We start from the raw sequence: 56650 nt of genomic DNA, 5'->3' as shown, positions 1-56650 counted from the left end.
GTGCCGGATAGACGATCGATTCACCGGTCTTGAAGCCCTGGCGCGTGGAAGATTTCTTCTGCTGGGTCGTCATTCTGTTCAAATACTCCCTGTTACGCTCCCGGCGCAGGCCGGGGCCGGGTCAAGAGGCCCGGGAAAGACGGGGACACCGTCGGGGTGACACCATTCCTGGTCCGTCCAACAAGGCACAAACGGATGCGGCTGCGCGTTCACAAGAGAGCAACGTGACGTTGCCTATGGGAGATGAGCGGCGCCGGGAGATCGTTTGCTCGTGGTGGTGCTTGGGCACACCAAGTGCCTCGCTTGGATCAGTATTGCGACGCTACCACAAAAAAGTGCGGAAATCAATAATTTGCTTCGCATGGGTCATCAAGCCTGCCCTATCCGACTTGCGAACGGACATGCTCGGTTTTCCCCAACTATAAACCACGCCCCAATTCGGGCACGGGGCACCTCAGTCGCCCTGCCCGGGCTCGGCGGAGAAGTACTTCTCGTATTTGCCTTCCTCGCCGTCAAAGGCCTTTGCATCCGGCATCGGCTCTTTCTTGACCGTGATGTTCGGCCAGAGCTGCGCGAATTCGGCGTTCACCTTTAGCCACTTGTCGAGGCCCGGCTCGGTGTCGGGCTTGATCGCCTCGGCCGGACACTCGGGCTCGCAGACGCCGCAATCGATGCATTCGTCCGGATGGATCACCAGAAAGTTCTCGCCCTCGTAGAAACAGTCAACCGGGCAGACTTCCACGCAGTCCGTGTATTTGCAGCGAATGCAATTGTCGGTCACGACATACGTCATGATGAACTCCAGCGAATTTCCTTGTCGGCGGCCCGAGCGGCCAGCATCGCCATGTCAACCGGCGAAGCGGACGCGTTCCGGCATCTCGCGATATCCGATGCCTCCGTCTTCGGCTTGGAGGTAAAGGCTTTGACCCCGGTTTGCAAGGAAAAACCATGCGCAAGACCGGCCGAACGAGGGACGGATTTTCTACGAATACCCACCAATTCGGCGGATCCAGGGACTAATCTTCCGATTGATCAAAGCGGCTGCGCAGCGCATCGGTTTCGCGGCGCTCGCGTTTTGTCGGCCGACCTGCGCCGCGCTCGCGCGTCGCCTGGTCGAACAGGCTCCGCTCCGATCTCGGCGGAGGCGGCGGGGTGAGGTCCTCGTAGAGGGTACGGGCCTCCTCGAAGGGCCCGCGGCGCGTCCCCGCCTGCAGCACCCTCACCACGAGGTCATGGCGATCCAGCGAGAGGGTGACCGTGTCCCCCGGCTTCAGGTTGAAGGACGGCTGACGAATGGGCTGGCCGTTGACGGAGACATCGCCCTGCTCCACCGACTTCGCCGCGAGCGAGCGGGACTTGCGCAGGCGAGCGAAGAACAGCCATTTGTCGATGCGCTGGCGCGCCGGATCCGATGGCTGCTCCCGCTTGTCGGCCATAGCCCTACTTCTTCATCTGCTCCTTGAGCGCCGCGAGCTTGGCGAACGGTGAATCCGGATCAATCGGCTTCTCCTTGCGCGGCGGACGCGCCTCGAACTTGGCCGGCTTGCCGGCGCGATCCTCGCGTTGCGGACGGTCATTGCGGTCATTTCGATCCGGGCGACCGGCCTGCGGCTTTCCGTCGCGGCCCTTGGCGAAGTCCGGGCGGCCACCCTGCGGCCGGCCTTCACGCCGATCCCCGTCGCGGCGATCGCCTTCACGCCGTCCGACAGCCTTTTGGCCGCGGTCGCTGCGGCGATCGCCCTGGCCGCGCTGGCCATGACGCTGGTTGTCATTGCGCCCGCCCGGCCGCCACAACAGGACCGGCCGCGCTTCCGCCGGAACCGCGTCGTCCGTCGCCTCGTCATTGGCGCCTTCGCTCTCCGTTACGTCGGCGGTCGGCTCGGCAGATGTCGTCTCGGCAGCCGCCGTTTCGTTTTCGCCGGCAGCAACGGAGGTGGATTCAGCCTCCTCATCCGCATGGCCGGTCGCTTCGGCAACGTCGGCAGCACCAGCGACAGCTTCCGCCTCACCGGCGGCCGTCACGTCCGTCTCGCCGGGCGCCGCGACCGCGGTCTTGGCGTCTTCCGCGGCCAGGAAAGCGGCGGCCTCCTCGGCCTTCACGCTGTCGGCGCGGTAGCCAAGGCCCTTCAAAATTTCTTCCATGTCGTCGGGGGTAGCGCCGAGGATCGAGAGCATGGAGGTCGTCGCGGTGAACCGCCGGCCGTCATAGGCGCCGTCCGGGCGCGGCGTCGTGCCGGGCTTCCACTGAAGCAGCGGCCGGATAAGGTCCGCCAGGCGCTCCAGGATGTCGATCCGCACCGCACGCTTGCCGAGGAACCGGAAGCCGGCAAGCTTGTAGAAGGTCCGCTCGAAGCTCTGATCGGCGACGATCGACGTGCGGCCGGCGGCCAGCGCCGGGATCAGTTCGCCGTAGCCCGGCTTGTCGAGGCCGTCATTCTTCAGCGCCCAGAGCAAGGTGATGAGTTCGGCCGGTGCCGGCTTCAGCAGCGCCGGCATGAAGATGTGGTAGGCGCCGAAACGGATGCCGTGCTTGCGGATCGAGGCGCGCGCCTCCTGGTCGAGCGACTTGACGTCATCGGCAACGTCGCGGCGGAAGATCACGCCGAGGTTTTCGACGAGCTGGAAGGCCAGACCCTTGGCAAGCCCCTGCAGATCCTCGGCGCGCGACAGGTCATCGAGCGGCTTCAGGACGGTGGCGATATGGTGATTGACGAAGCGCTCGATACGAGCTGCGACATGGTCACGAGCACTGCCGGTCAGCTGTTCGTCGGCCAGCAGGATGACGCGCGGGCGCATGACGTGATCACTCGCGGCGAGGCGGGCGACGGGCTCGCCGAGCCAGCGCACGGTGCCGTCGGAGCCGACGGCGAGATCGCTGTTGCCGGCCGCGTGAAGCCGGGCCGCACGCGCCTCGAACTCAAGCGCCAGCGCTTTCTGGGCTGCACCCTGCACGGCCTTCGCGTCCGGGCCCTCCGCGCCCGAAGCGAGCGTGAACCGGAATCCGGCCAACTGCCCCACATGATGTCCCTCGACGAAGACATCGCCATTTACACTGATTTCGGCTTCCAGCATCGCATTCTCTCTCAGGCGCTTCATGAGCACAGATGTCCTGCGATCAACAAAGCGTTTCGTCAACCGTTCATGTAACGCGTCGGACAATCGGTCCTCGATTTCCCGCGTCTTTTCCTGCCAGTGTGTCGGATCGGCCAGCCAATTCGGGCGATTCGACACATAGGTCCACGTCCTTATCTGGGCAATTCGTGCCGAAAGCGTGTCAATCTCGCCATCGGTCCGATCCGCGCGCCTCACCTGTTCGGCCAGAAAGTCCTCGTTCACCGTACCCCGCCGAACCAGATCGGCATAGAGGGTAGAGATGAGATCGGCGTGTTGCGCCGGCGTAATGCGCCGATAGTCCGGCAGCGCGCAGGCTTCCCAGAGCTTTTCCACACGTTCGGCCGTCGTCGCCATGTCCCTGATGTCGGGATAGCGCGCCAGATGCTCGAGCGCCTGCTGGTCGACGGCCGGCAAGGCGCGAACCAGGCCGGAAACCGAAGGTGGCGCATCGAGACTTGCCTTCAGGCTTGCAATCGAGGTGAAGTCCAGCCGCTTTGACCGCCACTGCAGGACCCGCACCGGCTCGAACTCGTGCGCCTCGATCCGCTCGACGAGTTCGGGATCGAACGGATCGACCCGCCCGGTCACGCCGAAGGTTCCGTCCCGCACGTGGCGGCCGGCACGGCCGGCAATCTGACCCATCTCGGCCGGATTGAGGTTGCGATACTGATATCCGTCGAATTTCCGGTCCTGCGCGAAGGCGACGTGATCGACGTCGAGGTTGAGGCCCATGCCGATCGCATCGGTGGCGACGAGGTACTCGACGTCACCTTCCTGGTAGAGCCCCACCTGGGCGTTGCGGGTGCGCGGCGACAGCGCCCCCAGAACGACGGCGGCGCCACCGCGCTGGCGCCGGATCAGTTCGGCGATGGCATAGACTTCATCGGCCGAGAAGGCAACGATCGCGGAGCGCTGCGGCAGGCGCGTGATCTTCTTCGAACCGGCATAGAAAAGCTGCGACAGGCGCGGCCGCTCGACCACGGTGATACCGGGGAGCAAATGCTCGAGGATCGGCTTCATCGTGGCCGCGCCAAGGAGCAACGTCTCGTCGCGGCCGCGCAGGTGCAGAATACGGTCCGTGAAGATATGGCCGCGCTCGAGGTCGCCGGCAAGCTGGACCTCGTCGATCGCCACGAACGACGCGCGCGTCTCCCGCGGCATGGCCTCCACCGTGCAGACCGAATAGCGCGCCATGTGCGGCGTGATCTTCTCTTCACCGGTGACGAGCGCGACATTGTGATGCCCGACCTTCTCCACCAGCCGGGTATAGACCTCGCGCGCCAGCAGCCTGAGCGGCAGGCCGATCACACCCGTCTCGTGCGCCACCATGCGTTCGATTGCGTAATGGGTCTTGCCGGTATTGGTCGGACCCAGCACCGCGGTGACACCGCGGCCGCTCATTATCATCGGTGCAGCAGACAAGGCATGCCTCGGAGAGTATCAATCATCCGGCGCCGGTTGCGTTCCGCGCGCCGGCAACACAAATGCCCATCGCAATGCGCAATAGCAAGAGCACTGAACGAATCGAACGGAGTTTCTCCGGGTTCTGGCGGGGTTGGCGATCCCGCAAAGCCTGATCTATCAGACCGTTGGCGGCCGAATCGGAACACGCTGCGAACGAATCGGAGACGAAACGAAGACTTCTTCCGATTCAGGTTTTGTTCCCTACAAAATGTTGAGCTTCATGCGAGTTCGCGCACCAGATGCTGAATCTGCCCCGCTACCAGGCCGAGTCGGCTGTGGCGGCACACAACCTGGCCCGAAAACGCTGTAAAGCCCTTTTTTGACAAGCACCAAAGAATCTTCGTCGAATGCCGGACCTAAGGCAGGAAGCGCCAGACCGTCGTCCGCTTGACCTCGCTATCCTCGAGCGCGCGGGTGACGGCAACCTCGTAGCTCGCGAGCGGCGCCATCCGCTCGCGAGGGCAATAGGATCGGCCCGGATCGCCAACGAGAACGGTGGCCCCGCGCGCGGAAAGCTCCGAAAACCACGGGATCAGCGCCGCCGCGAAGGTCTTATCGTAGAAGACATCGCCGGCCAGTACCACGTCCCAGCCCGTATCCTGCCCGACCATGTCGTCGGCGCAATGCGCCACGTCGACGCCGTTGAGCCCCGCGTTCAGCCGGATCGCCGTCTCGCTCCAAGGATCAATGTCGGCGGCCAGCACCTGCGCCGCGCCGGCCAGCCTGGCGGCAATCGCGACAAGCCCCGAGCCGCTGGCAAAATCGAGCACGTTACGGCCACGGACGGTCTCCGGATGGTCGAGCACGTAGCGGGCAAGTCCCTGCCCGCCCGCCCAGGCAAAGGCCCAGAACGGCGGCGGCAAGCCGATCTCCTCCAGTTCCTCCTCGGTCTTCAGCCAAAGAACGTGCGCTTCCGACGCCAGCCGCAGCCGGATCTCCGGCACGTGCGGCGGCGCGAGCGTCGACGTGTTGTCGAGGATGAAGCGTTCGGGATCGGTCTTCACGGCCGGATCAGCGCGGCGGGTTGTCGAGCCCGCCCATGCGGCAGACCTCGAGCCACTCCTCTTCAGTCACCGGCTGGACGGAGAGGCGCATGGAGGTGACGAGCGACATGTTTTCAAGCTTCGGGTTCGCCTTGATCTCCTTCAGCGACACCGGTCGCGGCATGTCGCAGACGGCACGAATGTCGACGCAGTCCCAGCGCGGATCGTCACCTGCGGTCGAATCAGGATGGGAAAGCGCACAGACTTCCGTGATGCCGACGATCTCCAGCCCCTCGTTGGAGTGGTAGAAGAAGCCCTTGTCGCCGATCTTCATCGCCCGCATGTTGTTGCGTGCCTGATAGTTTCGCACACCGTTCCACTCGGTACCCTGCTCGCCCGCGTCCTTCTGCATGGCCCAGGACCACTTGAAAGGTTCGGACTTGTAAAGCCAGAAAGCCATCCGCCTTATGCCTCCGGACTGTTGAAGACCCAGTTCCAGGCCTTCACCTCGACGCTGGCGAACAGCCCGGCCTTTGCATAGGGGTCCGCCTCGGCGAGCGCCCGTGCCGCTTCGATCGTCTCCGCCTTGACGACGACCAGGCTGCCGTTCGGTTTGCCGTCATCGCCGAGGAAAGGGCCGGCGAAGGCAAGCTTTCCTTCGTCGTTCAGCCCGTTGAGATAGGCCAGGTGCTCGGGACGGGTGTCGAGCCGTACCTGCAGGGCGCCCGGCTTGTCCGTGCACAAAAAGGCGAAATGCATATCGTCTCCTTCCTCAAAATTCCCGGGTGATGGGGCGGGTCATCAAGGCGCTGATGGCCGTCGTCAGATCGAGCTTGCCGTCGACGATCGCCGCGACCGCGTCGGTGATCGGCATGTCGACGCCCAGTTCGGCCGCTACCTTCGACGCGACGCCCGCTGCAAACGCCCCTTCGACAAGCTCTCCCGGCCATCCGTGCGCATTGCCCTGCTTTCCGAGCGCAATGCCGAAGCGCAGGTTTCGCGACTGATGGCTGGTTCCGGTCAGCACGAGATCGCCGAGCCCCGAAAGGCCGCTCACTGTCGAGGCGTCGCCGCCATGGGCCGCCACGAAGCGCGACATTTCGGCAAGTCCGCGTGAAATCAGCGCTGCCCGCGCCGAGTCTCCGAGGCCGGCCCCCTCGACCACGCCGCAGGCGATCGCCAGCACGTTCTTCAGCGCCCCGCCGAGTTGCACGCCTATGCGATCCGCTGACGGATAAAGACGGAAGGTCGGGCCCGACAGGGCGCGCGCCAGATCTGCCGCCTGCTCCAGCGTCTGCGCCGCGATAACCATCGCGGTCGGCAGCCCACGGGCGATGTCGGCGGCAAAGCCGGGGCCGGAAAGGACCGCGATGTTCTGGCGAGGAAGCTCTTCCTCCAGCACATCCGTCAGAAGGCGGCCGCTCGCCTTTTCCATGCCCTTGGCGCAGACGATGACCGTTGCCCCATCCATCAGATGGGGCGCGAGTTCACGGGCGGCCTCACGCTGCGCCTGCGAGGGCATCGCAAACAGCACGATCGGCGCGTGCCTGAGGATATCGCGATCCGTGGTCGCCTCAAGCGCCGCCGAAAGAACGATGCCCGGCAGGGCCACATCGTTGCGATGGTGGGTCGTGATATCGAGCACGGTCTCGTCGCGCCGGGCGAGCAGCGTGACCCGGCTTTCGCCGGTTTCGGCGACGACGGTGGCCAGCGCCGTACCGAACGCACCGGCCCCGACAACGACGACATGCGGACGTGGGTTCATGCCTTGGCTCCCCGCTTGCCCGATCCCAGCATTGCGGCGGCAGCCGCATCCAGCGGCCACCGCGACCGCGGGGCCACCGACAAGTCGTCCGGCGCAAGGCCGGCAGCCATGCGCTCCAATGCGGCCCAGGCGATCATGGCCGCATTGTCGGTACACAGCGCCAGCGGCGGCGCGACGAAGCGGAAATGGTTGCGATCGCAGAGATCCTTGAGCGTCGCGCGAAGAACCTTGTTCGCCGCCACTCCGCCAGCAACGACAAGGGCGGGGAAAGCGACGGATGGAAACTCTTGCCGGAACCGCGCAAGACCACGGCCGATCCGGTCCTTCAACGTGCGCGCGACCGCCTTCTGGAACGACGCGCAGATGTCGGCGATGTCCTGATCCGTCACCGGCTCGATCGATTGGGCAGCCTGGCGGACCGCCGTCTTCAGGCCGGAGAAGGAAAGATCGAGCCGCTTTTCGCCGACAAGCGGGCGTGGGAAGACGAAGCGATCCGGATTGCCCGTTTCAGCCGCCTTTTCCACCGCGGGGCCGCCGGGATAGGCAAGCCCGAGCAGCTTGGCAGTCTTGTCGAAGGCCTCGCCCAGCGCGTCGTCGATCGTCGTGCCCCAGCGCTCGTAGTCGCCGACGCCGCGCACCAGCACGAGTTGGGTGTGGCCGCCGGAAACGAGCAGCATCAGATAGGGGAACGAAAGCCCGTCGGTCAGCCGCGCCGTCAGGGCATGCCCTTCGAGATGGTTCACGGCATAGAGCGGCTTGCCCTTGGCGCGCGCGATCGCCTTGCCGGTCATCAGGCCGACGATCAGGCCGCCGATCAGGCCGGGACCGCTGGTCGCGGCGATCGCATCCACCTCGTCCAAAGTCTTTCCAGCCCGCGCCAGCGCCTGGCCAATCAATGCATCCAGTGCCTCGACATGCGCTCGCGCCGCAATCTCCGGCACGACCCCGCCATATGCGCTATGCTCGTCGAGTTGGCTGAGCACGACGTCGCCCAAAATCTGACCGTGCCCCGCCGGGTCGCGCACGACGACGGCGGCGGCGGTCTCGTCGCAGCTCGTTTCGATGCCGAGGATGGTCAGATGGGACGACATGAAGCACGCTGTTTGATTGCGATTGCGGCAAAAGCCGGATACGAGGACCTCCGGTAACAATGGATCAAGGCGGATGCAAACAAAACCTTTAAGGATCGGGACGCGCGGCAGCCCGCTGGCGCTGGCACAGGCGCACGAGACACGCGATCGGCTGATGGCGGCCCACGGCCTTCCTGAGGAGATGTTCGAGATCGTCGTGCTCTCGACGCAAGGAGACCGCATCACCGACCGCCCCCTCTCCGACATCGGCGGCAAGGGCCTCTTTACCGAGGAGATCGAGGCGCAGCTCTATTCGGGCGACCTGGATTTCGCCGTGCACTCGTCGAAGGACATGCCGACCCGCCTGCCGGACGGCCTGGAGCTCGCCGCGTTCCTTCCCCGCGAGGACCCGCGCGACGCCGTCGTCGGACGGACGGCCCCGTCGCTGATGGAACTGCCGCACGGCGCAACCGTCGGCTCCGCCTCTTTGCGCCGACAGGCCCAGATCCGCAAGTTGCGCCCCGACATCAACGTCATCACGTTTCGCGGGCAGGTGGACACGCGCCTGCGCAAGCTCGCCGAAGGCCAGGCCGACGCCACGATGCTCGCCTATGCCGGGTTGAAGCGGATTGCCAAGGAACACGTCGCGACCCAGATCCTGGACCTGGAGGTGTTCATGCCGGCACCGGCACAGGGCGCGATCTGCGTCGAGGCGCGCATCGGCGACCGGCGCACCGGCGAACTGCTCGCGGCCATCGACGATCGGGCCACCCATGAGGCCGTTACCTGCGAGCGCAGCTTCCTGGCCGTGCTCGACGGCTCATGCCGCACTCCGATTGCCGGCTATGCCGTCTCGGAAGCGGGCCGCATCCGCTTCCGCGGGATGATCCTGACCCCCGATGGCTCGCGGTTCTACGAAAGCGAAATCGAAGGGTTGGCAACGGACGCAGCCGCCCTCGGCGCCGAGGCGGGCCGCGTCGTGCGCGAAGCCGCGGGAACCAGTTTCTTCGACGGATGGGGGTAATGCGCGTCCTTGTGATCCGCCCGCACGGCCAGGCCCGTAGAACGGCAGAGAGACTGAAGGCGCTTGGCCATACGCCTGTCGTCGTCCCGCTGGCCGAGCCGGTTCACGACAGGGAGGCGACGCTTGCGGCCCTCTCGACGCACCATTCGGCAATCGCGATCACGAGCAGCGAGGCGGTAAGGGTGCTTCTGTCGCTCGGCGACGCACTCGATCGCCACTTGTTGACGACCGTCTTCGCCGTTGGCACAGCTACGGCCGGTGCGGCCGCGGAGGCCGGCTTCCGCACCGTACTCTCGCCGGATGGTGGTGACGGCAACAGCCTTGCCGACCTGATCGTTGCCCATCGGCGCGACTATGGAACCCCGCCCGATCCCCTTCTCTATCTGGCCGGAGCGCCGCGATCGAAGTCCTTCGAGTCGCGGCTGGATGCGGCGGGGGTCGCATACCAGACCGCCGAGTGCTACCGGATGGAACAGATCCGCCCCGAGCGGGCCGAACTGGAGCCGGTCCTGATCGGCAAGCCGATGGATGCCGTGCTGTTCTACTCGCGTGAGTCGGCGCTGCGGTTCTTCGCGCTGCCGCTGGTCGCCGAGCACCTCGACCGCCTCGATCGAACGCTCTTTCTCTGCATCAGCCGCAACGTGGCGACCGCGATACCCCAGCGTTTCAAGAAATCGGTCGTCATCGCCGACACGCCGACCGAAGCCGATTTGCTCGACCTGCTGTAGGTGGTTACGACCCGCTCCAGCTTCGCAAACCGTCGTCGGCACCCGGCTAAATCGAAGGAGGGGCTTTCCCTGCCCGGGTTACCTGACTAGGTTTATTGCATCGCAATGGAGAATGAGGAGACCGTCATGGACCCGGAAAAGCCGCCCCGCCGCAACAAATCCGGTGAGACGCCCGTGACGATCAACCTCGAGGCGGCTCCGGCTGCCGAAAGCGGCACCACGGACGAGGCTCAAACCGCTTCGACCGGCCCGACCGTCGAAACAAAGCAGGACATGGACCTGGCTCCGCCGACAGGCGACGCCGGAACGGCAAGCGCCGCGGAGCCCGAAACCACAGACAAGTCGCCGCCCATGACGGCGGCCTCCGAGACACCGCCGAGCCCCGGCAGGTCCGGCGCCTTCGCCGCCGCCATCCTCGGTGGCCTCGTCGCGCTCGCCGGCGCCGGCGCCCTGCAATACGGCGGCTATCTGCCGGCGCTTGGGCCGGAACGGGGCGGCGACGTCGATCTCGCCCCATTGAGCGCCGAGATTGATGCACTCAAATCGCGCCTGGCCAGCCTCGATACCGTGCAGCCACCCTCGGTGGACCTGCAACCGATCGAAACCCGCCTCGCTGCACTCGAAAAGGCGGCTGCGGCGACGCCGGCAGCGACGACGGTTTCCGGAGAAGCGGAGCAGTCCATCGCCGCGCTGGAAACGAGTGTTGCCAAACTCACCGCCGATATCGCGGCACTGCGCGAAGAGACGACGGCAGCCACCCGCGCCTCTGCCGACGGGATCTCCGCGTTGACACAGCGAGTGGACGCCGCCGAGCGCAAGCTGGAGGAGCCGCGCAGCGACGTGGCCATGGCACGCGCGGTCGCCGCAACCGCGCTGAAGACGACGATCGACCGCGGCGGCCCCTACCTCGCCGAACTCGAGGCGTTCGCCAGCATCGCCCCGGACGACCCATCGATCGCCGTGCTGCGGCCGCTAGCAGCGACCGGTGTGCCGTCCCGTGCCGATCTGGTGCGCGCCTTCCAGCCTGTTGCCGACGCGATGATCGAGGCCGTGCACCAGCCAACCGGCGATCAGGGCATCGTCGACAGGCTTCTCTCCAGCGCCTCGTCGGTCATCACGATCCGCCCGGTCGGCAGCGTCGAGGGAGACACCCCCGAGGCCATCATCGCGCGTATCGAGAACAAGCTGCAGAACGGCGACTTGAAGGGCGCGCAAATCGAGTGGCAAACGCTGCCCGAGGTCGCCCGCACCGCAGGAGCCGCCTACAAGACCACCCTCGACGAGCGGATCACCATCGAGGACGGGGTCGGCGCGATCGTCTCCGGCGCGATGGCGCCGACCAGCAACCAGGGCTGAGGGACGGAATCGACCATGATAAGACTGCTCTCTTTCATCCTTCTCGTCCTCGTGCTCGGCGCGGGCTTTGCCTGGCTTGCCGATCGGCCCGGCGAATTGTCGATCATCTGGCAAGGCCAGCGCATCGGCATGAGCCTGATGGTCGCCGCGACAATTGCGGTTTCACTGATGGCCGCCGTGATCTTTCTGTGGTGGCTCGTGCGCGTCATCCTCACATCGCCGCACGCGATCCGGCGTCATTTTCGCGCCCGCAAGCGTGATCGTGGCTACCAGGCGCTCTCCACCGGCCTGATCGCCGCCGGTGCCGGCGACGCCACCGCCGCCCGCAAGATGCTGGCACGGACCAAGGGGCTGATCAATGCCGACCAGGAGCCGCTCGTGCACCTGCTCGAAGCCCAGGCTGCCCTGATCGAGGGCCGCCACGACGAAGCCCGCCAGAAGTTCGAGCTGATGGCGGACGATCCGGAAACGCGCGAACTGGGTCTGCGCGGGCTCTATCTCGAAGCCAGGCGCCTTGGCGCCACCGAGGCCGCGCGGCAATATGCCGAGCGCGCCGCGGAGAAGGCGCCGCAGCTCCCCTGGGCCGCCGACGCGGTCCTGGAAGACCGTGCCCAGACCGGAGAATGGGATCAGGCGCTCCGCTTGCTCGAGCAGCAGAGGCCGACCTCGGCAGAGGAACGCAGCCAGTTGGATCGCCGCAAGGTCGTGCTGCTGACGGCGCGCGCCGGCGCAAAACTGGAGAGCGAACCGGACCCAAAGGCTGCCCGCGACGACGCGCTCGCCGCCCTGAGGATCGACGAAAACTTCATTCCGGCCGGGCTGATCGCGGCCAAGGCCTATCTGCGCGAGGCCAACCTGCGCAAGGCGGCCCACATTCTCGAGCGGCTGTGGAAGGCGAACCCACATCCGGACGTGGCGCGGCTCTTCATTCACGCCCGCACCGGCGATTCCCCGATCGATCGCCTGAAGCGAGCCGAGAAGCTGGAGGCGCTGCGTCCAAACAACGCCGAAACGCTCTTCGCCGTCGGTCAGGCAGCACTCGACGCGCGCAACTTCCACCTCGCCCGCGCCAAGGCGGAGGCAGCGGCCAGGCTCGCCCCGAGCGAGCGCGCCTTCCTTCTGCTCGCCGACATCGAGGATGCCGAGACCGGCGATCAGGGTCGCATCCGGCACTGGATGAACCAGGCCTTGAAATCGCCGCGCGATCCGGCATGGACCGCTGAAGGGGTTACGTCGCCAGTGTGGCTGCCGCTCTCGCCGGTGACCGGAAAGCTGGACGCCTTCCAGTGGAAAACGCCGGTGAGCGAATGGCAGGGGCCGATCGAAGAAGGGGTCGCCAACAGCGCCGAAGAGGCAATTCGCACCTTGCCCCCCGTGGCGATCGGCGACAGCCGTCCGATGCCGCGCGCCGATGCGTCGCACGAGCCCGCCCGCACCGAACCGATCGCGATCAAGCCGTCGACAAAGCCCGGACCCGCCGCTGCGGAGCCCGGACCCGCAGCAGAGGCGGCAATGTCGCGCGAGGGGGAAGCAAAGCCGTTCTTTGGCGGCCTGCCCGACGATCCCGGCGTCAAAAATGAGGCTAAGAAAGAGGCAAGCAACGGCAGCGCCGGCTTTCGCCTGTTCTAACGCATGTCTTCCGTCCACCAGAGCCGGTTTTGGGACAAAGACATGCGAACGTACGAGGGCCCAAGGCGTGGCAAGCGAACCGGAACGGTCGCCGCCGCGGCTTGGAGCGCTCCCGATCCAGACCTAAAGGGGTGACATGTTCGAGCGATTGCAGCGTTTGCTTTCGAACCTCTCGCGCGGCGACAGGCGGAACTTCGAAGCGGGGGATCCCCGTCTCGCGGTCATGGCGCTCTGTATCCAGGTGATGGAATCGGACGGTCGAGTGCTGGACGCCGAGCGATCGGCGTTGCGGGAACGCTTTCGCACGCTCTACGACCTCGACAATGCAGATCTGGCGGCTTTAATCGAGGCGGGCACGGCGGCCGCGGGGGAAGCCATCGACTTCTTCCAGTTCACCTCGGAACTGAAGCGGCAGCTCTCCGAGGAACAGAAGGTCGACCTCGTCGGGCTGCTCTGGGAGATCGTCTATGCGGACGGCGAACGCAGCGAACTGGAGGATCACGCCATCTGGCGCATTGCCGACTTGCTTGGCGTTTCGGGTCGCGAGCGGATCATGAAGCGCCAGGAGGTCGCCGGCCGGCACGGCGACAACCGCCCCGGCGACGACAACTGAGCGCATCGCGCGCGGTCTCGCGCAATCGGATAGGCCGGCCTTGCGCAATCGGGTGGACAGGCAAACACGGCTCTGACATCTTGGATTGCAAAGCGCGCCTTCCGGCACCCCGCCCGCCGGAAGCGAACGCGTCAGGATAGCCGCCACGATGCTTCAGACCCCGCGAAAGCCCGGACCGAAACGCCCGATCCTCATCATCCTGCACCAGGAAACGTCCAGCCCCGGCCGCGTCGGCCAGATCCTGCAACAGATGGGCTACGCCCTCGACATTCGCCGTCCGGTGATGGACGAACCGCTCCCGAAATCGCTTGACGCTCATGCCGGTGCGGTTGTCTTCGGCGGACCGATGAGCGCCAACGACGATCACGATTACGTCAAACGCGAGATCGACTGGCTCTCCGTTCCCCTGTCGGAAAACCGTCCCTTTCTGGGCATCTGCCTCGGCGCGCAGATGCTGGTGCGCCAGCTCGGCGGCGAGGTCGGTCCGCACGTCGACGGACTGGCGGAAATCGGCTGGTACGCGCTCGAGCCGACCGAGGAAGGGCGTGAGCTGATGGCCTGGCCCTCGATGGTCTACCAGTTCCATCGCGAAGGCTTCACGCTTCCGTCCGGGGCGACGCTGCTTGCCACCGGCGAACACTATGAAAACCAGGCCCTTCGCTACGGCGACAACGCCTGGGGCATCCAGTTCCACGGTGAACTGACGCTGGCGATGATGCACCGCTGGGTGGTGCGCGGCGCGCACCGCTTCGAGCTGCCGGGCGCCCAGACCGGCCACGCCCATCTCGACGGGCGCCTGTTGCACGACGCGGCGCTGCGCCAGTGGATGACGGGTTTTCTGGATAGCGTTTTCCACGAGAACTGAGTGCGGGCTGGTGACCCGGAGGCGGTCAGGACGGCGGGGCGCATCGGGCACATTAAACATGTTTGCGGTTGCAGCCATCGAGCGCACTTGCTGGCGAGCCGGCCAATGGCTACATGTGGGCGCACGTAACCGGAGACAACGAGACAACAATGATCGCGATCATCAACACCCTGCTGTTCATCATCAGCATCGCGTGGTTCATCATCATCGCATCGGCCATCTTTTCCTGGCTCTATGCCTTCAACGTGATCAATACCAACAACCAGGTGATCGCCTCGATCGGACGCGCGCTCTACAACCTCACCGAGCCGCTCTATCGCCCGATCCGGCGTTTCCTGCCGGACTTCGGCGGCGTGGACCTGTCGCCGATCGTCGTGCTGATCATCCTCTTCTTCCTCGAACAGGTCATTCGCAGCGTTCTCGCGCCTGCCCTCCTCGGACTCTGACATCCCGTGCCAGGCCGCCGTCACGAGGACCATGTGACACTGACGGTGCGGCTGACCCCGAATGGCGGGCGCGACGCGATCGACGGCGTCGAGACGGATGCGAGCGGCGAGCGTCACCTGAAGGTGCGCGTCCGGGCGGTGCCCGAGAAGGGCCAGGCCAACAAGGCACTGGTCGCAATGCTTGCGAAGGCGGCCGGCGTCGCGAAATCGGCCGTATCGCTGGTCAGCGGCGAGACCCAGAGAAAGAAAATCCTCCGGATCGAGGGCGACCCGGAGGAGATCCTGAAAAGACTTGGTCTTTGAGCGGGCAGCGCGCCGCGCAATGCGCAGCGCGACGGCTTACTTCTGCGCCTTGTAGCGCTCGATCGCCTCTACGATGAGCTTCTTGGCGACGTTTACGTCCTGCCAGCCGGCGATCTTCACCCACTTGCCGGGCTCCAGATCCTTGTAGTGCTCGAAGAAGTGCTCGATCTGCTTCAGCGTGATTTCCGGCAGGTCCGTGTAGTTCTCGACCTTGTCGTAGCGGCGCGTCAGCTTCGGCACCGGAACGGCGAGGATCTTCTCGTCCTTGCCGCCGTCGTCTTCCATGACCATGACGCCGATCGGGCGGACGTTGATGACGCAGCCCGGCACCAGGGGACGGGTGTTGGCGATCAGCACGTCGATCGGGTCGCCGTCTTCGGACAGCGTGTGCGGCACGAACCCGTAGTTCCCCGGATAGGTCATCGGCGTATAGAGGAAGCGGTCGACGATCAGCGCCCCGGCTTCCTTGTCCATCTCGTACTTGATCGGGTGACCGCCGACGGGAACCTCGACGATAACGTTCACGTCTTCCGGCGGGTTCTTGCCTATGGAGATTGCATCGATGCGCATGGGGGCTCCGTGTATGCAGTGGATTTCGCGGGCTTCGTAGAGCGAAACCCGCTGCAACGCAACATGCCATTGGTAGGGATGTCGGAAAGCGGGTTGTGGGCGTGCGGGCGCTTGCGCCACCCGATCGCTCCGTTCACGGGGTCGCCCCGAAAAAAGCAAGCCGCGTCATCAGCGTGTAGTCCGATTCCGACACCATCAGCCCGACGAAGACCAGCACGAGCAACGGCGGCAGCAGGATCGCATAGATCAGCGCGAGGCGCTCCCAGGCCATGTGCATGAACACCGCTACGATCAGGCCGGCTTTCAGCATCATGAAGATCAAGATCAGCGACCAGCGAAGGTATCCCTGCAGCCCGAAGTAGTCGACGAGGTAGGAACAGATGCTGAGCACGAACAGCAGTCCCCACACGAGCAGGTAAAGTTTGATGGGGTGTTGCTGATGCTCGGCGTGCGCGGCAGCGGGAACCGCTGGCTGCGTGGAAGTGTCGACGGTTGCCTGTGCCATGGCGCTGCCTCACCAGAGATAGAAAAACGCGAAGATGAAGACCCAGACCAGGTCGACGAAGTGCCAGTAGAGGCCGGTGATCTCAACGATCTCGTAGCGCCCCTTGCGGCTGGTGAAGAAGCCGCGACGCTCGGTGTCGAAGTCGCCGCGCCAGACCTTGCGCGCGATGATCAGCAGGAAGATGACGCCGATCGTGACGTGGGTTCCGTGGAACCCCGTGATCATGAAGAATGAGGAACCGAATTGCGCCGCCCCCCAGGGATTCTCCCACGGCCGCACGCCCTCATGAATCAGCTTGGTCCACTCGAAAGCCTGCATGCCGACGAAGGTCGCGCCGAGAAGAGCGGTCAGGAGCATCAAGAGGGCCGTCTTGCGCCGATCACGCCGGTAGCCGAAATTGACCGCCATCGCCATCGTACCGCTGCTGGTGATCAGCACGAAGGTCATGATCGCGATCAGGATCAGCGGGATTTCGTGGCCCGCGATCGTCAGCGCGAACACCTCGCTGGGATTGGGCCAGGGCACGACCGTCGACATGCGAGCGGTCATGTAGGCGAGCAGGAAGCAGCCGAAGACAAACGTGTCGCTGAGCAGGAAGATCCACATCATCGCCTTGCCCCAGGAGACGCTCTTGAACGCCTGCTGGTCGGAGGCCCAGTCGGAGACGAAACCGTGCATGCCGGCGGGCGGCGGGGAGGAGTGCGGCGGATGCGTGTGCACGGTCTCGGCCATGATCACCTTCCTATTGCAGCAGTTGCCGGCAGAGGTCGACGAAGTTGCTGGCCCAGCCGGCGAAGAGGGCAAGCAGCACAAGCCAGACGGCGAGCATGAAATGCCAGTAGATGGCGCAGAGATCGACGTTCAGCCGAAGCCTCCCGTTCATCGGGCCGTCGACCCAGGCCAGCCGCTGGGTGCGAACAAGCGCAACCATGCCGCCAAGGATGTGCAGGCCGTGCATCCCGGTGATGACGTAGAAGAAGCTGGCCGCGGCATCGTCGCTCAGAGTGTAGCCGGCCGCCACCAATTGCTGCCAGGCAAACACCTGCCCGGTCACGAAGGCCAGCGCGGTGGCGAAAGCGGCGAGCAGGGCCGTCCTCAAGCCCTCGCGTCGAGCCCGCAACGCCTCGACCTTGGCCCAGTGGAGGCAGAGGCTGCTCATGAAGAGAATGGCGGTGTTGACATACAGCAGCCGCGGCACCGGCAGCGCCCACCAGTCCCGCGTGTCGACTCGCATCAGATAGGCGCTGACGAAAAGGGTGAAGAGAGCGCCCACGACGGCCAGGAAGACACCGAGACCGACCTTGGCGACGGGCATCTTCGACGCCTCGAAGTGTCCTGCGTCGCTGAACCCATCGGCGTTGCCAACCTCCAGCCAGGGTTTTGACGCGATCCCGTGGCGCGCCAGCCACCATATGGCGATGGCTGCAATGCCGGCCAGGAAGACGAGCATCGCACTCATGCGGCCGCCTCCCGTGTGTAAGTCCCGGGTTGGTTCTGCGGGATGAAATCCTCCGGTGCGCCGGGCACGCTGTAGTCATAGGCCCAGCGATAGACGATCGGCAGGTCCTTGCCCCAGTTTCCATGCGCGGGGGGCGTTTGCGGCGTCTGCCATTCGAGCGTCGTCGCCCGCCAGGGGTTGCCGCCGGCCTCCCGCCCGTGCCGCAGGCTCCAGAACAGGTTGAACAGGAACACCATCTGTGCCGCGCCGACGACCAGCGCCATGACGGTGATGAAGATGTTCAGGTCGTGCACCGACGGCGGCACGAAGCTCGTTTCGCCGATCTCGTAGTAGCGGCGCGGCACGCCGACGAGCCCGACATAATGCATCGGGAAGAAGATCAGGTAGGCGCCGACGAAGGTGATCCAGAAATGGAGCTGCCCCATTCCCTCGTTGAGCATCCGCCCGGTGATCTTCGGATACCAGTGATAGATCGCCCCGAAGATGACGAGGATCGGCGCCACCCCCATCACCATGTGGAAATGGGCGACGACGAACATCGTGTCGGACAACGGCACATCAACCACGACGTTACCGAGGAACAGCCCGGTCAGCCCGCCGTTGACGAAGGTGACGATGAAGCCGAGCGCGAACAGCATCGGCAGCGTCAGGTGGATGTTGCCGCGCCAAAGCGTCAGCACCCAGTTGTAGACCTTGAGCGCCGTCGGCACGGCAATGATCAGCGTCGTCGTGGCGAAGAAGAAGCCAAAATAGGGGTTCATGCCGCTGACATACATGTGGTGCGCCCAGACGACGAAGGAGAGCGCGCCGATGATGACGATCGCCCACACCATCATCCGGTAGCCGAAGATGTTCTTGCGCGCATGCGTGCTGATCAGGTCGGAGACGATGCCGAAGGCCGGCAGCGCAACGATGTAGACCTCGGGATGGCCGAAGAACCAGAACAGGTGCTGGAACAGGATCGGGCTGCCGCCGCCATGCTTCAATTGCTCGCCCATTTCGGCGATCGCCGGCATGAAGAAACTGGTGCCGAGCACCCGGTCGAACAGCATCATCACGCAGGCGACGAACAGCGCCGGGAAAGCCAGCAGCGCCATCACGGTGGCGGTGAAGATGCCCCACACCGTCAGCGGCAGCCGCATCAGCGTCATGCCGCGGGTGCGCCCCTGCAGCACGGTCACGACGTAGTTCAGCCCGCCCATGGTGAAGCCGATGATAAAGATGATCAAAGAGACCAGCATCAGAATGATGCCCCAGTCCTGCCCGCCCGGCGTGTTGGAGAGGATCGCCTGCGGTGGGTAGAGCGTCCAGCCGGCACCCGTAGGCCCGCCCGAAGCAAAGAAACTGGCAGCCAGCACCAGGACCGCCAGCAGATAGATCCAGTAACTCAGCATGTTGGCGTAAGGGAACACCATGTCGCGCGCGCCGACCATCAGCGGGATCAGGTAGTTGCCGAAGCCGCCGAGGAAGAGCGCGGTGAGCAGATAGATCACCATGATCATGCCGTGCATGGTGATGAACTGGTAGTAGCGCTCGGGGTCGATGAACGGAAGCGCGCCGGGGAAGGCGAGCTGGATACGCATCAGCCAGGAGAGCACGAGCGCGACCAGACCGATTGCGATCGCCGTCGAGGCATACTGGATGGCGATGACCTTCGCGTCCTGGCTGAAGACGTAGCGCGTCCACCAGCTGTGCGGATGGTAGAGCTCCACGTCCTCCACCACGGCCGGCGAGACAACGTCGCCTGCACCCGGGCTGACTTCAACCATCGTCGCTCCTCCTGTCGGATCGCTCCCGGATCCTGCCTGCTATTTTTCGGCGGACACCTCCGCCAACACGGCGCCCGCGGGCGGTACTGACGCCTGCAACTGCGAAAAGGTCGATTGCTGTGCGAGCCAGGCCTGGTAGTCGGCCTCAGTGTCGATGACGACGGTGCCGCGCATCTGCGGGTGGCCGACGCCGCAAAGCTCGGCGCACAGGATGTCGAATGTGCCGGCCCGCGTCGGCGTCAGCCAGAAATAGGTGACCATGCCGGGAATCATGTCCATCTTGGCGCGGAATTCGGGCACGTAGAAATCGTGCAGCACGTCGATGGACCGCAGCAGCACCTTCACCGGCTTACCGATCGGAAGATGCAGTTCGCCGCCCTCGATGACGACGTCGTCCAGCGCGTTGGTATCGGCCTTGTCGATGCCGAGCGAATTGTCGGCAGCGACGTTGCGGGTGTCGGCCCGTCCGAGCTTGCCGTCGGCTCCCGGTAAGCGGAAGCTCCAGAGCCACTGCTGGCCGACGACCTCGATCTCGGCCGCCCCCTTTGGAACGGTGATGAACTGGTGCCAGACGAACAGCCCCGGCGCCAGCATGGCGAAGACTCCGAGCGCCGTGCCGATCGCAAGCCCGCTCTCCAGCCGCGGGTTCTCAGGCTCATAGGCTGCCCGGCGACCCGGATCGTGGCGGAAGCGCCAGACGCAATAGGCGAGAAACATCACCACGGCGACAAAGACGACGCCGGTGATCCAGAACGTAATGACGAGTGTGGAGTCGATGTAGCCCCAGTTCGACGCGATTTGCGTCCACCACCACGGGCTTACGAGATGGAACACGACCGAACCCACGGCGATCGCAACCAGCACCAGCACGACTGCCATTTCCGTCCCTCCCGCCTCGCTCGGCCGTGGGCATGAAGCTGCAATCCGCAATTTTAATTCATAATTATCTCATGAACAAAAAAGGCAAGCAATTCCCGCGAAAGGCGTGCCGTTGTCGCCGTTGCAAGGACCGCTCATCCCTTGGCTCATTGTGGCGAGTACTGCTTAAGGTAGGCCAACAGGTTGGAAATCTCGGTGTCATCCTTCAAGCCGGGAAACACCATTTTCGTGCCTTTCACCTTGGCCTTCGGATTGTGCAGATAGTCGCGCAAGGTCGTCTCGTTCCAAACGAGTCCGCCCTTGCCCGCATCGATCATTGCGGTCGAGTATTTGTAGTCGGCGTGGGTACCAGCCGTACGTCCGATTACGCCGTGCAGCGAGGGGCCGACCTTGTTCGTATCCTTGTCGACCACATGGCAGACTGCGCATTTCTTGAAGACGGTCTCGCCAGCTGTGGCATCGCCCTCCTGCGCCAAAGCGCTGCCGGCCATGCACAGAATGACGCAGGCCGATACGGGTTCCCAAAAGCGCATCGCAAACCCTCCCGATACACGCCGAAGCCGCCGCATGGCGACTGTCACTGCGCGACGGCCTTCGGCTCTTGCGAACATTAGAAGGTAGGCAAATACTGTAGCATGTCAATCCGACGGGAGGGATGAGAACGGAGAGGGGCATCCCATAGGCGCTGGCGTCAGCGGAAGATGAAGCCGATCTTCTTCAATTCCTTGCCGCCGAAATCTTCCATGCCCTCGGCGATATCGAGGCCACCGGCCGAGCGGAAGAACCGTTCCGCCATTTCGCTGTCCTCCAGGCACCAGACGACGATGCCGTTGCAGCCGAGCGACTTCAGCAACCGTCTGCTCTCGCCGAACAGCAGGCGGCCGAGGCCAAGCCCCTGGTACTCGGGGCGCAGATAGATTTCGTAGATTTCGCCGTCCTGCGGCAGGGACTGCGCCCGGTTGAGCCCGAGCGTCGCATAGCCGGCGACGACGCCGGCGACGTCGAGCACGAGCAGAGTCGCAGGACCGCGAGTGGCCTTGCGCCACCAATGCTCGTCCCGGCGCTGCACCATCTGCATCAGCGGCTTGTGCGGGATGATCCCGCCATAGCCCTGCAGCCAGGACGCCCGATGGGTCTCTGAGATCCCCCATGCGTCCTGCGGCTCCGCGCGCCTTACATCGATCGATAGTGTTTTCATCGAAATGACTCTAAGCCCGCATCGACCGAACCGGAATCCCGGTCGTCCCGAAGACCCTTCTTGCCCACAGGCAAGTTCGCTTGCGGCACAGCCGAAAGGTTAACGCATTTTTAAGAAATGCCACAAGTCGTATTAACTCGGCACACACATGAAAAAGGCCCCGGCTTTTGTGCCGGGGCCTAGATCGTTTTGAGGATGCTGTCGCCTACTTTCGGCGCGAATCAGGCCGCGCCGGCCGAGCGCTGCTTCTCGAAGCGCTTGCGGTCGTTGGAGTCGAGATAGAGCTTGCGAAGGCGGATCGACTTCGGCGTCACCTCGACCAGTTCGTCGTCCTGGATCCAGGAGAGCGCGCGCTCCAGCGTCATCTTGATCGGCGGCGTCAGGCGGACGGCCTCGTCCTTGCCGGCGGCGCGGATGTTGGTGAGCTTCTTGCCCTTCAGCACGTTCACTTCGAGATCGTTGTCGCGCGTGTGAATGCCGACGATCATGCCGGCATAGACCTTGTCGCCGGCGTCGATCACCATCGGACCGCGGTCTTCCAGGTTGAACAGCGCATAGGCGACGGCTTCGCCCGCTTCGTTGGCGAGCAGCACGCCGTTGACGCGGCCGCCGATCTCGCCCTTGTACGGCTGGTACTCGTGGAACAGCCGGTTCATGATCGCCGTGCCGCGGGTATCCGTCAAAAGTTCCGACTGGTAGCCGATCAGGCCGCGGGTGGGGGCGAAGAAGACGAGGCGGACGCGGTTGCCGCCCGACGGACGCAGCTCGACCATCTCGGCCTTGCGCTCGGACATCTTCTGCACCACGATGCCGGAATGCTCTTCATCGACGTCGATGACGACTTCCTCGACCGGCTCGAGCATCTGGCCGGTCGCCTCATCCTTGTGCATGACGACGCGCGGACGGGAGACGGCGAGCTCGAAGCCTTCGCGGCGCATGGTTTCGATCAGAACGGCGAGCTGGAGTTCGCCGCGGCCGGACACGAAGAACGAGTCCTTGTCGCCCGACTCTTCGATCTTCAGCGCCACGTTGCCTTCGGCTTCCTTGAACAGGCGGTCGCGGATGACGCGGCTCGTGACCTTGTCGCCCTCGGTGCCGGCAAGCGGGCTGTCGTTGACGATGAAGGACATGGTGACGGTCGGCGGGTCGATCGGCTGAGCCTTCAGTGCCTCGGTCACCGCCGGATCGCAGAAGGTATCGGCGACGGTGCCCTTCGTCAGGCCAGCGATCGCGATGATGTCGCCGGCTTGCGCTTCCTCGATCGGCTGGCGCTCGATGCCGCGGAAGGCGAGGATCTTCGAGACGCGACCGGTTTCGATCAGCTTGCCGTCCTGGCCGAGCACCTTGACGGCCTGGTTCGGCTTGATCGAGCCGGAATGAACGCGGCCGGTGATGATGCGGCCGAGGAAGGGATTGGCCTCGAGGATGGTGCCGATCATGCGGAACGGCCCTTCTGCAACCGTCGGCTCCGGCACGTGCTTGAGCACGAGGTCGAGCAGCGGCGCCATGCCCTGATCCTTGGGGCCTTCCGGGTTGACGTTCATCCAGCCGTTGCGGCCCGAACCATAGAGGATCGGGAAGTCGAGCTGCTCGTCGGTGGCGTCGAGGTTGGCGAACAGATCGAAGACCTCGTTCAGCACTTCCTCGTGGCGGCCGTCGGGACGGTCGATCTTGTTGATGGCGACGATCGGCTTCAAACCGACCTTGAGCGCCTTGCCGACCACGAACTTGGTCTGCGGCATCGGGCCCTCGGAGCTGTCGACGAGCACGATCGCCCCGTCCACCATCGACAGGATGCGCTCGACCTCGCCGCCGAAATCGGCGTGGCCGGGGGTGTCGACGATGTTGATGCGGGTCCCCTTCCACTCGACCGAGGTGGCCTTGGCGAGGATGGTGATGCCGCGTTCTTTTTCGATGTCGCCCGAATCCATGACGCGTTCGGCGACGCGCTGGTTCTCACGGAACGAGCCGGACTGCTTCAGGAGCTCGTCAACGAGCGTGGTTTTGCCATGGTCGACGTGCGCGATGATCGCGATATTACGAATGGACATGTTTGATCTCTGGGTTTGGGCGCACACGGCGAAGGCAGCGCCATCTTCAATGGCGCGCTCTTACATGGTTTTCCGCAAATGCGAAAGGGGCAGGCCGGCACTGCGTCTTGCCGGGCGCTGCAAAATGGTGCCGCGCGGACTCACGACGTCACCGCCGGATCGACCGGGGTGCTCCAGAGTTCGCGGTCGTGTCAGCGTCGTAACGGATCAATGGCATGCCGGCGACAGTTCGATGAAGGTCTTGTGACTGGCGCCAATCATGACGCCAGCCCCTTCTTCTCCAGCATGGCATCGATGCTCGGCAGCTTGCCGCGGAAGGCCTTGTAGGCGTCTTCCGGATCGATGGCGCCGCCGATCGAGTAGATGTTCGCCTTCAGTTTCGCCGCCATTCCCGGGTCGAATGCGTCGCCCGTCTCGGTGAAGGCGGAAAACGCGTCAGCGTCGAGCACCTCGGACCACATGTAGGAATAGTAACCGGCCGAATAGCCGTCGCCGGAAAAGACGTGCTGGAAGTGTGGCGTCGCATGGCGCATGACGATCGAGGCCGGCATGCCGAGTTCGTCGAGGACCTCGGCCTGCAACTCCATCGGATCCTCGAGCGCCCCTTGCGTGTGGAACGCCATGTCGACCAGCGCCGAGGCGGTGAACTCGACGGTGGCGAAGCCGGCATTGAAGGTGCGGGCGGCGAGGACCTTGTCGAGCAGTGCCTGCGGCATCGGCTCGCCGGTCTCGTAGTGCACGGCATAGGTCTTCAGGATTTCGGGAACGGTCAGCCAGTGCTCGTAGAGCTGCGAGGGCAGCTCGACGAAGTCGCGGGATACGCCGGTGCCCGACACCGTCGGATAGGTAACGTCGGAGAGCATGCCGTGCAGGGCGTGGCCGAACTCGTGAAACAGCGTTCGCGCGTCGTCGAGCGAAAGCAGCGCCGGCTTGCCCTCGGCGGGCTTGGCAAAGTTGCAGACGTTGTAGACGATCGGGATCTCGCCGACGGTGCCGTCCTTCATCGGCAGCTTGTGCTGGCTCTGGTAGGCGCTCATCCAGGCCCCGGAGCGCTTCGACGGCCGCGCGAAATAGTCGCCGAGGAACATGGCGACGAGCCTGTTCTCATGGTCGCGGATTTCGAACACACGCACGTCCGGGTGATAGACCGGCACGCCCTGGAGCGGTACGGCGCGGATACCGAAGAGGCGTCCGGCGACGTCGAAGCAGGCCTCGATGATCTTTTCGAGCTGCAGATACGGTTTCAGCTCCGCCTCGGAGAAATCGAACTTTTCCGCCCGCAGCTTCTCGGCGTAGTAGCGCCAGTCCCAGGGCAGGACCGGGTGATTGCCGCCCTCAGCCGCGATCAGGCGGGCAAGATCCGCCTCTTCCTCGCCGGCACGTGCGACGGCCTTTTCCCAAACCTGCGTCAGGAGGCCGTTCACCGCCTGCGGCGTCTTGGCCATGGTGTTGTCGAGCTTCAGCGCGGCGTAGTTCTCGTAGCCGAGCAGCGCTGCCTTCTCGGCGCGCAGGGCCAGCGTTTCGCGCACGATATCGCGGTTGTCGGTCGCCCCACCGTTCAAGCCACGTGCGACCCAGGCATTAAAGGCCTGTTCGCGTAGGTCGCGGCGGCTGGAGAAAGTCAGGAAGGGCTCGATGATCGAGCGCGACAGGGTGACCGCGTAATTGCCTGCCTCGCCCCGCTCGCGGGCGGCAGCCGCCATTGCGTCCCTGAGGAAATCGGGGATCCCTTGCAGTTCCGCCTCCTCCGACAGGATCAGCGACCAGTTCTTCTCGTCGGAAAGCACGTTCTGCCCGAACTGCGCGCCGAGCCCCGCGAGCCGCTCGTTGATCGCCGAAAGACGCTCCTGTTCGGGCTTTGCCAGCTTCGCGCCGGACTTGAGGAAGCCCTTCCAGTGCCGCTCCAGCACCCGCGTCTGCTCGACCGTCAGCGCCAGTGCGTCGCGCCCCTCCCACAGCGCGTCGATGCGGGCGAAAAGCTCGGCATTGTTGCCGATCTTCGAATAGTGACGCGCCAACTTCGGCGCGATCTCGCGCTCGAGCGCCTGGATCGTCTCGTTCGTGTTTGCGCCGGCGCGGCTCCAGAACAGCGCCGAAATGCGCGACAGCGCCTCCCCGGCGATTTCCAGGGCCACGACGGTATTGTCGAAGGTCGGGGCCTCGGGATTGGCGGCGATCGTCTCGATCTCGGCTTCATGCAAGGCCAGCGCCAAGTCAAAGCCCTCGGCAAAGGCCTCGTCGGACACGAGATCGAAGCGCGGCAGGCCGTTGATCCCGCTCCAGTCGACCAGAGCAGGGCTGATTGTCTTCGGTTCGCTCATGAAAGTTCCTCGTGGCGGCAAATCGTCATGGCGGCGAATATAGGAAGAGAAAGCCCGCTTGTGTACGGCGCGCCGCGATTTCCTTCCGATTTGCGGCCGATCGTCTCGCCTGCGCGTATAAGCGGTCAAACATCTTGACGAAACGCACGACATCGGGGAAAACGACAGTCGTTGCGGCCCCGGACCTCCCGCCGCAACGGAAACTATGGTGCCGGGCCCCTCTGGCGAGAGTTTTACGGCGCTCTCGTGATGTCGGTACCGCCAGCAATTAAGCCGGCGGATCAGAAACATGAAAATCCTGACCATGCCTGACGCGCATGCCTTCTTTGGCACGCGCCGTTTTTCCCGTTCCTGCGCCCTCGAAACCGCAGCCAGCTGCGAAAGCGAGGTGCGCGCATGAAAACCTCCACCGCGCCCCAGAACACGCTCGGCTACTTCAAGTGGGCGTTCATCGTCACAGCGTTCGGACTTCTGCTCGGCGCCTGGCTTGGCTGGCAGTCGACCGGCACGATCGGTGGCATGGCGACCGTCTTCTTCATCTGCACCGTGCTCGCGGTGCTGGAGATCTCGCTGTCCTTCGACAACGCCATCGTCAACGCCAACAAGCTGAAGGACATGACGCCGGTCTGGCAGCGCCGGTTCCTCACCTGGGGCATCGTGATCGCCGTCTTCGGCATGCGCATCGTCTTCCCGTTGCTGATCGTCGTGATCGCCGCCCATATCGGTCCGATCGAGGCCATCGTCCTTGCCGCCAAGCAGCCCGGCGAATATGCGCGCATCATGAACGAGGCCCACCTGCCGATCGCCGCCTTCGGCGGCACCTTCCTGATGATGGTCGGCCTCACCTACTTCTTCGACCACGAGAAGGACGTGCACTGGATCGCCGCCATCGAGAAGCACATGGCCCGCTATGCGACGATCAAGGGCGTCGAGATCGCCTTCGTGCTCATCCTGATCCTGCTGTTTTCGAACCTGCTCGAGGGCGAGGCGGCGGATACCTTCGTCTACTCGGCCATCTACGGCCTGCTGACCTTCCTGGCCGTCGAGGTCATCGGGGGCATGCTCGATGCTTCGCAGCAGACCATGAGCGCTGCCGCCAAGGGCGGTCTCGGAGCCTTCATCTATCTCGAAGTGCTCGATGCCAGCTTCTCGTTCGACGGCGTGATCGGCGCGTTCGCGCTGACGCAGAACCTGTTCATCATCGCCATCGGCCTCGGTATCGGCGCCATGTATGTGCGCTCGATGACGATCATGCTGGTCGACAAGGGCACGCTCGCCGAATACCGCTACCTGGAACACGGCGCCTTTTACGCCATCCTCATCCTCTCGGTGATCATGTACTGCCAGACGCTGGTGCATATCCCCGAGGTGATCACCGGACTTGGCGGCGCTGCCCTGATCGGCATCTCGCTCTGGTCGTCGATCCGCTACAACCGCCGGGAACAAGCGGAGGCGGAAGGCCAGACCGTCGAGAATGTCTGACCGATCCGGCGGCGCTCCGACGCCGCCGATTTCCATTTCGATGTTTCCATCCGGTATGAAGTGATGCCGAATACGTGAGCCACCCCAAGACGGGGTGGCTCGTAGGCTTGGGACTGTCCGGTGCGGGATCAGAGGAAGCTGAAGTCGTCGACCGAAAGCGCCTTGACGCCCTGTAGCGTCGCGACCAGTTCGAGATCGGCGTCCGTGCCCTTGCCATCGGCATCGAACCAGAGGCGACCGTTGTCCGTCTCGAACAGGAAGGTGCCCTTGGAACTGGTGGCCACCGGGTCCGCACCGATCACGAGGGTGACGGCCTTGTCGGCGGCAGCGATGCCGTAGGCGCTCTTGCTGATGACCAGCTTGTCCTGGCCGCGGGTAAAGTCGGTGATGACATCACCTTCGCCGTCGCGCCCGGCCATGTCGAAGATGAACTGGTCCTTTCCGGCTCCGCCTGTCAGCCAATCGTCGCCGGCACCACCGATCAGCTTGTCGTCGCCGCCACGGCCGTCGAGCACGTCGTCCGAACCGTTGCCATAGAAGGTATTGGCGGCCGCGTCGCCACGGATCGCGTCGTCCTTGGCGCTGCCCTGGACGATCTCGATGTTCTTGACCGTCAGGCCGAGGGCAGAGCCCTTGTTGCTCGCCTGGTTCTGCAAGTCGAGGACGATCGAGGTCTCCCCTTCCCTGAAGGCCAGCGTATCGATGCCGAGGCCACCGTCGAACACGTCCGTTCCGGTGAAGTCGGTCCGGGTCAGCCGGTCGTTGTCGGCATCGCCAAACAGCTTGTCGTTGCCGGCCCCGTCCTCGAGCCGGTCGGCGCCCGCGCCGCCGCGCAGGGTGTCATCGCCGGCATAGCCCTTCAGCCAGTCGGCCAGCGCACCGCCGGTCACGGTATCCTTGCCCTTGCTGCCGTCATAGTCGAGCGCCTCGAACCCCTTGAAGGTCGTTGTTGCGTCGGCGTTAACGCTGCCGGTCGAGAAGACGAAACTGATGTCCTTCGTCTGCTCGCTCATCAGCAGATGCAGGGTATCGGTGCCCAGACCGCCGTCCGCGGTGTCGCCGGCACCGGCATAGACGTGGTCGTTGCCGGCATCGCCATAAATCCTGTCCCTGCCGCCGGTCTTGCCGACACCGTCGCCGTAGAGGTTGTCATTGCCATCCCCGCCGAACAGCGTGTCATTGCCGGCGTCCCCGGAGAGTTCGTCGTTTCCACCCAGCCCCGACAGCGTATCGTCGCCGTTTCGGCCGTACAAGGTGTCGGACAGTCCGCCACCGGTGAACACATCCTTGCCGCTGCCGCCACCGAGCCACACCCGCTCGATGCTCTTGACCGTCACCGGTGCGTTCGAAACGGTCACGGAGGGGGCAACCTTGAAGGTGATGCCGCTGGTGTACTTGGCGAAGTCGATCGCGGCAAGGTCGGTGCCGGCACCCCCGTCGAGCGAGAGCTTCCCGGTCGAGGCTTCCCGCCTGAACGAGTCGTTTCCGTCGCCGAGATTGACCGTATAGTTGGCAGTCGATTTTGCCCCATCACGGACCCAGACGTTGTCGTTGCCGCTTCCCGCGTCGATCGTGTTCGTGCCGCCCGCGTCGCGGATGGTGTCGTTACCGCCGCCGGCCGTGATCTTGTCGCTGCCTTCGCCACCGTCAAGTTCGTCGTTGTAGGCGGTGCCGAGCAGCGTGTCGTTGCCGGCATGACCGAAGAAGGTGACGCTCTTGGCGCCGCCGACCGACTTGACCACGTCGTTGCCGGAGCCGAACTCGACCCTGTAGTGCTCGAAGCTCTTGAGCGACGTGCCGTCGGTGAGCGAGGCCGTGGTGCCGTTGACCGAAAACGTCTGGCTTGCCGTCAGCGAGCGGCGATCGACGGAGACGCGGTCGGTGCCGGCGCCGCCATCGGCCGTGTCGGCGCCGCCATCGCCCAGATAGACATAGTCGTTGCCGTCGCCGCCGAAGACCTTGTCCTTGCCGGTGCCGGCGCGCAAATCGTCGTTGCCGCTGCCACCGTTGATGACGTCGTTGCCGGCGCCCGAATCGACGACGTCATTGCCGCTGCCGGTCGTGATGTTGTTTGCACCGGTGCCGGTCGCGTAGATGCTGTAGTGCTCGATGCCGGAGAATGTCGTGCCGCCGGCAAGCGTGTTGACCTGTGTCGGCAGCTTCGCCGTGAAGTTGCCGGTGAACTTCTGGATCACCAGACGATCGCTGCCGCTGCTGTCGGTGATAGTGTCCTTGCCGTCGCCGAAGGTGAAGACATAGGTGTCATCGCCGGCGCCACCATTGACGGTGTCGTCGCCCAGTCCGCCGGTCAGCGTGTCGTTACCGGCACCACCCGACAGGGTGTCATTGCCCGCGCCAGCGTCGAGGCTATCGTTGCCGTTGTCGCCATTGAGCACATCGTTGCCAGCGCCCCCGTCGAGGAAGTCGCTGTCGTCGCCGCCGTAGAGTTTGTCGTCACCGTCGCCGCCGGCAAGGTAATCGGCACCCTTCTCGCCATAGAGCGTGTCCTTGCCCTCGTCACCCATCAGGCTGTCGGCGCCATAGCCGCCGTAGAGCGTGTCGTCATCCTCACCGCCCATCAGCATGTCCATGCCGCGACCGCCCTTGAGCACGTCGTTGCCGGCACCGCCCATGAACATGTCGCTGTAGTTGCCGCCGGTGATCTTGTCGGCGAATTCGCTGCCGGTGATCTGGAAGCTCTCGACCATGCGCACGGTGGCACCGCTGCTGGCAAATGCCGGCAGCAAGCCGGGAAGCGTCTGATCGTTGATCCAGTCGCCGACTGTGAAGTTAAGCGCGCGATCGAAGTCGGCATAGTCGACCATCAGGCGGTCGATGCCCGAGCCACCGTCGATGATGTCGCCACCGAATTCGCCCGGCGTGCCGATCATGAGCACGTCCTTGCCGGACCCGCCGTTGAGCTTGTCGGCGCCGTCGCCGGCCATCAGCATGTCGTCGCCGCTGTCGCCGTTCAGCGTATCGTCGCCCTCGCCACCCATGAGGACGTCGGCCTGGAACGAGCCGTTCAGCACGTCGTTGCCCTCGTCGCCCATGATCTGGTCCGATCCCATGCCGCCGTCGGCAATGTCGTCGCCGCCCATCAGCAAGATCATTTCGCCCTCGAGGTCAGTCCCTTTGAGGTTGTCGGCCCCTTCGGAGCCATAAATCAGTTTCATGTGTCTCTCCTGATAATCGATCGAAAATGCGTTCCCCGTCGCAGCTGCAGACGCAGCAGGCACGGGTGATGCGGAGTCGCAGCGAGGCCATATTGTTGAAAAATGGGATCCCTCCTGTTCCGGAGGGAACTGACAGGCGCAAGCAACGCGGGAGGTGGTGATATTTGACCACTGCAGCGTGCGCACAGGCGGCAGACGGCGGCCAGCGACCGGGATCGCTGTTACGGAAGGCGCTTTATTAAATGCAGGTGTTCCCGCCCCAGCGAGATCGGATACCATAGCGTCCGCCAGCGGACCCTGCGGACCGCCGGCGTCTGACCGTCAAGCTCACCTTCTGACGCGAACACTTGCTGCCCTCGGGCGGCGACAGGGCTTGTGACCACGGTTTACGGCGGTCACCCAGGAAGCCGAAGTGACTTCCCGTTCGGTCCGGACTGATGAAACGGACCGCCGTTCGGCGGACCGTCCTTCAAATGCCTGATACCAATCAGGCGAGCATGGACCCGGTCTCGATAAACCGCTGGTGCCAGGACAGCGCCTCGTTCAGCAGCGACGGCGACTGCATGCCGTAGGAGCCGCGCAGCGCCCGCTGGAAATAGTCGTCGAGAGCCGGTCGATAGGTCGGATGGGCGCAATTGTCGATGATCAGCCGCGCCCGCTGCTTGGGTGACAGCCCGCGCAGGTCGGCAAGACCATGTTCGGTGACGAGCACCTGGACGTCCTGGTTGATGTGATCGACGTGGCTGGCCTGTGGAACGATGGCCGAGATCTTGCCGCCCTTGGCCGTCGACGGCGTCATGAAGATCGAGACATAGGCGTTGCGCGCGAAATCGCCCGAGCCGCCGATGCCGTTCTGGATGCGCGAGCCCATGATGTGGGTCGAGTTGACGTTGCCGTAGATGTCGGCCTCGATCAGCCCGTTCATGGCGACGCAGCCGAGCCGTCGGATCAGTTCCGGGTGGTTGCTGATCTCCTGCGGGCGCAGGATCATCTTGTCGCGGTAGCGCGCCATGTCGGCGTTGAGGCGGGCGGCCGCTTCCGGGCTGAGCGAGAAGGCCGTGGCCGACGCCATCCTCAGCTTGCCGGCGTCGAGCAGGTCGAGCATGCCGTCCTGGATCACTTCGGTGAACGCGGTCATGTTCTCGAACGGGCTGTCGACGAGACCGGTCAGCACGGCATTGGCGATGTTGCCGACCCCGGACTGGATCGGCAGCAGCGAGGCCGGCAGCCGCCCCTTCGCCACCTCGTGGCGGAAGAATTCCAGCAGATGCCCGGCAATGGCGCGCGCGGTCTCGTCCGGCGGCGTGAAGGGCAGGTTGCGGTCCGGCGCGTCGGTCTCGACGATCGCGACGATCTTGTCCGGATCGCAGCGGAAGGAGGTCTCGCCGATGCGGTCGTCGGCGTGCAGGAGCGGGATCGGGACGCGGTGCGGCGGCAGCGCGGTGCCGTAGTAGATGTCGTGCATGCCGTCGAGATCGGCGCTCTGCCAGCGGTTGAGCTCGAGGATGACCTTGTCGGCGCGGTCGAGCCAGGTCTTGTTGTTGCCGACCGAGGAGGACGGAATCAGCGAACCGTCCGGCCGGATGCCGGAGACCTCGATGATGGCCGTGTCGAGCGGCCCGAGGAAGCCCTGCCAGGCCATCGGCGCGACCTGGCTGAGATGCATGTCGAAATATTCCATCTCGCCGCGATTGATCTTCTCGCGGGCGATCGGATCGGAATTGTACGGCAGGCGGAATTCGATGCCGTCCGCCTTGGCGAGCGCCCCGTCGAGTTCCGGCCCGGTCGAAGCCCCCGTCCAGACCCGCAGGCGGAAGGGATTGCCGGCGGCATGTTCGGCCTCGATGCGGGCAGCCAGCGCCAGCGGGACCGTTTTCGGATAGCCGGAGCCGGTAAAGCCGCTCATGCCGACGGTGGTTCCGGATTCGATCAGCGACGCCGCATCCTCTGCGCTCATCACCTTAGAGCGCAACTTCTCATGGCCAAGCCGTGACTGGTTCATTCGTCTCTTCCCGTTCTCTTACCGATTCCGACCCGCACTCCGGTCGACCGACAGGGGCACGGGCACGGCGACAGTGCCGCAACGACTGTCCTAAATGCGACAGGCGCCCACGGCAAGCACGTTTGCGCACGGGGATGGACTCGATGATCCATGCCGCCAGGAACCCATCCTCCCCTTGCGGGAGCAATCAATTCCATTCTGCTCGTGACGCTTCCGAGCCGCCAGGCCTGCCGCGCCCGCGGACTTACGCAAGGTCAGCGCAAGCCATGCATCCTACCTGTCGCCGACAAGCATATGGATTGCGGCGACGAAAGGACGACATGATGTCGATGGACGGAAGCCATGACGGCGATGTGAGCAACGAAACGGTTGCCCTGCTTCTCGAGAGCGGTGGCGGCGAGGCGCTGACCGATCTTCTGGTCAGCGCGCTGTGGGACGCGTTCGGCTTCCTCGCCGAGGACATTCCCCACGAGACCCGTCACTGAACGGCCGGGCCGGCCCAACCGAAAGGCAGCGCCGGCCCAGGATTGCTATTTCAGCATCAGCGCTTCCACGGCGGCGGCGATCTCGAGCAGCGCCCGGTCGGTGCCGTTGCGGCCGAACAGCATGAGACCGGCGGGATGCCTCAGTCCCGGCATCGGCAGGGTGATCGCCGTCAGGTCGAACTGGTTGGCGACCTGGTTGTTTCGCAACAGCAGATCCTCGACTTGGCGGTAGGTTTCCTCGTTCGACGAAACGGAGGCGATGGTGGCCGCAAAGATCGGCGATGTCGGCAAAACCAGCGCGTCGAACGGCGAAAGCCGTGCGTCCATCGCGCCTGCAAGCGCTTTGCGCGTCTCCAGCAAGGCGGCAAGATCGGCGTCGGAGACCAGCCGGCGCCGGCGCAGTGTCGTCGTGACCCGCACATCGACGGGGGCATGCTCGTCGTCCAGCCAATCGGCGTGAATGCGGCTCGCCTCGATGCCGGCGATCGACCCGATCCGGGTCGCCTGCGCAAACGCCTCCAGAAGGTCGTCGACGGAGCAGTCGATCAGTGCGACGCCGGCTTCTGAAAGCCGCGCGAGGTTGGCGTCGAACGCGGCCGCGATCTCCTTATCCATGTCGTCGAACAGGCGCCCCCGCGGAACACCGAACGTCAGCCCGGCAAGCGCTTTTGCGACGAGCGGTTCCGGCGTCTCGCCGGCCATGATCGCGTCGGCCAGGGCACAATCGGCGACGGAGGCTGCGAGCGGGCCGACCGAATCAAGGCTCGGCGCCAGCGGGAAGGCGCCGTCGAGCGGGATGCGGGACGCCGTCGGCTTGAACCCGACCAGTCCGTTCAGCGCTGCCGGGATGCGGATCGAGCCGCCGGTGTCCGAGCCGATCGCGATGTCGCAGGTGCCCTCGGCGGCCGAGACCGCAGCCCCTGACGAGGACCCACCGGGCACGAGGCTTTCGTCGGTGGCGTTGCCCGGCACCGGATAGTGCGGATTGAGCCCGACGGCGGTGAAGGCGAACTCGGTCATGTGCGTCTTGCCGATGATGACGGCGCCGGCCTCGCGCAGCCGGCGCACGATCGGGGCGTCGGCGGTTGCGGGCGGGCTGGAACGGCGAATGATGGAGCCGGCAAGCGTCGGTTCGCCGGCAACGTCGAAGAGGTCCTTGATCGAGACGATGCGGCCGTCGAGCGGGCCGATGGTTCTGCCTTCGCGCAGGCGGGCATCGGCGGCATCGGCTTCCGCGCGCGCCGTCTGCGGATAGAGCGCGACAAAGGCACGTTCGCTGTCCTTGCGCGCTTCGAGGCGCGCGAGGATTTCTTCAAGTCGGGTTCGGATGGAGGACTGGGACAAGGTAAGCCTTCGGAATCAAAAAATGAAAACTGAATGATCTCATAGCAGACGGACCGGACAAATCCATGCCGCGGCCAGACTGGTCGAGCGGGCCGCTCCGGACCTATTCGCCCCTGAACTGCGGCGCGCGCTTCTCCACGAAGGCGGCCATGCCCTCCTTCTGGTCGGCCGTGGCGAAGAGGGCGTGGAACAGCCGCCGCTCGAACAGGATGCCCTCGCGCAAGCCGCCCTCCAGCGCGCGGTCGACCGCTTCGCGGGCGGCAGTGGTCGCGGCTTTCCCGTAGCCGGCGATCGTTTCCGCGGCCTTCAGCGTCTCTTCCATCAGCTTGTCGGCGGGAATGACGCGGGCGACGAGGCCGCAGCGCTCGGCTTCCGCCGCATCCATCATCCGGCCGGTGAGGATCAGGTCCATCGCCTTGGCCTTCCCGACGAGCTTCGTCAGGCGCTGCGAACCGCCCATGCCGGGAATGACGCCGAGCTTGATCTCCGGCTGGCCGAACATCGCCGTGTCGGCGGCGAAGATCATGTCGCACATCATCGCCAGCTCACAGCCGCCGCCGAGCGCATAGCCGGAAACGGCGGCAATCTTCGGCGTGCGGAAGTCGGCAAACCGGTCCCAGGCGGCGAAGAAGTCGTCGTTGTACATTTCCGCAAAGGACTTTTCCGCCATTTCCTTGATGTCGGCGCCGGCAGCGAAGGCCTTTTCCGAGCCGCGAATGACGAAGCAGCCGACGCCCGGGTCGCGATCGAGCGGCGCCAGCGCGTTGCCCATGGCGAGCATGACCTCGGCGTTCAAGGCGTTGCGGGCCGCCGGCCGGTTCAGCGTGACGATGACGACGCGGCCCTGCCGCTCGATGATGATCGGTTGTTCCACCGCAGCTTCTCCCATGCTGTTTCCGTGATGCGCTACTCGGCGCTCGTCCCCGATCTATCGCGTAACATGTTGATGATGCCAGAAAAATCCTTCGTCCCGAACCCCTCGTCGGCAAAGAGTTGGTAAAGCCGCGTCGCCTTCGCGCCGAGCGGCGTCATCGCGCCGGTCTCCTCCGAAGCCGCCTGCGACAGCTTCAGGTCCTTCAGCATCAGTTCTGCCGCGAAACCGGGTTCGTAGTCGCGATTCGCAGGCGAACCCGGCACCGGGCCGGGGACGGGGCAATAGGTGGTCAGCGACCAGCACTGGCCGGAGGAGACGGAGGCGACGTCGAACAGCGCCTGGTGCGACAGGCCCAGCCGTTCGCCGAGCACGAAGGCCTCGCCGACGGCGATCATGGATATGCCGAGGATCATGTTGTTGCAGATCTTCGCCGCCTGGCCGGCGGCGGCTTCGCCGCAATGGATGATCTTCTTGCCCATCGCCTCGAAGACCGGCTTGGCGCCGGCGAAGGTTTCCGCGGCTCCGCCGACCATGAAGGTGAGCGTGCCGGCGGCAGCCCCGCCCGTGCCGCCGGAGACGGGTGCGTCGAGCGCCGGGCAGCGATGGGCCTGTGCCAGCGCGTGCGCCTTGCGGGCGCTGTCGATATCGATCGTCGAACAGTCGATGAGAAGCGTACCCGCAGGCACCGCTTCGACCAGCTCCTGCCAGACCGAAAGCACATGCTTGCCGGCCGGCAGCATGGTGATCACGGTGCTGGCACCGGCAACCGCTTCGGCGAGCGACGAAACGGTCGCGACCCCGTTTTGCCGGGCAAGCTCCAGCGATGGGGCGGCGAGATCGAAGCCTCGGATTTTGTAGCCGGCCTTGACCAGGTTCGCTGCCATGGGGCCGCCCATGTGCCCGAGGCCGATGAAAGCGATTGCGGTCACGTGCGTTCTCCTTTCCTGGTCGTGTTGGCAAAGAGGGGTTCGGCCGCCGGCTGGAAAAAGGCGGCGACGTCGGCATCGGTCGCCTCTGCAAGCCGCGCCGGGCGCCATTGCGGATTGCGGTCCTTGTCGATGACGGCGGCGCGGACGCCCTCGAAGAAGTCGTGGCCTTGCAGGACGCCGGCCGTTGCCGCGAACTCCCGCTCCAGGCACGCGTCCAGAGACGGCGCAGCCCGGCCGAGGCGCAGGAGCCGCAGCGTGACCTTCAGGCTCAGCGGAGACTTGGTCTTCAGGTCCGCGATGGTCTTCTCCGCAAAAGGCGTCCCCTCCCGCTCGAGTGCCTGGACGATCGCCTCGATCGTGTCGAAGGCGAAGAGGCGGTCGATGGCTTCCCGATGCGACGCCACGGTTGCCGGCGGCGGTGGTTTCGTGAATGCGCCGATGGTGGTCGAGATGTCGGCATGGGTCGACGTTGGCGGCAGCTGCGACAGCGCCGCGACCAACGCCGGCATACGATCCGAGGGGACAAACGCGTCCGCCAGGCCGAGCGCGATCACATCCCCGGCGGCCAGTTGCGCGCCGGTTAGCGCCGCATAGGTGCCGAGTTCACCGTCCTGACGGGTGAGGAACCAGGATGCACCGACATCCGGGAAGAAGCCGATGCCGGTCTCGGGCATGGCAAGCCGGGTGCGCTCGGTGACGATGCGGTGACTGCCGTAGACCGAGACGCCGACGCCGCCGCCCATGACGATCCCGTCCATGATCGCGATGAACGGCTTTCCGAACCGGCCAAGCCGGGCATTCATGCGGTATTCCTCGCGCCAGAAAAGCGTCGGCTCGGACGAGCCGATCCTGCCGCCCTCGTAGATCATGCGGATGTCGCCGCCGGCGCAGAGCCCGCGCTCGCCTTCGCCGGTGATCAGCACCGCTGCGACCTGCGGGTCGGCCTCGAAACGGTCGAGCGCCGCCTCGATGTCGCGCACTATCGCCAGCGTCAGGCTGTTCAGCGCCTTCGGACGGTTGAGCCGGATCCGGCCGATCGATCCCGCTCGCTCGACCAGCGTCTGCGGTTCGGTTGCGGCCACGGCAGGCATCGCGGGTTCAGATGTGGAGGGCATGGCCGAGCGCCTTCAATGCGGCTTCCTGCAAACCTTCGCTGCGGGTCGGGTGGGCATGGATAGTGCCGGCGATGTCTTCCAGCCGCGCGCCCATTTCAAGCGCCAGCGAAAACGCACTGGAAAGCTCCGACACACCGGCGCCGACGGCCTGCAAGCCGACCACCAGGTTCGTATCCGCCCGCGCAACCGCGCGCACGAAGCCGTCTTCCTGTTGGGTGGTCATGGCGCGGCCGTTGGCGTTGAAGGGAAACTGCCCGATGCGGACCTCATAGCCCTGGGCCCGCGCCTCGTCCGGCGACAGGCCGGCGGTGACGATCTCCGGATCGGTGAAGCAGACGGCGGGAATGGCGCGCTTGTCCCAGGCGCGCTTGCGGCCGGCGACGATCTCCGCGACCATCTCGCCCTGCGCCATGGCGCGGTGAGCCAGCATCGGCTCGCCGGTGACGTCGCCGATCGCGTAGACGCCGCGCATCGAGGTCCGGCAGCGCTCGTCGATGCGGATGAAGCGCCCGGCGTGGTCGAGGTCGAGTTCTTCCAGCCCCCAGCCTTCGGTGCGCGGCTTGCGACCGACGGTCACGAGAATCCAGTCGGCGGCGAACCGCTTTTCTTCGCCGGATGCCGTCTCGACGACGAGCGCCTCCTTGGCGAGGCCCTTGGCCTTGGCGCCGGTCAGCACGCGGACGCCGAGTTCGCCCAGCCGCTTCGCTACCGGCTTGAGGAGTTCGGCATCGTATTGCGGCAGGATCTGCGGCATCGCCTCGACCACGGTGACCTCGGAGCCCATCTTGGCAAATGCGGTGCCGAGCTCGAGGCCGATATAGCCGCCTCCCACCACGGCGAGCATCTTCGGGACGGCTGTCAGCGACAGCGCTTCCGTGGATGAGATGACCGATCCGCCGAAGGGCAGCGCCGGCAGCTCGACAGGCTCTGAGCCGGTGGCGATCACCACCGTTTCGGCGCGGATCACCTGGGTTCCGGTTTCCGTCTCGACCTCGACCGTCTTGCCGTCGCGGAAGTGCGCGCGTCCGTGCACGATCTTGACCTTGGCCTTGCGCAGCAGGCCGAGCACGCCGGCGTTGAGCCGGCCAACGATACCGTCCTTCCAGCGTACCGTCTGGGCGAGGTCGAGCCTCGGCGCCTCGACGCTGATGCCGAGACCGTTCTTTGCTCCCGCGAAGTGACGGACCTTGTCGAACTCCTCGGCCGCATGGATCAGCGCCTTGGAGGGGATGCAGCCGATGTTGAGGCAGATGCCGCCGGCCTTGGTGGATTCGACGATGACCGTGTCGACGCCGAGCTGGCCGGCCCGGATGGCGCAGACATAGCCGCCGGGACCGGCACCGATGACGAGGAGCTTGCAGACGATCTCTTTCATGCGTTCAGCCTTCGATGAAGATCAGCGCGGGCGTTTCGAGCAGCGCCTTGATCCGCTGGACGAACACGGCAGCGTCCCAGCCATCCACCACGCGGTGGTCGAAGCTCGACGACAGGTTCATGATCTTGCGCGGAATGAACTGGGCACCGTCCCAGACCGGCCGGGTCATGATCTTGTTGACCCCGACGATCGCTACTTCCGGATGGTTGATGATCGGCGTGGTGACGATGCCACCGATGGCGCCGAGCGAGGTGATGGTGATGGTCGAGCCGGACAGTTCCTCGCGCGCGGCGGTGCCGTTGCGGGCGGCGTCGGCCAGTCGCGTCAATTCAGCGGCGATGTCCCAGATCCGCCGGGCCTCGGCGTGGCGGACGACCGGTACGGTCAGGCCGGCCGGTGTCTGGGTGGCGATGCCGATATGGACGGCGCCGTGGCGGGTGATGATGCCGGCGTCGTCGTCGAAGGTGGCGTTGATGCCGGGCTGCTCGCCGAGCGCCTTGACCAGCGCCCGCATCAGGAAGGGCAGGATCGTCAGCTTCGGCTGGTCGGGCTTGCGACCGGCGTTCATCGTCGCGCGCAGGTCCTCAAGATCGGTGACGTCGACCTCTTCCACATAGGTGATATGGGGGATGCGCGAGACCGCCAGCCGCATCTTCTCGGCGATCCGGCGGCGCAGGCCCGTGACCTTGATCTCCTCGGTCGCCGTATTCCGGGCCAGGCCGGGGACTGGCATGGCCGGCTGCGCGCCGCGTGCGATAAACTGGTCGAGATCGTCGTGGGTGATGCGGCCGGCCGGCCCCGAACCGGCAACCTGGCGCAGGTCGACCCCGGCCTCCTGCGCGCGCAAGCGTACCGCAGGCGAGGCGAGCGGCTTTTCGCCCGGTTCGGGACGAGCAGGGTGGATCGCGGCCGGGGCCTCGCGGCGCGGCGCGACCGTAGGCGGAGCGGACTGCTCCGGTCGGGGGGGCGCTGGCGCCCGCTCCAGCGGAATCACCTCGGCCGATATGGCCGGCGGAGCCGCCGGTGTCTCGACCGTTGCAGCCGCGTCCTTTGCCGTGTCGGCGGCAGCGGGCGCGTCGCCTTCGCCCGCGACCGCAATCCGCAGCAGCGGCGCCTTGACGGCGACGGTGTCGCCGACCTCTGCGCCGAGCCAGAGCACGGTGCCGTCGACCGGGGAGGGGATCTCCACCGTCGCCTTGTCGGTCATGACGGCGGCGAGCACCATGTCCTCGCGCACCGGATCGCCGGGCTTGACGTGCCATTCGACCAGCTCGGCCTCGGCAACGCCTTCGCCCACATCCGGCATCTTGATGACGAATTCGCCCATGCCTCAGGCCTCCATGACTTCTTGCAGGGCCCGGCCGACGCGGGCGGGTCCGGGGAAATAGTCCCATTCCTGGGCGTGCGGGTAGGGTGTGTCCCAGCCGGTAACGCGCACCACCGGAGCCTCGAGATTGTAGAAGCAGTGCTCCTGCACGAGCGACACCACCTCGCCGCCGAAGCCGGAGGTCAGCGTCGCCTCATGCACGACGACGCAGCGGCCGGTCTTCTTCACCGACTGGACGATCGTGTCGAGGTCGAGCGGCAGAAGGCTGCGCAGGTCGATCACCTCGGCGTCGATGCCGGTCTCCTCGGCGGCGGCGAGCGCCACGTGCACCATGGTGCCATAGGCGATGACGGTCACGGCCGAACCCCGCCGACGCACCTCGGCCTTGCCGATCGGGATCGTGTAGTGGCCTTCGGGCACCTCGCCGAGCTCGTGCTTCGACCAGGGCGTGACCGGCTTTTCGTGGTGGCCGTCGAAGGGGCCGTTGTAGAGCCGCTTCGGCTCCAGAAAGATCACCGGGTCCGGGTCCTCGATCGCGGCGATCAGGAGGCCCTTGGCGTCGTAAGGGTTGGAGGGGACGATCACCTTCAGGCCGCAGACGTGCGTGAACAGCGCCTCAGGGCTCTGGCTGTGCGTCTGGCCGCCAAAGATGCCGCCTCCGGTCGGCATGCGCACGACGATCGGGCAGGTGAAATCGCCGTTGGAGCGGTAGCGGATGCGGGCGGCCTCCTGGGTGATCTGATCATAGGCCGGATACATGTAGTCGGCGAACTGGATTTCGACGCAGGGCTTCAGGCCATAGGCCGCCATGCCGATCGCGGTGCCGAGGATGCCGGATTCGCTGATCGGCGTGTCGAAGCAGCGGGCCTTGCCATACTTCGCCTGCAGGCCCTGCGTGGCACGGAAGACGCCGCCGAAATAGCCGACGTCCTCGCCGTACACGACGACGTCGTCGTCGCGCCCCATCGAGACGTCCATGGCACTGCGCACGGCCTCGATCATCGTCATTCTTGCCATGTCAGTACCCTGCCTTCTGTCGCTGGCGGCGGATATGCGCGGGCATTTCCGCATAGACGCCCTCGAAGATGTCGCGCACCGACGGCTTGCCGCCGGCATGCAGCGTGCCGTGGGCCTCCGCCTGCTTCTGCGCCTGGATCACCTCGTCGAGGATTTCCGCTTCCGCCTGGGCGTGGCGCTCCTCCGACCAGACGCCGCGCACGATCAGGTGCTTTTTCAGCCGCAGCACGGGGTCGCCGAGCGGCCAGGCCTCGGATTCGGTCTTCGGCCGGTAGGCGCTCGGATCGTCCGAGGTCGAGTGCGCCCCGACGCGGTAGGTGACGTACTCGATCAGCGTCGGGCCGAGATTGCGGCGGGCCCGGGCGGCTGCCCATTTGGCGACGGCATGGACGGCCAGATAGTCGTTGCCGTCGACGCGCAGGGCCGGAATGCCGAAGCCGAGGCCGCGGGCGGCAAAGGTGCCGGAGCCGCCGCGGGCGATGCCCTGGAAGGTGGAGATCGCCCACTGGTTGTTGACGATGTTGAGAATGACCGGCGCCTTGTAGGTCGAGGCGAAGACAAGCGCCGAATGGAAGTCGGATTCGGCGGTCGAGCCGTCGCCGATCCAGGCGGCGGCAATTTTCGTGTCGTTCTTGATCGCCGACGCCATGGCCCAGCCGACCGCCTGCACGTATTGCGTCGCGAGGTTGCCGGAAATCGTAAAGAAGCCGTGCTCCTTCGACGAGTACATGATCGGCAGCTGCCGGCCGCGCAACGGATCGGCCTCGTTCGAGTAGATCTGGTTCATCATCTCGACCATCGGATAATCGTCGGCGATCAGAAGGCCCGCCTGCCGATAGGTGGGAAAGTTCATGTCGCCTTTGTTCAGCGCCTTGCGGAAGGCACAGCTGACCGCTTCCTCGCCGAGGTGTTGCATGTAGAACGAGGTCTTGCCCTGCCGCTGCGCCATCAGCATGCGCGCATCGAAGGCGCGCAGCTTCATCATGTTGCGCAGCCCGGTCATAAGCTCCTCGTCAGAGAGCAGCCCGGCCCAGGGGCCGACCGCCTCGCCGTCACGGTTGAGCACGCGGATGATCGAATAGGCGAGATCGCGGATTTCTTCCGGCGCCACGTCGACGTCCGGCCGCGGCACCGATCCGGCCTTTGGAATCTTGACGTTGGAGAAATCCGGCTGGCCGCCGGGCCGGACGGCCGGTTCTGGCACATGCAAGCTCAAATGCTGGACATCGGTCATGCCGTATGAAACCTCCCTTGCCAGCCGCAGCTCCCTTCCCTCTCGTGGAAGGCGCGGCCATCACTATCCTACAAATTGCGCGCGATGACGATGCGCTGGACGTCGCTCGTGCCCTCGTAGATCTGGCAGATGCGGACGTCGCGATAGATGCGCTCGACCGGATAGTCCGCCATGTAGCCGTAGCCCCCGTGAATCTGGATCGCGTCCGAGCAGACCTTCTCGGCCATCTCGGAGGCGAACAGCTTGGCCATCGACGCCTCCGTCAGGCAGGGCTGCCCCTCCTCCTTCAGTTGCGCCGCATGCAACACCATCTGGCGGGCCACCTCGATCTGCGTCGCCATGTCGGCAAGCCGGAAGGCGACGGCCTGGTGGTCTATGATGGGCGTGCCGAAGGCGCTGCGCTCGCGGGCATAGTCGCGCGCTGCCTCGAAGGCGGCGCGGGCCATGCCGACCGACTGGGCGGCGATGCCGATGCGCCCGCCCTCGAGGTTCGACAGCGCGATCCGATAACCCTCGCCCTCCGCGCCGAGCCGGAGGTCGGCGGGGATGCGCATGCCGTTGAATGCAATCTGGCAGGTGTCCGACGAGTGCAGGCCGAGCTTGTGCTCGACCCGCACGACCTCATAGCCCGGCGTGTCGGTCGGGACGATGAAGGCGGAGATCCCCTTCTTGCCGGCGTCGGGGTCGGTGACCGCGAAAACGATGATGACGTTGCCGTTCTTGCCCGAGGTGATGAACTGCTTGGCGCCGTCGATGAGGTAGTGGTCGCCGTCGCGCCGCGCCCGGGTCTTCAGGTTTGAGGCGTCCGAGCCGGCCTGCGGCTCGGTCAGCGCAAAGCCGCCGATCCACTCGCCGGAGGCCAGCTTCGGCAGGAAGCGCTGCTTCTGCTCTTCTGTCCCGTACTTGAGGATCGGCACGCAGCCGACCGAGCTGTGGACGCTCATGATCGTCGAGCACGGCCCGTCGCCGGCGGCGATCTCCTCGAGCGCAACGGCGTATGCGATCGTCCCGGTTTCCGAGCCGCCATAGGCCTCCGGCACCAGCATGCCGAGGAAGCCGAGCTCGCCCATCTCTTTCAGTTCCTGGCGCGGGAAGAGGCTGTTCAGGTCGCGTTCGGCCGCGCCCGGCGCCAGCCGCTCGCGGGCGAAATCGCGGGCCATGTCGCGGATCTGGATCTGCTGCTCGTTCAGGATCATGGGTCGGTCTCCTTCCCAGCCCGTTCAGTGCAGTTCGACCGCGAGCGCCGTCGCCTCGCCGCCGCCGATGCACAGGCTCGCCATGCCGCGCTTCATGCCGTAGCGCTCGAGCGCCGACAGCAGCGTGACGAGGACGCGGGCGCCCGACGCACCGATCGGGTGGCCGAGCGCGCAGGCGCCGCCGTGGACGTTCACCTTGTCGTGCGGCAGGTCGAGGTCGCGCATCGCCGCCATGGCGACGACGGCAAAGGCCTCGTTGATCTCGAACAGGTCGACATCCTTGAGGTTCCAGCCGGTGCGCTCGCTCAGCTTCCGCAGCGCGCCGATCGGCGCGGTCGCAAACAGATTGGGCGCCTGCGAATGGGTGGCGTGGCCGACGATGGTCGCCAGCGGATCGATACCTTCGCGCTCGGCCTGCGAGCGCCGCATCAGCACCAGCGCGGCAGCCCCGTCCGAGATCGAGGACGAATTCGCCGCCGTCACGGTGCCGTTGTCGCGAAAGGCCGGCTTCAGCGTCGGGATCTTGTCGAGCTTTGCCTTGCCCGGCTGTTCGTCGCGGCTGACGATCATTTCGGAGCGTCCCGCCTTCACCGTGACGGGGATGATCTCCGCGTCGAATGCGCCCGTCTCGATCGCCCTCTGGGCGCGCGTCAGGGAGGTGACGGCATAATCGTCCTGGGCGGGGCGGGTGAACTGGTAGGCCTCGGCGCAGTCCTCGGCAAAGCTGCCCATCAGCCGCCCCTTGTCATAGGCGTCCTCCAACCCGTCGAGGAACATGTGGTCGATGACCTTGCCGTGGCCGAGCCGATAACCGCCACGGGCACGGTCGAGCAGATAGGGCGCGTTCGTCATGCTCTCCATGCCGCCAGCGACGGCGATCGAAGCGCTGCCGGCGGCGATCAGGTCGTGCGCGAGCATCACCGCCTTCATGCCGGAGCCGCACATCTTGTTGACGGTCGTCGCCCCCGTGGCGAAGGGCAGGCCGGCAGCGATCGCCGCCTGGCGGGCCGGCGCCTGACCCTGTCCAGCCGGCAGGACGCAGCCGAAGACCACCTCTTCCACCGTTTCGGGGCTGACGCCGCTGCGATCAAGCGCGGCACGAATGGCAGCTGCGCCGAGGTCCGGGGCGGCGGCGTTCTTCAGGTCGCCCTGGAACCCGCCGATCGGGGTGCGGGCCGAGCCAACGATGACGATCGGATCCTGCTGCGTCATTTCAAACCTCCGAAATCCCTGTCTCAGCGCGGCGCCATCCGCAGCGCGCCGTCGAGGCGGATGACTTCGCCATTCAGCATGATATTTTCGCAGATGTGCCGGACCAGTGCGGCGAACTCCGCCGGCTTGCCGAGGCGTGGCGGGAAGGGCACGCTCCTGCCGAGCGCCTCCTGCACCTCCTGCGGCATGCCGGCCATCATCGGCGTCTCGAAGATGCCGGGCGCGATGGTGACGACGCGGATGCCCGAGCGCGCCAGTTCGCGGGCGATCGGCAGCGTCATCGCCGCAACCCCGCCCTTGGACGCCGCATAGGCCGCCTGGCCGATCTGGCCGTCGAAGGCGGCGATCGAGGCGGTGTTGACGATCACGCCGCGTTCGCCTTCGGCCCCGGGCTCCTCCCTGGCGATGGCGGCCGCGGCAAGCCGGATCATGTTGAAGGTGCCGACAAGATTTATCGCGACCGTGCGGGCAAAGTTTTCCAGCTTGTGAGGACCGTCGCGACCGATCACCTTCTCGCCCGGCGCGATGCCGGCGCAGTTCACCAGCCCGTGCAGGTGGCCGAAGCGCTCGAGCGCCAGATCGACGGCGGCCTGCGCGTCCTTTTCCTGGGTGACGTCAGTGCGCGTAAAGGCGGCACAGGCTCCGAGCTCACCGACGATGCTGGCGCCCGCTGCCGTGTTGACGTCCGCGATCAGGACATTTGCCCCCTCGCCTGCCAGCATGCGGGCGACCGCGGCCCCGAGGCCAGAGCCGCCACCGGTGACGAGAAAGGTCTTGTCACGGATCAGCATTCGGGTCCTCCCGCAGCCGACTTGCGTCCGGCATGGCGGATTCGATGCGTCATGCAGTCCTCCCAGCGGCGCATTCGCTCGACAGGAGCGATCTGCCCCGGTCCATCTTGCCCGACTGTATGCCGGTGCGGTATTGCAAGCGATGACCGAAGCGTCACGATTTCTCGGCCATTTTTACCATATTCCGCAGGACATGACGATGACGGAAACCGGGCGGCGGATGATATCGCCCTCCTTCGTGGAGGAGGCGCTCGACTGCCTGAGGCGGCACGGCAAGGCACCCGACCAGCTACTCGCGAGACTCGGCCTGCCCGCCGTAATCGACGCGCCGATCTCGGCCGAGAGCTACGGCGCGCTGTGGCTTGCGATCGCCGCCGAGATCGACGACGAATTCTTCGGGATGGGCGGCCGGCCGATGCGGCGCGGCAGTTTCACGCTGCTGTGCCACTGCATCCTGCACGCCAGGACGCTGGAACAGGCGCTGCGTCGGGCCTTGCGGTTCCTCGACGTCGTGCTCGAAGATCCGAGCGGGCGGCTGGAGATTGCCGACGGGCTGGCGCAGATCGTGCTTTCGGACCGGAGCAAGGCGCGCTCCGCCTTTGCCTACCGCATGTACTGGATCCTGCTGCACGGCATCACCTGCTGGCTGGTCGGCCGGCGGATCCCGATCCGCATGGTCGATTTCCGCTGTGCCGAGCCGCGGCAAGGCGCGGACTATCGCCTCTTCTTCGGCGCGCCGGTTCGCTTCTCGCAGCCGGCGAGCCGGCTGGCCTTCGATGCGGCGGTCCTGAAGCTGCCGGTTGCCCGGAACGAGCAGGCGCTGAAGCACTTCCTGCGCGGGGCGCCGGCCAACATCCTTGTGCGCTACCGCTACGACGCAGGACTGGCGGCGAGCGTCCGCAAACGGCTGCGGCAGGTTCCGCCCGCGTCATGGGCCGGCTTCGAGGAGCTTGCAGCGCAGATGCGCATGTCGCCGTCGACGCTGCGGCATCGCCTGCAGGCCGAGGGCCAGAGTTTTGCCGGCATCAAGGACGAAATTCGCCGCGACCTTGCGATCGAGATGCTGCAGACCAGTTCGCTCTGCGTCGGCGAAATCGCGGCCCAACTCGGCTTTTCCGAACCCAGCGCCTTTCACCGCGCGTTTCGCAAGTGGACCGCAAAGACGCCGGCAGCCTTTCGCCGCGAAACGACGATCGACAAGCCGCGCTCCGCTGCGGTCGGGAAAAATCGGCAGTGATGCCGGTTCGCCGGAGGGACTAAGTCCAGTGTCGGTCACCGCGGGCATTGCCTTGGGCCTCCGAAGCCCTTCAGATCCGGCAGCCCTGTCCGCGGGCGGGCGATCAGTCGTTGAGCGCGATGGTCGCACGCCCTGCCGTCAAGTCGGTGATCATCCGGACGATCGTCGCGGCCTCCGCCTCGGGCAGAGCGACGACCAGTTCGGCGCCGGTGGCTGTGAAGGCCTCTGCCTCGATCCGGACACCGGCCGATGCCGCGAGCCGCGACTTGACCAGGGCATGGTCGGAGAAGGCGCAGGTCACGCGCGCCTCGACCCGGGCGACGAGCTCCGTCTTGGCCATCGCCCGCAGGCACATGGCCGCCGTTCCGCCATAGGCGCGGATCAGGCCGCCGCTGCCGAGCAGGATGCCGCCAAACCAGCGGGTGACGACAACGGCGACCCCGTCCAACTGTTGACCGTCGATCGCCTGCAGGATCGGCTTGCCGGCCGTCCCGCTCGGCTCACCGTCATCGCTGAAGCGATAGACCTGGCCGAGGCGCCAGGCGAAGCAGTTGTGATTGGCGCCGGGGTCGGAATGGGCGGCGATGAACTCCCTGGCGGCCTGTTCGCTCTCGACCGGCCCGGCGGTCGCAACGAAACGGCTCTTCTTGATGTCCTGTTCGAAGGTGTCGGTGGTCTGGAGGGTGAACATGCTCAGCCGGTGCTGCGAACGATAGGGCGCCTCGGGCCGCGAATCGGGGGAGGCAGTGTTGCGACGACGCGCCGGTCTTTTCGCAGAAGATGGCATCGCGTGCCAGCCCTTGCCTCTTACGGTTCATTCGATGTCGCGAATAAATGCGCCCGAGCCCGTGGCTGGGAATAGCTTTTCCTTCCATACAAGCCTTGCAATCCGACCTTGCAAAATCGTCTGGCCGCTGGAATACCAACGACCGGAAGACGGGAGCGTTTGGCCGACCGGCCGGCGAGGCTTGCCGCGCAGCATCGACAGCGAGAGTGGAACCGATGAAGAACTATGTATTGACCGTTTCGTGCAAATCGACCCGCGGCATCGTTGCCGCGATTACGACCTACCTCGCCGATAAGGGCTGCTATATCGTCGACAGCTCGCAGTTCGACGATGTCGAGACCGGTCTGTTCTTCATGCGCCTGACCTTCATCAGCCAGGAGGGCGCCACGGAAGCCGCGATCCGCGACGGTTTCCAGCCGGTGGCCAAGGCCTTCGACATGACCTGGGAGGTCCACGATTCGCAGGAGCGCATGAAGGTGCTGCTGATGGTGTCGCGCTTCGGGCACTGCCTCAACGACCTGCTCTACCGCTGGAAGATCGGCGCGCTGCCGATCGACATCGTCGGCGTTGTGTCCAACCACTTCGACTACCAGAAGGTCGTCGTCAACCACGACATCCCCTTCCACCACATCAAGGTGACGAAGGAGAACAAGCCGCAGGCCGAGGCCCGGCTGATGGAAGTGGTCGAGCAGTCCGGCGCCGAACTGATCGTGCTCGCCCGCTATATGCAGGTGCTGTCCGACGCCGTGTGCAAGAAGATGTCGGGCCGGATCATCAACATTCACCACTCGTTCCTGCCGTCCTTCAAGGGCGCCAACCCATACAAGCAGGCGTTCGAGCGCGGGGTGAAGCTGATCGGCGCCACCGCCCACTACGTCACCGAGGATCTCGACGAGGGCCCGATCATCGAGCAGGACGTCGCCCGCATCACCCACGCCCAGAGCGCCGACGACTATGTCTCGATCGGCCGCGACGTGGAGAGCCAGGTGCTGGCGCGCGCCGTGCACGCGCATATCCATCACCGTTGCTTCCTCAACGGCAACCGCACCATCGTCTTCCCGCCGAGCCCCGGCTCCTACAAGTCCGAGCGCATGGGCTGAGCGACGAGCCTCGAGCTCTCAACGCAAGAGGCCGGCGGAGATTTCCGCCGGCCTCTTGCGTTGTTGCGTTCCCGGTCTCAGAGTCCAAAGGCGTCCTTGAACTGGTACCACCAGGACCCGATCGTCGAGTACTGCGCGCGGAACATGCGCCCGCCGGGGAAAGGAATCCACGGCAGCTTCTCGAACTGGCTGAACCGGCTGGCGTCGCCGTGGATCGCCTCGCTCAGGATCTTGCCGAACAGGTGCGAGCCGGTGACGCCGTGGCCGCTGTAGCCGTGGGCGAAGTAGGTGTTCTTGCCGATCTTGCCCATCTGCGGCACGCGCGAGAACGAAAGCGCGAAATTGCCGCTCCAGGCATAGTCGATCTTCACGCCCTTCAGCGACGGGAAGACCTTCTCCATGTTGGGGCGGATCTTCGCCCGCACGTCGGCCGGATCGGTGCCGCCGTAAACGGTGCCGCCGCCGAAGATCATCCGCTTGTCCGCCGAAAGGCGGAAATAATCGAGGATGTAGCGCACGTCCTCCACGCACATGTCGGACGGGATCAGCGCGTCGGCGCGATCGCCGAGCGGCTCGGTCGCGATCATCTGCGTCGACACCGGCATCACGCGCGAGACGAGTTTCGGCACGACATGGCCGAGATAGGCGTTGCCGCAGAGTACGGCGACATTGGCGGTCACGCGACCGTTGGCAGTGTGGATGACCGGCTTTTCCGCCTCGTGCTCGACCCTTGTCACCGGCGACTGCTCGTAGACGACGCCACCGAGCGATTCCAGCGCCTTTGCCTCGCCGAGCACGAGGTTCAGCGGGTGCATGTGCCCGCCGGTCGTGTCCAGCATGCCGCCGACATAGGCATCGGTGTTGACGAGCTTGCGCATCGCCTCCTTGTCGAGCAACTGGTGATCATCCATACCATAGCTCTGCCACAGCGCCTTCTTGTGCTCCAGTTCGCGCATATGAGCGGCGGTGTAGGCGGCGTAGATGTTGCCGTCCTTCAGGTCGCAGCCGATGCCGTACTGGCTGACGATGCGGCGGATGATCTTGCCGCCTTCCTGCACGAGGCTGCCGACGAAGGCGCCGGCGGCGTCGCCATAGCGGCGCTTGATCGTGTCGAGGCTGGCGTTGAGGCCATTGACGATCTGGCCGCCGTTGCGCCCGGAGGCGCCCCAGCCGATGCCTGCACCCTCGACGACGACGACCTTGTAGCCCTTTTCGGCAAGGTGGATTGCGGTCGACAGGCCGGAATAGCCGGCGCCGAGCACCGCCACGTCCGCCCGCACCTCGCCCTCGAGGACCTTGGGCGTGCGGATGATGTTGCGGGAGGCGGCGTAGTAGCTGTCGGGGTAGGCGCCGTCGCCGGCATAGGATTGGGTGTTATTGGCCATCAGACGATTTCCAGATAAGCGCTGAACTCAAAGTCGGTCACCTGCTCGGCGAAGCCGGCGATCTCCTGCCGCTTGCAGGCGATCAGCATCGAGCGGAAGTCGGGATCGAAGATCTCCGAGACGATCGAACCGTTCTCGAAGGCGGTGACGGCAGAGCCCCATTCGCTGGGAATGCGTGGTGCCCGCGTCTGATAGGCGCTGCCCGTGACCGGCGCCGGCGGCTCCCACTTGTTGCGGATGCCCATCAGGGCTGCGCCGAGGATGCCGGCCATGACGAGATAGGGGTTGGCGTCGGCGCCAGCGACCCGGTGCTCGATGCGGCGCGCCGCGGGGTTGCCGCCCGGGATGCGGATCGCCGCGGTGCGGTTCTCGTAGCCCCAAGTGATCGACGTCGGCGCATGGGTGTCGGGACGCAGTCGCCGGTAGGAATTGTAGTGCGGCGCAAACAACAGCGTCGTCTCCGCCATACCCCGCGTCAGCCCAGCCACCGCGTGGCGCAGGATGTCGGACCCCTGCTCGGTACCGTCGTCGAAAACGTTGCGGCCATCCTCGTCGACGAGGCTGAAGTGCACATGCATGCCGCTGCCCGAGCGCAGGCCGTAGGGCTTGGCCATGAAGGTGGCGGCAAAGCCGTGCTTGCGGGCGATGCCCTTGATGATGCGCTTGAAGAACAAAGCGTCGTCGGCCGCCTTCAACGGATCGTCCGAATGCACCAGATTGATCTCGAACTGGCCGATGCCGTTCTCGGCGACGGCCGAGTCAGCCGGCACGTTCTGGCGCTCGCATTCGGCATAGACGTCGGAGAAGAACTGGCCGAAGTCGTCGAGTTCGTCGATCGACAGGATCGCGTCGGAATCGAGGCGCTTGCCGGTATAGGGCGAGATCGGCGGCTCGGCATGGTCCGGCTCGGAATCGATCAGGTAGAATTCCAATTCCGAGGCGACCACCGGCCGCAACCCCAGTTCGTGGTACTGGCGGACGATGTTCGCCAGCGCCTGGCGCGGATCGGCGAGGAACGGCTCGCCGTCTTCCTTGAACAGCCAGAGCGGAACGACCGCGCTCGGCTTCAGCGTCCAACTGACCGGCAGCGCGCCGCGGCCCGTCGGGCTGCAGACGCCGTCCTGGTCGCCGCTGGTGAAAACCTGCGACGAACCGACGATGTCCTCGCCCCAGACGTCGACGCCGACGATCGAAAGCGGCATGCGGATGCCGCCCTCAAGCACCTTTTTTGCCTGGTTCACCGGCACGCGTTTGCCGCGCAGGATGCCGTTCAGGTCGCACACGACCGCCTGGATGCTCTCCACCGACTCCGCCTTGATGAGCCAGTCGTTCCCCTCAGATTCATGCATTGATTTTTCCATATCACATATTGATTTTTGTGATCACATTTTTAATATATGCACGCTTTCTTGTTGTCGGTCAAGCTGGTAAGACCCGCACAAGAAGGGCGCGACCGAAACCGGTCGTGTCCTTTTGCGGGTCAGGAGGGGACGTTGGGCGCTTTGAAGCTGCAGCCGCTGGTGCGGCCGGACGGGATGACCACGCATGAATACGCGCACCGGCGGCTTCGCCAGGCGATCATGGTCGGCTCCATCCGCCCGGGAGAGGCCCTGACCATCCGCGGCATCGCGGAAGCGATGGAAAGCAGCCCCACGCCGGTGCGCGAGGCGTTGCGGCGCCTGTCTTCGGAAGGGGCGCTGAAAGTGCTCGACAACCGGCGCATCATGGTGCCGAGGATGACCGCCGACCGCTTCGGCGAACTGATTGCCCTGCGCACCGTGCTTGAGCAACATGCCGCCCGACGCGCCGTCGACCATATCACGGAGAAGCAGATCGATCGGCTGGTGGAGATCGACAAGGCGCAGGACGAGGCGATCGCGCGCAAGGACAGCGCCACCACGCTCCTGCTGCTGAACCAGGAATTCCATCGCACGCTCTACACCGCCAATCCGGACCAGATCATCATGCCGATGGTGGAGAGCGTCTGGCTGCAGCTCGGCCCGTTTCTCGGCATCGCCATGGAATACGTGGAGCAGCTCTATTTCGTCGACCGCCATCAGGAGGCGATCGCAGCACTGCGCAAGCGTGACGGGGATGCCGTCGCCGCCGCCATCGGTGCGGACATCCGCGAAGGCATCGGTGGCTTCGAGCGCGGGGCGATCGAGAACCTTTTGCGGCTCGCAGGGCAGTAATTCTGCGTGAAGCCGGGCCGATGACGTCAGGCGCGTTTTGGTTTGGCTGGCATTGCGCGTCCTGCCATGATCCCCTCGGCCAAGGCGAGCGGGTCGCCGCGGCCTGCAGCGAAAAGGATCGATGGCCATGCCCTATCCATTGTTCGATCTCACCGGCCGAAGAGCCCTGATCACCGGCTCGGGACAAGGCATCGGGTTTGCGATCGCCGAGGGTCTCGCCGCCCACGGCGCCAGCGTGCTGCTGAACGGCCGGTCGGCCGAAAAACTGGCGGGCGCTGTCAAGGTCCTGCGTGACAAGGGCTATCCGGCGCAGGCCGCGCCCTTCGACGTCACGGACGGTGCGGCCGCAGCACAGATGGTCGCGGTGATCGAGGCGGAGACCGGCCCGATCGACATCCTCGTCAACAATGCCGGCATACAGTTTCGCGCCCCGCTCGAGAACTTCCCCGTCGAGAAGTGGGACGAGCTGTTGCGCACCAACGTCTCCAGCGTTTTCCACGTCTCCCGGGCCGTCGCCCGTCACATGATCGGGCGCGGACGCGGCAAGATCATCAACATCGCCTCCGCGCAGAGCGAACTGGCGCGTCCCGGCATCGCCCCCTATACCGCGACCAAGGGGGCGGTGCGAAATCTCACCCGCGGCATGTGCGCCGACTGGGCGCGGCACGGCCTGCAGGTCAACGCCATCGCGCCGGGCTATTTTCGCACACCGTTGAACCAGGCGCTGGTCGACGATCCGCAGTTTACCGCCTGGCTGGAGAAGCGGACGCCGGCGGGGCGCTGGGGCGAGGTCGGAGAACTGGTCGGCGCCGCGGTCTTCCTCGCCTCCGACGCCTCCTCCTTCGTCAACGGCCATACGCTCTATGTCGACGGCGGGATCACCACCTCGCTGTAGCCGACGCATCGCGCTTAGGGTGCCTTGCGTCCGTGCCCGCCCGCGTGCATTGATCGCTGCAACGGGGAGAGAATTGAGGCGGAACACATGAAGACGGATGTCATCGTTCTGGGCGCGGGCGTCGTCGGCATTTCGACGGCGATCCATCTGGCGCGGCGGGGAAAATCGGTGGTGCTGGTTGACCGGCGCGGGCCGGCGGAGGAGACGTCCTACGGCAATGCCGGCCTGATCCAGCGCGAGGGCGTCTATCCTTACGGCTTTCCGCACGATTTCGGCGCGCTGTTCCGCTACGCGCTGAACAACACCATCGATGCGCATTATCACCTCGCGGCCCTGCCGGGGCTGGTGCCGTTTCTCGCCCGCTACTGGTGGCATTCCGGCTTCCGGCAGCACCAGAACATCGCCCACATGTACGCGCCGCTGATCGAGCACTCGATCAGCGAGCACGCCGACCTGATCGACGCCTCCGGCGCCGGCGCGCTGATCCGCAAGGACGGTTGGATGAAGGTGTTCCGCACCGAAAAGGCGCGCGATGCGGCCTACGCAGAGGCCGAGCAGTGGTCGGCGAAATTCGGGGTCAATCACCAGAAGTTCACGGCCGCCGAGATGAAGCAGGTCGAACCCGACATCCGCGCGGACCTGACCGGCGGCCTGCGCTGGACCGATCCCTGGTCGATCCTCGATCCGGGCGCGCTGCTGAAGGCCTACGTGAACTATTTCCAGTCGCTCGGCGGCACGGTGGCTGCGGGTGACGCCGCGACGATCGAGCATGTGCTGGAGGGCGAGGGCTGGCGGATCGCCACCCCGGAGGGGCCGCTCGAAGCCCGCGACGTCGTCGTCGCGCTCGGCCCCTGGGCCGACACCGTGACGCGCAAGCTCGGCTACCATTTCCCGCTGGCCGTCAAGCGCGGTTACCACATGCACTATGGCGCTGCCGAGGGCGCGAAGCTGAACAACTGGGTGCTGGATGCCGAGCGCGGATACTTCCTCGCGCCGATGAACCGCGGCATTCGGCTGACGACCGGCGCCGAGTTCGCCCGGCGCGACGCCCGCAAGACGCCGGTGCAATTGCGTCGGGCCGAGAAGGTGGCGCGCGAATTCTTCCCGCTCGCCGAGCGCCGCGACGACGAGCCGTGGATAGGGTCGCGCCCCTGCACGCCCGACATGATGCCGATCATCGGCAAGGCGCCGCGCCACGCCGGCCTGTGGTTCGCCTTCGGCCATGCCCATCACGGCATGACGCTCGGCCCGATCACCGGCCGCGTGCTGGCAGAAAAAATGCTTGGCGAGCGCCCGGTCCTCAACATCGGTCCGTACCGGCCGGAGCGGTTTTTGGCCTGAAGAGAGCCAATCCTCCGCCGTCATGCCGGACTTGATCTGATCGGGTCCGGGATGACGAAAGAAAGCGGCGGCGCTTACTGCATGTTTCCTCAAATCGTTCCGATTGAGGATAAAAACATGCAGCAATTCAGAGCGCTACATCGACCTTTGCGCGTCTTATAAGACGCGCGGCGCTGTAGTCTAGCGGCTGATCCGCGTCGACAGGATGATCGAGGAGAGCGTGCGCTCAACGCCCTCGATCGCGCCGATCCGGTCGATCAGATGATCCAGTTCGGCAATCGAAGCCGCCGCGACGATAGCAATGAGGTCGAAGGTACCGGAAACGGAGTGAAGCGCGCGCACCTCGGTGATGGCGTGCAGTTCGGTCGTGATCCGCGTCAGCGTTTTTGGGGCGATGGTGATCAGCACGTGCGCCTTTACCATGCCGCCCTCGTATTCGTCCGAAAGCCGCACGCCGTAACCGGTGATCACCCCTTCGCGTTCCAGCCGCTCGATCTTCGCCTGCACGGTCGTGCGCGACAGACCCAGCCTTCGCGCGATCGTCGCGGTCTGCTCGCGGGCGTTTTCGCTGAGGATCGCGAGCAGCTCGCGGTCCTTGATGCCTAGCGTCGAAATGCTCATTTTGGCCGTCATTTTGCCGATACAGATGGTGCAATATGCCAAATCCGAAGCTGTAAATCGACAAAAATCGACGGCAAGATCCGGAGGTCAGTTTATCGCCTTATAGGGGAAGCATCCATGAAAGACATCGTCGTCATCGGCGCGGGCAAGATCGGCTCCACCATTGCGCGGTTGCTCGCGCATAGCGGGGACTACAACGTTACCGTCGCCGACCGCTCCGCCGAACAACTCGCTGCCATCGAAGCGCACAAGGCCGTCTCCACCGCCGTCGTCGACATTGCCGACAGCAAGGCGCTCGTCGAGCTTCTGAAGGGCAAGTTTGCCGTTCTGAGCGCTGCGCCCTATCACCTGACCGTCGCGATCGCCGAGGCCGCCGCAGCCGCCGGCATCCATTATCTCGACCTGACCGAAGACGTCGAATCCACCCGCGCCGTCAAGCGCATCGCCGCCAACGCCCAGACCGCCTTCATCCCGCAGTGCGGCCTGGCGCCAGGCTTTATCTCGATCTGCGCCAACGATCTCGCCAGCCGCTTCGACACGCTCGAAAGCGTGCGCATGCGCGTCGGCGCGCTGCCGCAATATCCGTCGAACGCGCTCAACTACAACCTCACCTGGAGCACCGACGGCGTCATCAACGAATACATCGAGCCCTGCGAGGCGATCGTCGAAGGCTCGCTGATCGAGGTCCCGGCTCTCGAAGAGCGCGAAGAATTCTCGCTCGACGGCGTCACCTACGAAGCCTTCAACACCTCCGGCGGCCTCGGCACGCTGTGCGAGACGCTGGAAGGCAAGGTACGGACGCTGAACTACAAGACCATCCGCTATCCCGGCCACGCCGCGATCATGAAGGCGCTGTTGAACGACCTCGGCCTGCGCCATCGCCGCGAAGTGCTGAAGGACATCTTCGAGAACGCCCTGCCGACCACGACCCAGGACGTCGTGATCATCTTCGTCACCGTCTCGGGCCGCAAGGACGGCCGCCTGATCCAGGAAACCTACGCCAACAAGGTCTACAGCGCCGTCATCGCCGGCCGCATGCACTCGGCGATCCAGATCACCACCGCCGGCTCGATCTGCGCCGTGCTCGACATGCTGGCCGACGGCTCGCTGCGCGCCAAGGGCTTCGTCAAGCAGGAAGAAATCGGCCTCGACGCCTTCCTCGCCAACCGTTTCGGCCACTACTACGCCCAGGACCAGCACGGCGCCCGCGCCGCGAGCTGAGTTCCAGGCATCACCGCTAGCGCCCAGCTTCAAAGTATAATGGTGCGCTGCCGTGTTTCTTTCCCCCACGCAAAAGAAATTTTGCGTGGGTTTTTTATAAAGATTCCGCTGATTTTTGAGTGTTTTTGCTTGTTCGGCGAGCTCTATAGATTTTGCATAAATCAGAACTCAAGAAAGTAAAGGTTGACATTGGGCTGCAC

At 65.2% G+C, this 56650-nt stretch carries 52 protein-coding genes (1 of these 52 only partly in view); 16 read left to right on the top strand and 36 right to left on the bottom strand.

Going from position 1 to position 56650, the window contains the following annotated elements; genetic code table 11:
* The 9 genes from JNC62_RS05465 to tsaD all read right to left on the bottom strand — a co-directional run.
* Positions 1–73, bottom strand: partial view of a CarD family transcriptional regulator gene (locus tag JNC62_RS05465; protein ID WP_374836714.1) — the 5' portion only. The gene continues 497 nt to the left of window position 1, outside the view; only the first 73 of its 570 coding nucleotides appear in the window; the start codon lies at positions 71–73; its stop codon lies off the left edge, out of view.
* A gap of 381 nt (positions 74–454) precedes the next feature.
* Positions 455–793, bottom strand: coding sequence for a ferredoxin FdxA (fdxA, locus tag JNC62_RS05460; RefSeq protein ID WP_374836712.1), 339 nt, complete (start codon positions 791–793; stop codon positions 455–457).
* A 223-nt stretch (positions 794–1016) separates the two neighbouring features.
* Positions 1017–1436 carry an Hsp15 family ribosome-associated heat shock protein gene (locus JNC62_RS05455; protein ID WP_374836710.1) on the bottom strand — a complete coding sequence of 140 codons (420 nt, stop codon included), beginning with the start codon at positions 1434–1436 and terminating at the stop codon, positions 1017–1019.
* Positions 1437–1440: 4 nt separating this feature from the next.
* Positions 1441–4521 (bottom strand): helicase-related protein, encoded by a 3081-nt coding sequence (locus JNC62_RS05450; RefSeq protein WP_374836931.1) that lies wholly within the window; start codon positions 4519–4521, stop codon positions 1441–1443.
* Positions 4522–4934: 413 nt separating this feature from the next.
* Complete coding sequence (locus JNC62_RS05445; RefSeq protein ID WP_374836708.1) at positions 4935–5582, bottom strand: class I SAM-dependent methyltransferase; 648 nt, start codon at positions 5580–5582, stop codon at positions 4935–4937.
* 7 nt (positions 5583–5589) lie between these two features.
* Complete coding sequence (locus JNC62_RS05440; RefSeq protein ID WP_374836706.1) at positions 5590–6021, bottom strand: EVE domain-containing protein; 432 nt, start codon at positions 6019–6021, stop codon at positions 5590–5592.
* Between the two features lie 5 nt (positions 6022–6026).
* Positions 6027–6320, bottom strand: coding sequence for a YciI-like protein (locus JNC62_RS05435; RefSeq protein WP_374836704.1), 294 nt, complete (start codon positions 6318–6320; stop codon positions 6027–6029).
* Positions 6321–6333: 13 nt separating this feature from the next.
* Positions 6334–7326, bottom strand: coding sequence for an NAD(P)H-dependent glycerol-3-phosphate dehydrogenase (locus tag JNC62_RS05430; protein WP_374836702.1), 993 nt, complete (start codon positions 7324–7326; stop codon positions 6334–6336).
* A complete protein-coding gene (gene tsaD, locus JNC62_RS05425) occupies positions 7323–8417 on the bottom strand; it encodes a tRNA (adenosine(37)-N6)-threonylcarbamoyltransferase complex transferase subunit TsaD (protein WP_374836700.1) in 1095 nt (364 codons plus the stop codon). Before tsaD ends, JNC62_RS05430 begins: the two co-directional genes overlap by 4 nt.
* Before the next feature lie 73 nt (positions 8418–8490).
* On the opposite strand from tsaD, the gene hemC reads away from it, so the two are divergent.
* The 8 genes from hemC to JNC62_RS05385 all read left to right on the top strand — a co-directional run bounded on the left by hemC (position 8491) and on the right by JNC62_RS05385 (position 15360).
* Positions 8491–9420 (top strand): hydroxymethylbilane synthase, encoded by a 930-nt coding sequence (hemC, locus tag JNC62_RS05420; protein WP_374836698.1) that lies wholly within the window; start codon positions 8491–8493, stop codon positions 9418–9420.
* Positions 9420–10148 (top strand): uroporphyrinogen-III synthase, encoded by a 729-nt coding sequence (locus tag JNC62_RS05415; RefSeq protein WP_374836696.1) that lies wholly within the window; start codon positions 9420–9422, stop codon positions 10146–10148. The genes hemC and JNC62_RS05415 overlap by 1 nt, the downstream gene beginning before the upstream one ends.
* A 126-nt stretch (positions 10149–10274) precedes the next feature.
* Positions 10275–11504 (top strand): COG4223 family protein, encoded by a 1230-nt coding sequence (locus JNC62_RS05410; protein ID WP_374836694.1) that lies wholly within the window; start codon positions 10275–10277, stop codon positions 11502–11504.
* A 15-nt stretch (positions 11505–11519) separates the two neighbouring features.
* On the top strand, positions 11520–13133 hold the full coding sequence (locus JNC62_RS05405) for a heme biosynthesis protein HemY (RefSeq protein WP_374836689.1): 1614 nt from the start codon (positions 11520–11522) through the stop codon (positions 13131–13133).
* Between the two features lie 136 nt (positions 13134–13269).
* A complete protein-coding gene (locus JNC62_RS05400; protein ID WP_374836687.1) occupies positions 13270–13746 on the top strand; it encodes a tellurite resistance TerB family protein in 477 nt (158 codons plus the stop codon).
* Positions 13747–13894: 148 nt separating this feature from the next.
* Positions 13895–14611, top strand: a complete 717-nt coding sequence (locus JNC62_RS05395; protein WP_374836686.1) for a glutamine amidotransferase — start codon at positions 13895–13897, stop codon at positions 14609–14611.
* A 149-nt stretch (positions 14612–14760) separates the two neighbouring features.
* Positions 14761–15057 (top strand): YggT family protein, encoded by a 297-nt coding sequence (locus JNC62_RS05390; RefSeq protein WP_374836684.1) that lies wholly within the window; start codon positions 14761–14763, stop codon positions 15055–15057.
* A gap of 6 nt (positions 15058–15063) precedes the next feature.
* Positions 15064–15360 carry a DUF167 domain-containing protein gene (locus tag JNC62_RS05385; protein WP_374836683.1) on the top strand — a complete coding sequence of 99 codons (297 nt, stop codon included), beginning with the start codon at positions 15064–15066 and terminating at the stop codon, positions 15358–15360.
* A gap of 36 nt (positions 15361–15396) precedes the next feature.
* On the opposite strand, the gene ppa is transcribed toward JNC62_RS05385, so the two are convergent.
* From ppa to JNC62_RS05335, 10 genes are all read right to left on the bottom strand, one after another.
* Positions 15397–15930 (bottom strand): inorganic diphosphatase, encoded by a 534-nt coding sequence (gene ppa, locus JNC62_RS05380; RefSeq protein WP_374836681.1) that lies wholly within the window; start codon positions 15928–15930, stop codon positions 15397–15399.
* A 133-nt stretch (positions 15931–16063) separates the two neighbouring features.
* Positions 16064–16435: a cytochrome C oxidase subunit IV family protein gene (locus JNC62_RS05375; RefSeq protein ID WP_374836679.1), complete on the bottom strand. Its 372-nt coding sequence runs from the start codon at positions 16433–16435 to the stop codon at positions 16064–16066.
* Positions 16436–16444: 9 nt separating this feature from the next.
* Complete coding sequence (locus JNC62_RS05370) at positions 16445–17167, bottom strand: heme-copper oxidase subunit III family protein (protein ID WP_374836678.1); 723 nt, start codon at positions 17165–17167, stop codon at positions 16445–16447.
* Positions 17168–17177: 10 nt separating this feature from the next.
* Entirely contained in the window at positions 17178–17894 is a 717-nt protein-coding gene (locus tag JNC62_RS05365; RefSeq protein WP_374836676.1) for a cytochrome c oxidase subunit 3, read from the bottom strand.
* Positions 17891–19663, bottom strand: a complete 1773-nt coding sequence (gene ctaD, locus JNC62_RS05360) for a cytochrome c oxidase subunit I (RefSeq protein ID WP_374836674.1) — start codon at positions 19661–19663, stop codon at positions 17891–17893. The genes JNC62_RS05365 and ctaD overlap by 4 nt, the downstream gene beginning before the upstream one ends.
* A 39-nt stretch (positions 19664–19702) precedes the next feature.
* Positions 19703–20542 (bottom strand): cytochrome c oxidase subunit II, encoded by an 840-nt coding sequence (locus JNC62_RS05355; protein ID WP_374836672.1) that lies wholly within the window; start codon positions 20540–20542, stop codon positions 19703–19705.
* Between the two features lie 146 nt (positions 20543–20688).
* On the bottom strand, positions 20689–21075 hold the full coding sequence (locus tag JNC62_RS05350) for a c-type cytochrome (RefSeq protein WP_374836670.1): 387 nt from the start codon (positions 21073–21075) through the stop codon (positions 20689–20691).
* 158 nt (positions 21076–21233) lie between these two features.
* Positions 21234–21740, bottom strand: a complete 507-nt coding sequence (locus JNC62_RS05345) for a GNAT family N-acetyltransferase (protein ID WP_374836668.1) — start codon at positions 21738–21740, stop codon at positions 21234–21236.
* Positions 21741–21961: 221 nt separating this feature from the next.
* A complete protein-coding gene (gene typA, locus JNC62_RS05340) occupies positions 21962–23791 on the bottom strand; it encodes a translational GTPase TypA (protein WP_374836666.1) in 1830 nt (609 codons plus the stop codon).
* 257 nt (positions 23792–24048) lie between these two features.
* Positions 24049–26112 carry a M3 family metallopeptidase gene (locus JNC62_RS05335; protein WP_374836665.1) on the bottom strand — a complete coding sequence of 688 codons (2064 nt, stop codon included), beginning with the start codon at positions 26110–26112 and terminating at the stop codon, positions 24049–24051.
* Between the two features lie 351 nt (positions 26113–26463).
* Between JNC62_RS05335 and JNC62_RS05330 the strand changes: the two genes are divergently transcribed.
* On the top strand, positions 26464–27594 hold the full coding sequence (locus tag JNC62_RS05330; protein ID WP_374836929.1) for a DUF475 domain-containing protein: 1131 nt from the start codon (positions 26464–26466) through the stop codon (positions 27592–27594).
* 128 nt (positions 27595–27722) lie between these two features.
* Here JNC62_RS05330 and JNC62_RS05325 read toward each other — a convergent pair whose 3' ends face one another.
* Both JNC62_RS05325 and scpC read right to left on the bottom strand, forming a co-directional pair.
* Positions 27723–30770 carry a calcium-binding protein gene (locus tag JNC62_RS05325; protein ID WP_374836663.1) on the bottom strand — a complete coding sequence of 1016 codons (3048 nt, stop codon included), beginning with the start codon at positions 30768–30770 and terminating at the stop codon, positions 27723–27725.
* 487 nt (positions 30771–31257) lie between these two features.
* Complete coding sequence (scpC, locus tag JNC62_RS05320) at positions 31258–32772, bottom strand: succinyl-CoA:acetate CoA-transferase ScpC (protein ID WP_374836661.1); 1515 nt, start codon at positions 32770–32772, stop codon at positions 31258–31260.
* A 323-nt stretch (positions 32773–33095) separates the two neighbouring features.
* Here scpC and JNC62_RS05315 point away from each other — a divergent pair, with 323 nt between their 5' ends.
* The gene (locus tag JNC62_RS05315; protein ID WP_374836659.1) at positions 33096–33257 is read left to right on the top strand and encodes a hypothetical protein; all 162 of its coding nucleotides are present in this window, start codon (positions 33096–33098) and stop codon (positions 33255–33257) included.
* Positions 33258–33302: 45 nt separating this feature from the next.
* On the opposite strand, the gene JNC62_RS05310 is transcribed toward JNC62_RS05315, so the two are convergent.
* The 11 genes from JNC62_RS05310 to JNC62_RS05260 form a co-directional block, all read right to left on the bottom strand.
* Entirely contained in the window at positions 33303–34601 is a 1299-nt protein-coding gene (locus JNC62_RS05310; protein ID WP_374836657.1) for an amidase, read from the bottom strand.
* 103 nt (positions 34602–34704) lie between these two features.
* Positions 34705–35490: an enoyl-CoA hydratase gene (locus JNC62_RS05305; protein ID WP_374836655.1), complete on the bottom strand. Its 786-nt coding sequence runs from the start codon at positions 35488–35490 to the stop codon at positions 34705–34707.
* Positions 35491–35507: 17 nt separating this feature from the next.
* On the bottom strand, positions 35508–36404 hold the full coding sequence (gene mmsB, locus JNC62_RS05300) for a 3-hydroxyisobutyrate dehydrogenase (protein WP_374836653.1): 897 nt from the start codon (positions 36402–36404) through the stop codon (positions 35508–35510).
* The gene (locus JNC62_RS05295; RefSeq protein ID WP_374836651.1) at positions 36401–37519 is read right to left on the bottom strand and encodes an enoyl-CoA hydratase/isomerase family protein; all 1119 of its coding nucleotides are present in this window, start codon (positions 37517–37519) and stop codon (positions 36401–36403) included. The genes mmsB and JNC62_RS05295 overlap by 4 nt, the downstream gene beginning before the upstream one ends.
* Positions 37503–38894, bottom strand: coding sequence for a dihydrolipoyl dehydrogenase (gene lpdA / locus JNC62_RS05290; protein WP_374836649.1), 1392 nt, complete (start codon positions 38892–38894; stop codon positions 37503–37505). The genes JNC62_RS05295 and lpdA overlap by 17 nt, the downstream gene beginning before the upstream one ends.
* Before the next feature lie 4 nt (positions 38895–38898).
* A complete protein-coding gene (locus tag JNC62_RS05285) occupies positions 38899–40221 on the bottom strand; it encodes a dihydrolipoamide acetyltransferase family protein (RefSeq protein ID WP_374836647.1) in 1323 nt (440 codons plus the stop codon).
* A gap of 3 nt (positions 40222–40224) precedes the next feature.
* Entirely contained in the window at positions 40225–41238 is a 1014-nt protein-coding gene (locus tag JNC62_RS05280; RefSeq protein ID WP_374836645.1) for an alpha-ketoacid dehydrogenase subunit beta, read from the bottom strand.
* A gap of 1 nt (position 41239) precedes the next feature.
* Positions 41240–42472, bottom strand: a complete 1233-nt coding sequence (locus tag JNC62_RS05275; RefSeq protein WP_374836643.1) for a 3-methyl-2-oxobutanoate dehydrogenase (2-methylpropanoyl-transferring) subunit alpha — start codon at positions 42470–42472, stop codon at positions 41240–41242.
* 68 nt (positions 42473–42540) lie between these two features.
* The gene (locus JNC62_RS05270; protein WP_374836641.1) at positions 42541–43668 is read right to left on the bottom strand and encodes an acyl-CoA dehydrogenase family protein; all 1128 of its coding nucleotides are present in this window, start codon (positions 43666–43668) and stop codon (positions 42541–42543) included.
* A 24-nt stretch (positions 43669–43692) separates the two neighbouring features.
* Positions 43693–44880: an acetyl-CoA C-acyltransferase gene (locus tag JNC62_RS05265; protein ID WP_374836639.1), complete on the bottom strand. Its 1188-nt coding sequence runs from the start codon at positions 44878–44880 to the stop codon at positions 43693–43695.
* 23 nt (positions 44881–44903) lie between these two features.
* Complete coding sequence (locus JNC62_RS05260) at positions 44904–45671, bottom strand: 3-hydroxyacyl-CoA dehydrogenase (protein WP_374836637.1); 768 nt, start codon at positions 45669–45671, stop codon at positions 44904–44906.
* A gap of 199 nt (positions 45672–45870) precedes the next feature.
* Here JNC62_RS05260 and JNC62_RS05255 point away from each other — a divergent pair, with 199 nt between their 5' ends.
* Positions 45871–46908 carry an AraC family transcriptional regulator gene (locus JNC62_RS05255; RefSeq protein WP_374836635.1) on the top strand — a complete coding sequence of 346 codons (1038 nt, stop codon included), beginning with the start codon at positions 45871–45873 and terminating at the stop codon, positions 46906–46908.
* Positions 46909–47011: 103 nt separating this feature from the next.
* Here JNC62_RS05255 and JNC62_RS05250 read toward each other — a convergent pair whose 3' ends face one another.
* Positions 47012–47599 (bottom strand): IMPACT family protein, encoded by a 588-nt coding sequence (locus JNC62_RS05250; RefSeq protein ID WP_374836633.1) that lies wholly within the window; start codon positions 47597–47599, stop codon positions 47012–47014.
* Between the two features lie 311 nt (positions 47600–47910).
* Between JNC62_RS05250 and purU the strand changes: the two genes are divergently transcribed.
* The gene (gene purU / locus JNC62_RS05245; protein ID WP_374836631.1) at positions 47911–48795 is read left to right on the top strand and encodes a formyltetrahydrofolate deformylase; all 885 of its coding nucleotides are present in this window, start codon (positions 47911–47913) and stop codon (positions 48793–48795) included.
* Positions 48796–48872: 77 nt separating this feature from the next.
* On the opposite strand, the gene JNC62_RS05240 is transcribed toward purU, so the two are convergent.
* Positions 48873–50180: an NAD(P)/FAD-dependent oxidoreductase gene (locus JNC62_RS05240; protein WP_374836630.1), complete on the bottom strand. Its 1308-nt coding sequence runs from the start codon at positions 50178–50180 to the stop codon at positions 48873–48875.
* A complete protein-coding gene (locus tag JNC62_RS05235; protein ID WP_374836628.1) occupies positions 50180–51529 on the bottom strand; it encodes a glutamine synthetase family protein in 1350 nt (449 codons plus the stop codon). The genes JNC62_RS05240 and JNC62_RS05235 overlap by 1 nt, the downstream gene beginning before the upstream one ends.
* A 144-nt stretch (positions 51530–51673) precedes the next feature.
* Between JNC62_RS05235 and JNC62_RS05230 the strand changes: the two genes are divergently transcribed.
* The 3 genes from JNC62_RS05230 to JNC62_RS05220 all read left to right on the top strand — a co-directional run bounded on the left by JNC62_RS05230 (position 51674) and on the right by JNC62_RS05220 (position 54608).
* Positions 51674–52372 (top strand): GntR family transcriptional regulator, encoded by a 699-nt coding sequence (locus JNC62_RS05230; protein ID WP_374836626.1) that lies wholly within the window; start codon positions 51674–51676, stop codon positions 52370–52372.
* 127 nt (positions 52373–52499) lie between these two features.
* Complete coding sequence (locus tag JNC62_RS05225; protein ID WP_374836624.1) at positions 52500–53267, top strand: SDR family oxidoreductase; 768 nt, start codon at positions 52500–52502, stop codon at positions 53265–53267.
* A gap of 87 nt (positions 53268–53354) precedes the next feature.
* Positions 53355–54608: an NAD(P)/FAD-dependent oxidoreductase gene (locus JNC62_RS05220; RefSeq protein WP_374836622.1), complete on the top strand. Its 1254-nt coding sequence runs from the start codon at positions 53355–53357 to the stop codon at positions 54606–54608.
* 180 nt (positions 54609–54788) lie between these two features.
* Here the strand turns inward: JNC62_RS05220 and JNC62_RS05215 are convergent, their stop codons facing one another.
* Positions 54789–55229 carry an Lrp/AsnC family transcriptional regulator gene (locus JNC62_RS05215; protein WP_374836620.1) on the bottom strand — a complete coding sequence of 147 codons (441 nt, stop codon included), beginning with the start codon at positions 55227–55229 and terminating at the stop codon, positions 54789–54791.
* A gap of 102 nt (positions 55230–55331) precedes the next feature.
* Between JNC62_RS05215 and JNC62_RS05210 the strand changes: the two genes are divergently transcribed.
* On the top strand, positions 55332–56450 hold the full coding sequence (locus JNC62_RS05210) for a saccharopine dehydrogenase family protein (RefSeq protein ID WP_374836927.1): 1119 nt from the start codon (positions 55332–55334) through the stop codon (positions 56448–56450).
* Positions 56451–56650 lie beyond the last annotated feature (200 nt).

The sequence above is a fragment of the Mycoplana ramosa genome (genome assembly GCF_041930185.1).
GTDB classification, from domain to species: Bacteria; Pseudomonadota; Alphaproteobacteria; order Rhizobiales; family Rhizobiaceae; genus Mycoplana; species Mycoplana ramosa.
The sequence above is the reverse complement of the archived record's forward strand: the minus strand, read 5'-3'. Positions and strand labels throughout refer to the sequence as shown.

What these genes read in the sequence shown, in the direction of transcription:
- ctaD (WP_374836674.1), bottom strand. Translation starts at nt 19,663, where the DNA reads ATGGTTGAAGTCAGCCCGGGTGCAGGCGACGTTGTCTCGCCGGCCGTG.
- JNC62_RS05395 (WP_374836686.1), top strand. Translation starts at nt 13,895, where the DNA reads ATGCTTCAGACCCCGCGAAAGCCCGGACCGAAACGCCCGATCCTCATC.
- JNC62_RS05265 (WP_374836639.1), bottom strand. Translation starts at nt 44,880, where the DNA reads ATGACGCAGCAGGATCCGATCGTCATCGTTGGCTCGGCCCGCACCCCG.
- JNC62_RS05295 (WP_374836651.1), bottom strand. Translation starts at nt 37,519, where the DNA reads ATGCCCTCCACATCTGAACCCGCGATGCCTGCCGTGGCCGCAACCGAA.
- JNC62_RS05450 (WP_374836931.1), bottom strand. Translation starts at nt 4,521, where the DNA reads ATGATAATGAGCGGCCGCGGTGTCACCGCGGTGCTGGGTCCGACCAAT.
- JNC62_RS05435 (WP_374836704.1), bottom strand. Translation starts at nt 6,320, where the DNA reads ATGCATTTCGCCTTTTTGTGCACGGACAAGCCGGGCGCCCTGCAGGTA.
- JNC62_RS05220 (WP_374836622.1), top strand. Translation starts at nt 53,355, where the DNA reads ATGAAGACGGATGTCATCGTTCTGGGCGCGGGCGTCGTCGGCATTTCG.
- JNC62_RS05240 (WP_374836630.1), bottom strand. Translation starts at nt 50,180, where the DNA reads ATGGCCAATAACACCCAATCCTATGCCGGCGACGGCGCCTACCCCGAC.
- JNC62_RS05345 (WP_374836668.1), bottom strand. Translation starts at nt 21,740, where the DNA reads ATGAAAACACTATCGATCGATGTAAGGCGCGCGGAGCCGCAGGACGCA.
- JNC62_RS05415 (WP_374836696.1), top strand. Translation starts at nt 9,420, where the DNA reads ATGCGCGTCCTTGTGATCCGCCCGCACGGCCAGGCCCGTAGAACGGCA.
- JNC62_RS05390 (WP_374836684.1), top strand. Translation starts at nt 14,761, where the DNA reads ATGATCGCGATCATCAACACCCTGCTGTTCATCATCAGCATCGCGTGG.
- tsaD (WP_374836700.1), bottom strand. Translation starts at nt 8,417, where the DNA reads ATGTCGTCCCATCTGACCATCCTCGGCATCGAAACGAGCTGCGACGAG.
- JNC62_RS05280 (WP_374836645.1), bottom strand. Translation starts at nt 41,238, where the DNA reads ATGGCAAGAATGACGATGATCGAGGCCGTGCGCAGTGCCATGGACGTC.
- JNC62_RS05255 (WP_374836635.1), top strand. Translation starts at nt 45,871, where the DNA reads ATGACGGAAACCGGGCGGCGGATGATATCGCCCTCCTTCGTGGAGGAG.
- JNC62_RS05400 (WP_374836687.1), top strand. Translation starts at nt 13,270, where the DNA reads ATGTTCGAGCGATTGCAGCGTTTGCTTTCGAACCTCTCGCGCGGCGAC.
- JNC62_RS05455 (WP_374836710.1), bottom strand. Translation starts at nt 1,436, where the DNA reads ATGGCCGACAAGCGGGAGCAGCCATCGGATCCGGCGCGCCAGCGCATC.
- JNC62_RS05440 (WP_374836706.1), bottom strand. Translation starts at nt 6,021, where the DNA reads ATGGCTTTCTGGCTTTACAAGTCCGAACCTTTCAAGTGGTCCTGGGCC.
- JNC62_RS05275 (WP_374836643.1), bottom strand. Translation starts at nt 42,472, where the DNA reads ATGACCGATGTCCAGCATTTGAGCTTGCATGTGCCAGAACCGGCCGTC.
- lpdA (WP_374836649.1), bottom strand. Translation starts at nt 38,894, where the DNA reads ATGAAAGAGATCGTCTGCAAGCTCCTCGTCATCGGTGCCGGTCCCGGC.
- JNC62_RS05370 (WP_374836678.1), bottom strand. Translation starts at nt 17,167, where the DNA reads ATGGCCGAGACCGTGCACACGCATCCGCCGCACTCCTCCCCGCCGCCC.
- JNC62_RS05410 (WP_374836694.1), top strand. Translation starts at nt 10,275, where the DNA reads ATGGACCCGGAAAAGCCGCCCCGCCGCAACAAATCCGGTGAGACGCCC.
- JNC62_RS05250 (WP_374836633.1), bottom strand. Translation starts at nt 47,599, where the DNA reads ATGTTCACCCTCCAGACCACCGACACCTTCGAACAGGACATCAAGAAG.
- JNC62_RS05405 (WP_374836689.1), top strand. Translation starts at nt 11,520, where the DNA reads ATGATAAGACTGCTCTCTTTCATCCTTCTCGTCCTCGTGCTCGGCGCG.
- typA (WP_374836666.1), bottom strand. Translation starts at nt 23,791, where the DNA reads ATGTCCATTCGTAATATCGCGATCATCGCGCACGTCGACCATGGCAAA.
- fdxA (WP_374836712.1), bottom strand. Translation starts at nt 793, where the DNA reads ATGACGTATGTCGTGACCGACAATTGCATTCGCTGCAAATACACGGAC.
- JNC62_RS05285 (WP_374836647.1), bottom strand. Translation starts at nt 40,221, where the DNA reads ATGGGCGAATTCGTCATCAAGATGCCGGATGTGGGCGAAGGCGTTGCC.
- JNC62_RS05375 (WP_374836679.1), bottom strand. Translation starts at nt 16,435, where the DNA reads ATGGCACAGGCAACCGTCGACACTTCCACGCAGCCAGCGGTTCCCGCT.
- JNC62_RS05430 (WP_374836702.1), bottom strand. Translation starts at nt 7,326, where the DNA reads ATGAACCCACGTCCGCATGTCGTCGTTGTCGGGGCCGGTGCGTTCGGT.
- JNC62_RS05355 (WP_374836672.1), bottom strand. Translation starts at nt 20,542, where the DNA reads ATGGCAGTCGTGCTGGTGCTGGTTGCGATCGCCGTGGGTTCGGTCGTG.
- JNC62_RS05215 (WP_374836620.1), bottom strand. Translation starts at nt 55,229, where the DNA reads ATGAGCATTTCGACGCTAGGCATCAAGGACCGCGAGCTGCTCGCGATC.
- JNC62_RS05365 (WP_374836676.1), bottom strand. Translation starts at nt 17,894, where the DNA reads ATGAGTGCGATGCTCGTCTTCCTGGCCGGCATTGCAGCCATCGCCATA.
- JNC62_RS05260 (WP_374836637.1), bottom strand. Translation starts at nt 45,671, where the DNA reads ATGCTGATCCGTGACAAGACCTTTCTCGTCACCGGTGGCGGCTCTGGC.
- purU (WP_374836631.1), top strand. Translation starts at nt 47,911, where the DNA reads ATGAAGAACTATGTATTGACCGTTTCGTGCAAATCGACCCGCGGCATC.
- hemC (WP_374836698.1), top strand. Translation starts at nt 8,491, where the DNA reads ATGCAAACAAAACCTTTAAGGATCGGGACGCGCGGCAGCCCGCTGGCG.
- JNC62_RS05350 (WP_374836670.1), bottom strand. Translation starts at nt 21,075, where the DNA reads ATGCGCTTTTGGGAACCCGTATCGGCCTGCGTCATTCTGTGCATGGCC.
- ppa (WP_374836681.1), bottom strand. Translation starts at nt 15,930, where the DNA reads ATGCGCATCGATGCAATCTCCATAGGCAAGAACCCGCCGGAAGACGTG.
- JNC62_RS05315 (WP_374836659.1), top strand. Translation starts at nt 33,096, where the DNA reads ATGTCGATGGACGGAAGCCATGACGGCGATGTGAGCAACGAAACGGTT.
- scpC (WP_374836661.1), bottom strand. Translation starts at nt 32,772, where the DNA reads ATGAACCAGTCACGGCTTGGCCATGAGAAGTTGCGCTCTAAGGTGATG.
- JNC62_RS05225 (WP_374836624.1), top strand. Translation starts at nt 52,500, where the DNA reads ATGCCCTATCCATTGTTCGATCTCACCGGCCGAAGAGCCCTGATCACC.
- JNC62_RS05335 (WP_374836665.1), bottom strand. Translation starts at nt 26,112, where the DNA reads ATGAGCGAACCGAAGACAATCAGCCCTGCTCTGGTCGACTGGAGCGGG.
- JNC62_RS05305 (WP_374836655.1), bottom strand. Translation starts at nt 35,490, where the DNA reads ATGGGAGAAGCTGCGGTGGAACAACCGATCATCATCGAGCGGCAGGGC.
- JNC62_RS05325 (WP_374836663.1), bottom strand. Translation starts at nt 30,770, where the DNA reads ATGAAACTGATTTATGGCTCCGAAGGGGCCGACAACCTCAAAGGGACT.
- JNC62_RS05270 (WP_374836641.1), bottom strand. Translation starts at nt 43,668, where the DNA reads ATGATCCTGAACGAGCAGCAGATCCAGATCCGCGACATGGCCCGCGAT.
- JNC62_RS05235 (WP_374836628.1), bottom strand. Translation starts at nt 51,529, where the DNA reads ATGCATGAATCTGAGGGGAACGACTGGCTCATCAAGGCGGAGTCGGTG.